Source organism: Psychrobacter aquaticus CMS 56 (assembly GCF_000471625.1).
Lineage (GTDB): Bacteria > Pseudomonadota > Gammaproteobacteria > Pseudomonadales > Moraxellaceae > Psychrobacter > Psychrobacter aquaticus.
In genome coordinates this window covers 115,343-173,013 of record NZ_AUSW01000006.1, presented here as the reverse complement: position 1 = coordinate 173,013, position 57,671 = coordinate 115,343, and the positions used below count along the sequence as shown (strand labels likewise).

At 43.3% G+C, this 57,671-nt stretch carries 55 protein-coding genes and 2 tRNA genes (2 of these 57 running past the window's edge); 35 read left to right on the top strand and 22 right to left on the bottom strand.

Going from position 1 to position 57,671, the window contains the following annotated elements:
• From thiL to hisF, 4 genes are all read right to left on the bottom strand, one after another.
• Window positions 1-517, bottom strand: partial view of a thiamine-phosphate kinase gene (gene thiL, locus M917_RS01080; protein ID WP_021812899.1) — the 5' portion only. The gene continues 527 nt to the left of window position 1, outside the view; the window shows 517 of its 1,044 coding nt (coding positions 1-517); the start codon lies at window positions 515-517; its stop codon lies beyond the left edge, outside the window.
• A gap of 2 nt (window positions 518-519) precedes the next feature.
• The gene (nusB, locus tag M917_RS13835) at window positions 520-1,404 is read right to left on the bottom strand and encodes a transcription antitermination factor NusB (RefSeq protein WP_021812898.1); all 885 of its coding nucleotides are present in this window, start codon (window positions 1,402-1,404) and stop codon (window positions 520-522) included.
• Between the two features lie 258 nt (window positions 1,405-1,662).
• Complete coding sequence (gene ribH, locus M917_RS01070) at window positions 1,663-2,184, bottom strand: 6,7-dimethyl-8-ribityllumazine synthase (protein WP_021812897.1); 522 nt, start codon at window positions 2,182-2,184, stop codon at window positions 1,663-1,665.
• A gap of 188 nt (window positions 2,185-2,372) precedes the next feature.
• The gene (gene hisF / locus M917_RS01065; RefSeq protein WP_021812896.1) at window positions 2,373-3,155 is read right to left on the bottom strand and encodes an imidazole glycerol phosphate synthase subunit HisF; all 783 of its coding nucleotides are present in this window, start codon (window positions 3,153-3,155) and stop codon (window positions 2,373-2,375) included.
• A 188-nt stretch (window positions 3,156-3,343) separates the two neighbouring features.
• Here hisF and M917_RS01060 point away from each other — a divergent pair, with 188 nt between their 5' ends.
• Genes M917_RS01060 through M917_RS01045 form a run of 4 tightly spaced genes read left to right on the top strand, consistent with a single transcriptional unit; the run spans window position 3,344 to window position 6,250 of the window.
• Window positions 3,344-4,567, top strand: coding sequence for a homoserine kinase (locus M917_RS01060; RefSeq protein WP_021812895.1), 1,224 nt, complete (start codon window positions 3,344-3,346; stop codon window positions 4,565-4,567).
• A gap of 48 nt (window positions 4,568-4,615) precedes the next feature.
• A complete protein-coding gene (locus M917_RS01055) occupies window positions 4,616-4,918 on the top strand; it encodes a hypothetical protein (protein WP_021812894.1) in 303 nt (100 codons plus the stop codon).
• Window positions 4,919-5,839, top strand: a complete 921-nt coding sequence (locus M917_RS01050; RefSeq protein WP_040641509.1) for a class II glutamine amidotransferase — start codon at window positions 4,919-4,921, stop codon at window positions 5,837-5,839. It begins immediately after the preceding gene.
• A gap of 48 nt (window positions 5,840-5,887) precedes the next feature.
• Window positions 5,888-6,250, top strand: a complete 363-nt coding sequence (locus tag M917_RS01045; RefSeq protein ID WP_021812892.1) for an Imm8 family immunity protein — start codon at window positions 5,888-5,890, stop codon at window positions 6,248-6,250.
• Window positions 6,251-6,298: 48 nt separating this feature from the next.
• Here M917_RS01045 and M917_RS01040 read toward each other — a convergent pair whose 3' ends face one another.
• Window positions 6,299-6,877, bottom strand: a complete 579-nt coding sequence (locus M917_RS01040; protein WP_021812891.1) for a YchJ family protein — start codon at window positions 6,875-6,877, stop codon at window positions 6,299-6,301.
• A 43-nt stretch (window positions 6,878-6,920) separates the two neighbouring features.
• Window positions 6,921-7,637 (bottom strand): metal-dependent hydrolase, encoded by a 717-nt coding sequence (locus M917_RS01035; RefSeq protein WP_021812890.1) that lies wholly within the window; start codon window positions 7,635-7,637, stop codon window positions 6,921-6,923.
• 626 nt (window positions 7,638-8,263) lie between these two features.
• On the opposite strand from M917_RS01035, the gene acnA reads away from it, so the two are divergent.
• Window positions 8,264-11,092 carry an aconitate hydratase AcnA gene (acnA, locus tag M917_RS01030; protein WP_021812889.1) on the top strand — a complete coding sequence of 943 codons (2,829 nt, stop codon included), beginning with the start codon at window positions 8,264-8,266 and terminating at the stop codon, window positions 11,090-11,092.
• Between the two features lie 113 nt (window positions 11,093-11,205).
• Here acnA and M917_RS14270 read toward each other — a convergent pair whose 3' ends face one another.
• The 6 genes from M917_RS14270 to gltX all read right to left on the bottom strand — a co-directional run bounded on the left by M917_RS14270 (window position 11,206) and on the right by gltX (window position 15,089).
• Window positions 11,206-11,664 (bottom strand): hypothetical protein, encoded by a 459-nt coding sequence (locus M917_RS14270; protein WP_021812888.1) that lies wholly within the window; start codon window positions 11,662-11,664, stop codon window positions 11,206-11,208.
• Window positions 11,665-11,696: 32 nt separating this feature from the next.
• Window positions 11,697-12,350, bottom strand: a complete 654-nt coding sequence (locus M917_RS01020; protein WP_021812887.1) for a LysE family translocator — start codon at window positions 12,348-12,350, stop codon at window positions 11,697-11,699.
• 273 nt (window positions 12,351-12,623) lie between these two features.
• Window positions 12,624-12,699 (bottom strand) — tRNA-Glu (locus tag M917_RS01015).
• A 155-nt stretch (window positions 12,700-12,854) separates the two neighbouring features.
• Window positions 12,855-12,930 (bottom strand) — tRNA-Ala (locus M917_RS01010).
• A gap of 111 nt (window positions 12,931-13,041) precedes the next feature.
• Complete coding sequence (locus tag M917_RS01005; RefSeq protein WP_021812886.1) at window positions 13,042-13,407, bottom strand: hypothetical protein; 366 nt, start codon at window positions 13,405-13,407, stop codon at window positions 13,042-13,044.
• 110 nt (window positions 13,408-13,517) lie between these two features.
• A complete protein-coding gene (gene gltX / locus M917_RS01000; protein WP_051354194.1) occupies window positions 13,518-15,089 on the bottom strand; it encodes a glutamate--tRNA ligase in 1,572 nt (523 codons plus the stop codon).
• Window positions 15,090-15,525: 436 nt separating this feature from the next.
• Between gltX and rsmH the strand changes: the two genes are divergently transcribed.
• The 10 genes from rsmH to M917_RS00950 all read left to right on the top strand — a co-directional run bounded on the left by rsmH (window position 15,526) and on the right by M917_RS00950 (window position 28,988).
• Window positions 15,526-16,575, top strand: a complete 1,050-nt coding sequence (gene rsmH / locus M917_RS00995) for a 16S rRNA (cytosine(1402)-N(4))-methyltransferase RsmH (protein WP_406621663.1) — start codon at window positions 15,526-15,528, stop codon at window positions 16,573-16,575.
• A gap of 214 nt (window positions 16,576-16,789) precedes the next feature.
• On the top strand, window positions 16,790-17,317 hold the full coding sequence (gene ftsL, locus M917_RS00990; protein WP_021812883.1) for a cell division protein FtsL: 528 nt from the start codon (window positions 16,790-16,792) through the stop codon (window positions 17,315-17,317).
• Window positions 17,314-19,416 carry a peptidoglycan D,D-transpeptidase FtsI family protein gene (locus tag M917_RS00985; RefSeq protein ID WP_021812882.1) on the top strand — a complete coding sequence of 701 codons (2,103 nt, stop codon included), beginning with the start codon at window positions 17,314-17,316 and terminating at the stop codon, window positions 19,414-19,416. Before ftsL ends, M917_RS00985 begins: the two co-directional genes overlap by 4 nt.
• Window positions 19,417-19,481: 65 nt before the next feature.
• Complete coding sequence (locus M917_RS00980; protein ID WP_021812881.1) at window positions 19,482-21,248, top strand: UDP-N-acetylmuramoyl-L-alanyl-D-glutamate--2,6-diaminopimelate ligase; 1,767 nt, start codon at window positions 19,482-19,484, stop codon at window positions 21,246-21,248.
• Window positions 21,249-21,330: 82 nt separating this feature from the next.
• Entirely contained in the window at window positions 21,331-22,785 is a 1,455-nt protein-coding gene (locus M917_RS00975) for a UDP-N-acetylmuramoyl-tripeptide--D-alanyl-D-alanine ligase (protein WP_021812880.1), read from the top strand.
• A gap of 3 nt (window positions 22,786-22,788) precedes the next feature.
• A complete protein-coding gene (gene mraY, locus M917_RS00970; RefSeq protein ID WP_021812879.1) occupies window positions 22,789-23,907 on the top strand; it encodes a phospho-N-acetylmuramoyl-pentapeptide-transferase in 1,119 nt (372 codons plus the stop codon).
• A gap of 141 nt (window positions 23,908-24,048) precedes the next feature.
• Window positions 24,049-24,999, top strand: a complete 951-nt coding sequence (locus M917_RS00965) for a putative RNA methyltransferase (RefSeq protein ID WP_021812878.1) — start codon at window positions 24,049-24,051, stop codon at window positions 24,997-24,999.
• A 355-nt stretch (window positions 25,000-25,354) separates the two neighbouring features.
• The gene (locus M917_RS00960) at window positions 25,355-25,933 is read left to right on the top strand and encodes a PepSY domain-containing protein (protein WP_021812877.1); all 579 of its coding nucleotides are present in this window, start codon (window positions 25,355-25,357) and stop codon (window positions 25,931-25,933) included.
• Window positions 25,934-26,525: 592 nt separating this feature from the next.
• Window positions 26,526-28,025 carry a SulP family inorganic anion transporter gene (locus M917_RS00955; protein WP_021812876.1) on the top strand — a complete coding sequence of 500 codons (1,500 nt, stop codon included), beginning with the start codon at window positions 26,526-26,528 and terminating at the stop codon, window positions 28,023-28,025.
• A gap of 99 nt (window positions 28,026-28,124) precedes the next feature.
• Entirely contained in the window at window positions 28,125-28,988 is an 864-nt protein-coding gene (locus tag M917_RS00950) for a universal stress protein (protein WP_021812875.1), read from the top strand.
• 341 nt (window positions 28,989-29,329) lie between these two features.
• On the opposite strand, the gene arsJ is transcribed toward M917_RS00950, so the two are convergent.
• From arsJ to M917_RS00935, 3 genes are all read right to left on the bottom strand, one after another.
• On the bottom strand, window positions 29,330-30,562 hold the full coding sequence (arsJ, locus tag M917_RS00945; RefSeq protein ID WP_021812874.1) for an organoarsenical effux MFS transporter ArsJ: 1,233 nt from the start codon (window positions 30,560-30,562) through the stop codon (window positions 29,330-29,332).
• Window positions 30,563-30,564: 2 nt separating this feature from the next.
• Window positions 30,565-31,575 (bottom strand): ArsJ-associated glyceraldehyde-3-phosphate dehydrogenase, encoded by a 1,011-nt coding sequence (locus M917_RS00940; protein ID WP_021812873.1) that lies wholly within the window; start codon window positions 31,573-31,575, stop codon window positions 30,565-30,567.
• 89 nt (window positions 31,576-31,664) lie between these two features.
• Complete coding sequence (locus M917_RS00935) at window positions 31,665-32,492, bottom strand: metalloregulator ArsR/SmtB family transcription factor (RefSeq protein ID WP_021812872.1); 828 nt, start codon at window positions 32,490-32,492, stop codon at window positions 31,665-31,667.
• A 192-nt stretch (window positions 32,493-32,684) separates the two neighbouring features.
• Here M917_RS00935 and M917_RS00930 point away from each other — a divergent pair, with 192 nt between their 5' ends.
• Entirely contained in the window at window positions 32,685-33,746 is a 1,062-nt protein-coding gene (locus tag M917_RS00930; protein WP_021812871.1) for an ArsO family NAD(P)H-dependent flavin-containing monooxygenase, read from the top strand.
• Here the strand turns inward: M917_RS00930 and M917_RS00925 are convergent.
• Together M917_RS00925 and M917_RS00920 are read right to left on the bottom strand one after the other, a co-directional pair.
• Window positions 33,743-33,946 carry a hypothetical protein gene (locus M917_RS00925; protein ID WP_021812870.1) on the bottom strand — a complete coding sequence of 68 codons (204 nt, stop codon included), beginning with the start codon at window positions 33,944-33,946 and terminating at the stop codon, window positions 33,743-33,745. The genes M917_RS00930 and M917_RS00925 overlap by 4 nt on opposite strands.
• A 182-nt stretch (window positions 33,947-34,128) precedes the next feature.
• Window positions 34,129-34,803, bottom strand: coding sequence for a GntR family transcriptional regulator (locus M917_RS00920; protein ID WP_021812869.1), 675 nt, complete (start codon window positions 34,801-34,803; stop codon window positions 34,129-34,131).
• A gap of 324 nt (window positions 34,804-35,127) precedes the next feature.
• Here M917_RS00920 and madL point away from each other — a divergent pair, with 324 nt between their 5' ends.
• From madL to M917_RS00870, 10 genes are all read left to right on the top strand, one after another.
• On the top strand, window positions 35,128-35,532 hold the full coding sequence (madL, locus tag M917_RS00915; protein WP_021812868.1) for a malonate transporter subunit MadL: 405 nt from the start codon (window positions 35,128-35,130) through the stop codon (window positions 35,530-35,532).
• A gap of 72 nt (window positions 35,533-35,604) precedes the next feature.
• Window positions 35,605-36,363 (top strand): malonate transporter subunit MadM, encoded by a 759-nt coding sequence (madM, locus tag M917_RS00910; RefSeq protein ID WP_021812867.1) that lies wholly within the window; start codon window positions 35,605-35,607, stop codon window positions 36,361-36,363.
• A gap of 21 nt (window positions 36,364-36,384) precedes the next feature.
• Window positions 36,385-38,040: a malonate decarboxylase subunit alpha gene (mdcA, locus tag M917_RS00905; protein ID WP_021812866.1), complete on the top strand. Its 1,656-nt coding sequence runs from the start codon at window positions 36,385-36,387 to the stop codon at window positions 38,038-38,040.
• Window positions 38,041-38,062: 22 nt separating this feature from the next.
• Window positions 38,063-38,389: a malonate decarboxylase acyl carrier protein gene (gene mdcC / locus M917_RS00900; protein WP_021812865.1), complete on the top strand. Its 327-nt coding sequence runs from the start codon at window positions 38,063-38,065 to the stop codon at window positions 38,387-38,389.
• A complete protein-coding gene (locus M917_RS00895) occupies window positions 38,382-39,269 on the top strand; it encodes a biotin-independent malonate decarboxylase subunit beta (protein ID WP_021812864.1) in 888 nt (295 codons plus the stop codon). The genes mdcC and M917_RS00895 overlap by 8 nt, the downstream gene beginning before the upstream one ends.
• A 4-nt stretch (window positions 39,270-39,273) precedes the next feature.
• Window positions 39,274-39,990, top strand: a complete 717-nt coding sequence (gene mdcE / locus M917_RS00890) for a biotin-independent malonate decarboxylase subunit gamma (RefSeq protein ID WP_021812863.1) — start codon at window positions 39,274-39,276, stop codon at window positions 39,988-39,990.
• A 42-nt stretch (window positions 39,991-40,032) separates the two neighbouring features.
• A complete protein-coding gene (gene mdcG, locus M917_RS00885) occupies window positions 40,033-40,755 on the top strand; it encodes a malonate decarboxylase holo-[acyl-carrier-protein] synthase (RefSeq protein ID WP_021812862.1) in 723 nt (240 codons plus the stop codon).
• Window positions 40,685-41,569: a triphosphoribosyl-dephospho-CoA synthase MdcB gene (gene mdcB, locus M917_RS00880; RefSeq protein ID WP_040641508.1), complete on the top strand. Its 885-nt coding sequence runs from the start codon at window positions 40,685-40,687 to the stop codon at window positions 41,567-41,569. Before mdcG ends, mdcB begins: the two co-directional genes overlap by 71 nt.
• Window positions 41,547-42,491, top strand: a complete 945-nt coding sequence (gene mdcH, locus M917_RS00875; protein WP_021812860.1) for a malonate decarboxylase subunit epsilon — start codon at window positions 41,547-41,549, stop codon at window positions 42,489-42,491. Before mdcB ends, mdcH begins: the two co-directional genes overlap by 23 nt.
• A 7-nt stretch (window positions 42,492-42,498) precedes the next feature.
• On the top strand, window positions 42,499-43,302 hold the full coding sequence (locus tag M917_RS00870; protein WP_021812859.1) for a sulfite exporter TauE/SafE family protein: 804 nt from the start codon (window positions 42,499-42,501) through the stop codon (window positions 43,300-43,302).
• Window positions 43,303-43,876: 574 nt separating this feature from the next.
• Here M917_RS00870 and M917_RS00865 read toward each other — a convergent pair.
• From M917_RS00865 to M917_RS14340, 3 genes are all read right to left on the bottom strand, one after another.
• Window positions 43,877-44,581 carry a hypothetical protein gene (locus M917_RS00865; protein WP_021812857.1) on the bottom strand — a complete coding sequence of 235 codons (705 nt, stop codon included), beginning with the start codon at window positions 44,579-44,581 and terminating at the stop codon, window positions 43,877-43,879.
• A gap of 163 nt (window positions 44,582-44,744) precedes the next feature.
• Window positions 44,745-45,071: an EamA family transporter gene (locus M917_RS14345; protein WP_264628938.1), complete on the bottom strand. Its 327-nt coding sequence runs from the start codon at window positions 45,069-45,071 to the stop codon at window positions 44,745-44,747.
• Between the two features lie 24 nt (window positions 45,072-45,095).
• A complete protein-coding gene (locus M917_RS14340) occupies window positions 45,096-45,695 on the bottom strand; it encodes an EamA family transporter (protein ID WP_021812855.1) in 600 nt (199 codons plus the stop codon).
• A gap of 360 nt (window positions 45,696-46,055) precedes the next feature.
• Between M917_RS14340 and M917_RS13825 the strand changes: the two genes are divergently transcribed.
• Together M917_RS13825 and M917_RS00850 are read left to right on the top strand one after the other, a co-directional pair.
• Window positions 46,056-46,229, top strand: coding sequence for a polymorphic toxin-type HINT domain-containing protein (locus M917_RS13825; RefSeq protein ID WP_021812854.1), 174 nt, complete (start codon window positions 46,056-46,058; stop codon window positions 46,227-46,229).
• A gap of 258 nt (window positions 46,230-46,487) precedes the next feature.
• The gene (locus M917_RS00850; RefSeq protein WP_227500798.1) at window positions 46,488-46,994 is read left to right on the top strand and encodes a class I SAM-dependent methyltransferase; all 507 of its coding nucleotides are present in this window, start codon (window positions 46,488-46,490) and stop codon (window positions 46,992-46,994) included.
• 71 nt (window positions 46,995-47,065) lie between these two features.
• Here the strand turns inward: M917_RS00850 and cls are convergent, their stop codons facing one another.
• Both cls and M917_RS00840 read right to left on the bottom strand, forming a co-directional pair.
• A complete protein-coding gene (gene cls, locus M917_RS00845; protein WP_021812852.1) occupies window positions 47,066-48,505 on the bottom strand; it encodes a cardiolipin synthase in 1,440 nt (479 codons plus the stop codon).
• A gap of 83 nt (window positions 48,506-48,588) precedes the next feature.
• Window positions 48,589-49,326, bottom strand: a complete 738-nt coding sequence (locus M917_RS00840) for a YdcF family protein (RefSeq protein ID WP_084606100.1) — start codon at window positions 49,324-49,326, stop codon at window positions 48,589-48,591.
• 794 nt (window positions 49,327-50,120) lie between these two features.
• Here M917_RS00840 and M917_RS00835 point away from each other — a divergent pair.
• From M917_RS00835 to M917_RS00805, 7 genes are all read left to right on the top strand, one after another.
• Complete coding sequence (locus M917_RS00835) at window positions 50,121-50,600, top strand: hypothetical protein (RefSeq protein ID WP_021812850.1); 480 nt, start codon at window positions 50,121-50,123, stop codon at window positions 50,598-50,600.
• A 109-nt stretch (window positions 50,601-50,709) separates the two neighbouring features.
• On the top strand, window positions 50,710-51,291 hold the full coding sequence (locus M917_RS00830; protein ID WP_021812849.1) for a restriction endonuclease subunit S: 582 nt from the start codon (window positions 50,710-50,712) through the stop codon (window positions 51,289-51,291).
• A gap of 38 nt (window positions 51,292-51,329) precedes the next feature.
• Complete coding sequence (locus M917_RS00825; protein ID WP_021812848.1) at window positions 51,330-52,844, top strand: type I restriction-modification system subunit M; 1,515 nt, start codon at window positions 51,330-51,332, stop codon at window positions 52,842-52,844.
• On the top strand, window positions 52,834-54,129 hold the full coding sequence (locus M917_RS13625) for a restriction endonuclease subunit S (protein WP_051354193.1): 1,296 nt from the start codon (window positions 52,834-52,836) through the stop codon (window positions 54,127-54,129). The genes M917_RS00825 and M917_RS13625 overlap by 11 nt, the downstream gene beginning before the upstream one ends.
• On the top strand, window positions 54,126-55,409 hold the full coding sequence (locus M917_RS00815) for a nucleotide-binding domain-containing protein (protein WP_021812846.1): 1,284 nt from the start codon (window positions 54,126-54,128) through the stop codon (window positions 55,407-55,409). The genes M917_RS13625 and M917_RS00815 overlap by 4 nt, the downstream gene beginning before the upstream one ends.
• Before the next feature lie 7 nt (window positions 55,410-55,416).
• Complete coding sequence (locus tag M917_RS00810; protein ID WP_021812845.1) at window positions 55,417-56,031, top strand: SLATT domain-containing protein; 615 nt, start codon at window positions 55,417-55,419, stop codon at window positions 56,029-56,031.
• Between the two features lie 3 nt (window positions 56,032-56,034).
• Window positions 56,035-57,671, top strand: the 5' portion of a protein-coding gene (locus M917_RS00805) for a type I restriction endonuclease subunit R (protein WP_021812844.1). 1,693 nt of this gene lie beyond the right edge of the window; only the first 1,637 of its 3,330 coding nucleotides appear in the window; it begins with the start codon at window positions 56,035-56,037; its stop codon lies off the right edge, out of view.

Sequence of the window (57,671 nt, the reverse complement as noted above, 5' to 3'; positions counted from 1 at the left end):
CACCAAGTGACCCTGACACATAGACTTTGTCGCCAACCTGTGCCCCTGAGCGGTAAACGGCTGGCGTGCCTACAGCAAGTAACCCTTGCGCGCTGACACTCAGCACCAAACTATCGCTGCGCGTGGTATCACCGCCAATCAGCGTTACACCAAACAGTTGGCAGGCATGAAACAAACCTTTGGCAAACTCACTTAACCATTGCTCATTTGCTAAGCGCTCAGGTAATGCCAACGCCAATAAAATACTGTGCGGTGTCGCACCCATGGCAGCAATGTCTGAGACGTTGACGGCGACCGCCTTATAACCAATGGCAAATGCCAGCGTGTTTACTTGATTCCAGTCAGCGCTAAAGTGTCGCCCTTGAACGAGCGTATCAATACAGCTCACTAAGCGCGAACCTGTAGGCAACGCCATCACCGCGGCATCATCACCAATGCCTTTTTCGACATCATCTAATGATAGTTGTGCCGATTGCATCTGTGAAAATATACGCTCAATCAGCTCAAATTCATTCATGGCTAGTCTTGATTATTTGCGTCGATAACGCTGTCTTTTTCAACCGTATTTTGAGCCGCGTCTCTTTTACTGGCCTTAAAATCACTAATATTGGCGCTGGCTTTACTAGCGCTATTGCGTTTGACTGTGGCATTGTTGGCACTGATACGGGGTTTGTTAGAAGCGGTGGGCGTGTCATCGATATCAGTTTCAATGGCTTCTATAGCCGCTTTCTCATTGTTATCAACTGGTTTGGCTTCAGGCTGTTTGGCGACTGCTTTTTGTGAGGTACGTAAGTTGGCTTTGGTGTCTGATTCTACTTCAATCGCACGTATGTCAACGGCCATTTTATCGAGTACCGCATTGATCAATTTATGGGCGTCAGTCGCTCCAAAATGATTGTTCAATTTCATCGCCTCATCAAGCACGACTTTATAAGGAATCTCTAAGCGATTCTGTAGCTCATAAGCACCGATCAGCAAAATAGCGTGCTCGACGGTATCTAGCTTATCAATGTCGCGATCTAGATGCTGGCTGATAAGGGTATCTAGCGCCTCAATCTGCTCTGGGATATCGCGCATCATTTCATGATAATAACCGATGTGTACGGTGTGCATGGCATTGGTGGCGCGGGTACGGGCAGCGATATCATGCGGGGCATTGGCTTTCCAGCCAAGCTTGCCATCCACATCAAAGCGGCGGTCAGTGACGAGCCATTCGTATAAGCCTTGCATGGCAAAGCGTCGCGCTTTACGGATAGCGGTGTGACTGGTCTTATAAGAAGACTCACTCATATCGAAGGTTTGATCACCCGCACTACTGCTCGCTATACGGGTAGCTTCAGCTTGTGGATCGTTGGCTTGTGCGGTTTTCGCAGCGCTAATCGCGCGCTTGAGTTGGTCAGTCATAGGGGGTCTGTACCTAAATTTTTGAGATAATACCCGGTCACAACATCAATCAGCAAAGTGTACTTTTTAAACACATCAAGACGAAATATTTTCAGCACTTATGCGTGTGTGTTTCGCTGATTCAGAGGTGTGACAGGTATAGAAATACGGCGAAAATTCAAAAAATTGCCAATTATTTTGATAGCTGGCTAATGCTATTAGGTGCTGTTATTACTAAATAGCAGCAACCGTTTAACCAGTACGTTTAAATTTTAAAGCTTAAGCGTCTTCGCTATCATCATCAATGTCTAGCTGTGATAGCACAGCGATCATCTCAAGCACAACCATGGCCGCTTCAGAGCCTTTGTTACCCGCTTTGGTGCCAGCACGTTCGATGGCTTGCTCGATGCTGTCAGTCGTCAATACGCCATTTGCTACTGGAATATTATAATCAATCGCCACACTGCTTAAGCCTTTGGCAGACTCGCTCGCGACAAAGTCAAAATGCGGCGTGCTACCACGAATAATAGCGCCTAAAGCAATAATAGCATCAAAGCGATCAGACTCAGCGGCACGCTGGGCAACCAATGGCAGCTCAAAAGCACCAGGTACGCGGATAACGGTAATATTGCTACCCAAGACACCATGACGGAGCAGCGCATCAATCGCGCCATCAACCAATGATTCAACGACGAATCCATTAAAACGACCAACCACGATACCGATACGGGCATCAGCGTTTTGATGTAAATTACCATCGATATGAGTCACGTCATTGCGTTGTTGTTGTAAATTCGACATAAAAAATCCTTTGCGTAATGGGCGTTTAATGGAGATGTAGGAGTAAATAACAGGCTAAATATAGTAATAGTTTCAAACAACTTATTTGATGATCTAGCAATCACACGATTGGGTCGTTAAATGAACGAAAATAAATGGTTAGCACTATAATAACATTTTTTCTAATTTATTGGCATTTTACGAGTGTGTTACAAACGCATTGGTATCCCTTGTTCTGCCATATATTTTTTGGCCTCCAAAACGGTATACTCGCCAAAGTGAAAAATGCTGGCCGCAAGCACCGCATCCACGCCGCCTTCTAATACCCCTTCCGCCAAATGTTGCAAATTACCAACGCCACCTGAGGCAATAACAGGTACATTGACGTGGCTGGTAATTTGCTTCATAAGTGCCAAATCATAGCCTTTTTTGGTACCATCACCATCCATCGAGGTGACCAATAATTCGCCAGCGCCCAGCTCCGCCATCTTGCTTGCCCAAGCAACGGCATCAATACCTGTGGGTTTGCGCCCGCCATGAGTGAAAATCTCCCAGCGTGGTACGATGATGCCATCGACAGTCACATCAGCGACCCGCTTGGCATCGATTGCAACGACGATACATTGATTGCCAAATTTTTGTGCGGCTTCTCCAACAAATTCAGGCGTAAATACGGCTGCTGAGTTAATCGCCACTTTGTCCGCGCCAGCATTGAGCAAATTACGGATATCGGCGATTTTACGCACACCGCCGCCGACGGTTAGTGGTACAAAAACAGTTTCTGCCATACGTTCTACGGTATGATAAGTGGTGTCGCGCTCATCATTGGTGGCGGTAATGTCCAAAAAGGTAATCTCATCCGCGCCTTGCTCGTTGTAGCGTTTTGCCACTTCGACGGGGTCGCCTGCGTCTTTAATATCGACAAATTGCACGCCCTTGACCACGCGGCCATTGTCAACGTCCAAACAAGGAATGATACGCTTTGCTAACATAGGGTCTTTCACCTTATAATCAATTCACTCAATGCGCTAGTCTAGCAAAATCACTGCCATCTCAGGCAGGTTTTCGCAAGATTATTACGCTTTTCACCACAGTTCGCTCATGCGCGGTACAATTGCTGTCATTACCGTCTAAATGTGCCCTATTTAACTTCTTATTCAATTGCCAAAAGTGAGATGTCATGTCTGTCTATACCCAGTTAACCGATGACCAATTTGCCGCCTTTTGCCAAAGCTTTGGCGTGTCGTTTGCGCGTGCCATTCCTATTACGCAAGGTATCAAAAACTCTAATTGGTTCATTCAGACGACTGATGACACAGATGGCGCACCCTCTTATGTGTTTACATTATTTGAAGAGCGTCCCCCTGCTGATATCGAAAAAATGGCCGTTATTCTCAATCAATTAGATGGCAAGCTGCCAGTTGCTGCACCATTGGCTGTTATTGAGTCAGAGGCTGCTAGAACGGATAACGATAAACGCTACGTTATCCATTATGAAGACAAGGCCATTACGCTGGTGCCTTGCCTCGCAGGCGCGCACCCAGAGCAAACCACGCAAGCGATGTGTCATGAGATTGGCGCAGCGCTAGCATTACTGCACGAGACGTTGCAAGCGCTGCAACCGAGCGAGCAATATGGCGTGCCTTTATATCCATGGAGCGATGTGCGTGATCGTGAAAGTCAGTTTATGCCAAGTGATGAAGCCAAATTGATGAGGGATATTTGGCATGCGTATACACAATTGCCACTAGCGACTCTGCCAAAAGGCTTGTGTCATCTAGATATGTTTGCAGATAATACCTTATGGAACTTATCATTAAATAATAGCCAAAAAGGCGAGGCACGTCTGACAGGTCTATTGGACTTTACTGAAGTAAGTGCCGAGCATTATGTAATGGATATTGCCATTACCATTAATGATTTTTGTACCACATGGGGCGATGCCGAACAAGGCGAGTCGGTGAACTTTGACCGCAGTAAAATGGCCGCTTTTTTACAAGGCTATGAGTCTAAGCGCCCGCTTGGCGCTGACGAAAAACGCGCCTTGCCAGTGATGCTCGCCAAAGCGGCAGTAATTTTTTGGTTATTACGCTTAAACGTCATTCACTACAACCGTACCGAAGGGCGCACGGGTGACAATATCATGGTCAAAAACCCTGACTTGATGAAACGCTTGTCCGCTTATCATTGGTCACACGTCGAAAAAGCGCAAAATACGGTTTTTGTACTGTTAAATACTCACTCAAATACTGATCAAAACAATCAAATAGTTGGTGTTTTTAGCAGCATTACTCAAGCTGAGCAAGCGCGTGAGCAGTTAATACGTGACCAATTAACGCCTGATCAATTAAGCAACCACAGCCATTTTTTAATCAAAGAATATACGCTAGATCAATTGCTGTAACTATGGCTGATTCATTTACTCTTATATCCAAACTATAAAGGCGCTCCCATGACCGATCAAGTTGATAACTGGCACAAACTGGCACGCTACGATACCAATATGCAAGGCGAGTTGCATGCCAATCTATTGCGTAATAACGGTATTTCTGTCTCCTTGCAACCACTTAGTGCGATGCCGGGTATGAACTCAGGGATTGTACTGTGGATACAAGATGTTGATTTGGCACAGGCCAAACGTATTTTGGACAGTATCGATACAGATGGCGCAACAGCGCCTTACGAGATGTTTGATGAATCGACAGAACCTACATTTATCCCTAAAAAAGACGACCATAACGGCGGTACTCTATAAATGTGTCAACTCTTAGGAATGAACAGTAATACCCCAACCGATATCGGTTTTAGTTTTGCCGGTTTTCGCAAGCGTGGCGGCATGACGGACAGTCATGAAGATGGCTTTGGCATTGCGTTTTTTGAGCGTAGCGAATGCGCTAATAATGACAAAATCAACGACGAGACGGCAAATGCCTCCACGGGACTGCGTTTGTTTCATGACAATCGCCCCAGCCACCTATCACCAGTCGCTGACTTGGTCAATAACTATCCCATCAAAGCCATGAATGTCATTGCGCACATTCGCAAGGCTACTCAAGGGCAGAACTGCTTGGCAAACACGCATCCGTTTGTCCGTGAAGTGTGGGGCGAGCAGTGGGTATTTGCACACAACGGCCAGATGAATAGTGAATTTATCAAACGCTGTCAGCGCCTACAAGACAACGGCAATGCGTCACACTGCCAGCCAGTTGGCAACACCGACTCTGAAATGGCATTTTGCTATTTGGTGAATCGCCTAAAGAGCAGCTTTAAAACTCGCCCTGATGACAAAACGCTATTTAATTTTTTGACCACGCAATGTCGCTATCTGTCTGCGAACGGTTTGTTTAATTGCTTGATATCGAATGGCAAGTGGCAAATGGCTTATGCGGGCAGTTTGCTATTTTATCTCACGCGCCAAGCACCGTTTGGTGAAGCAAAATTGGCAGATGATGATCTAGCGATTAACTTTGGCGATGTCACTACCGATAAAGACAAAGTGACTATTTTAGTGACTGTACCACTCACTGAAAATGAAAAATGGCAGCAATTGGCCGTCAATGAATGTTTGATATTTCAAGATGGTGACGTCATTTATAAAGACAGCCCAAGCCAGCGCAAATTCTTGACAGTTGAGGAAGGCATTGCGATTGCACGAGCGGTTGGGGCGAGTGTTTAGGACTATATTTGCTCAGAACGTTTCAATTTAGATGGTGGGAGTTGAATAATGGTGTCGATTCAGCATATATATTTTGGCGACCATCAAAGTTTTGATGATTTTGAGTTTGAAAGTATTGACTATTTTGTCCTGACGGTAAACCTGTTATTAGGTAACGAACAGGGAAGTAATATTTTTTACTTCGATGTCACTAATGATTATCGCCCTAGCTCTGATCGTATTATGATTAAAAACTATGATATTTACTTTCGAAAAAAAGCAATATTTGTGATGAAATCTTTTGATAAATATATTTTACTGAATTTTATTAACGCTTTGATTGAAGAGAAAAGTATTGATAAAACTGAAAGTGAGATACCTCATTCCTTATCAAATTATTTCTATTGGGAGTTTGATAACTATGTTCCTTAAAAAGTTAAATGATTTTTAAATCACATAGTAAAAGTTAGAGCAGCAGTATTAACCCAAATAGATCCCACAACACCGCTTAAACTTCTCACCCGACCCACAAATACAGGGCTGCTTTTGCGTGACCGTCATCGCCACTGTTGGATCTAAAAAGTACCAACGCGCGTCATTATTTGCTTTGCCTGTCACCTTTATAAAGGCAGACAGCTCGTGATGCGCCTGTAATTTTTCTTTTAAGCTATTCTCCGCATCATCAACGACATTATAATAAGCCTTAAACTCAACCTGCGCATGGCGTTTACCCAGCTTTGGCGTATGCTGCACGATTTCCAATCCTACCCAATTTGTCTCTTTTGCCCAATTCTCAATCGCATTAATATCGAGCAAGCTTTGTTGCGCGGGTAGCGTGGTCTTGACGATATACTCTGGTTTGACCAAAACAAAGGCACTATAGCGCGTGCGCATCAGTCGTTCGGCAGTCTCCGCTCTTGCGCCAACTACTTTTTCAATGCCTTCATTACCAAGACCATCATGATAAGGCTGACAGCAATCTTTATAAAGTAGCGGTGAGCTTATAGCGCCTGCTGACGGATGGATTTGGCAAGGGCAGATTTGTGTAAGAGATGGCATGTTTTACTCTAATAATCGTGTGATTTTCATGGTTTTATATAGGTTAACGCAGTAAATTTTTTATCACTTCTGGCAACAAATCTACTTTTAATTGTGCCCATGCTGCTGGATCGCTCAGTTGCTGCCAAAACAAATCAAAGGGTGGCGACAGGTATATCAGCATCGCCAGCAGCGTGTATAGTAATAGATACCACCATTTGTCTTTGGGTTGATAGAACTTCATCGCGGTGCCCGATGAGCGTTTCATTTTCATGTTCGACAAATTAACGCTATACAGCTCGTCCAACGCCAAATGCACCATCGCGCCGCCAAATAAAAACAAACCATAGAACCAACTGGCAGTCAGTGGTAGCTGTAATCCGTAATAGCTTAAGCAGGTTAGCCCCAGTCCCAATATCGCCATATAAGGGACGGAATGAATGACGCCGCGATGGACAGTCATGGTGGTAAAAATAGAAAAAACCACATATCGCATAAAGCCGTAGCCCGCCAGCCATAACGCCATCAGTGCCAGTAAGCTCAGCTCACTGCGCCAATGCATCACCAAACCAAAGGCAAATATAAAAGACGTAATATTAAAGCCAAGCTTAATCGGTGTTGAGTTGTCAGAATCCAAATCAGGCAAGAGCCCGCCAATGGTGCCAAGCGCTACGCACATCAAAAATCCCGAATCGTCAATCAATCCCGCTTTATAAACCGTTAAACTGAGCGCACCACTGACCATGAAAGCGACATTTAAGTGGGTGTTAAAATTTGCCATAAAAACTCATCAATAAATAGCGCGCGAAACGATTGTTTCGAGCCGCTTGTCTAGCAGTAAAAAAGCGCACCATCATACCATAGACCGATCATACGTCTAACACAGCCGCCCACTTTTAAAGTGAAGACAGATACTGCCAAGATAAATTTTGGCAGTATCTGTCTTTAATAGCATAATAAGCAAGAAAAATTATCCTAGGTCGTGTCCTGATTTAGAAAGTGGTCACAAAGCTGAGAAGAGATTAGGAACGTATAAATAGTCCACTAAACCCTTGTTGCGTTTACGATTATGCCACGATTCGACAACGTCTAGGCGTTAACAAAGTGCCGTATGTTTGTTATGGTAAAAGAGTATTATTGTTAAGCATAAAAGAGATGTTTATCTATTTTGTGAACTAGAATCGTTCTCTCTTTATTGTCCACATTTCGATCTCACGGCTTTAAATGATGACTGTGAATAAAACCCGCTAAGTTTAATAAAACTGTTACTTTGAATAAAACAGTTATTTTTAATACAAATGATGACTGTTATAAGAAAGGAATCAACCCGCTGTATAGCCACCAATCATCAGCATAAACGCACAAGCGTCTGTGTTCAAAATCTATAACAACGATAAGGAAGCTACCATGAGTGATATTTTCGATGTAAAAGACACTATTTCGGTCGATGGCAAGGAACATGCCTATTATAGTTTGCCAAAGCTGACTCAAACCTACGGAAACATTAGTAAATTGCCGTTTTGCATGAAAATCGTACTAGAAAATCTATTGCGTAATGAAGATGGTGGTCAGTCGGTCGGTGAAAACCATATCGAAGCGGTTGCCAATTGGGACGCAGGTGCCGAAGCGTCAAAAGAAATTGCCTTTATGCCAGCCCGTGTTGTCTTACAAGATTTCACTGGTGTGCCCTCTGTTGTGGATTTGGCCGCGATGCGCGATGCGGTGGTTGAGCTTGGCGGTAAAGCGGAGCAAATCAACCCGTTTATCCCTAGCGAGCTGGTCGTCGATCATTCCGTACAAGTAGATGCTTATGGCCGTGAAGATGCGCTCGATCTGAACGAGAAAATCGAATTTAAGCGTAACAATGAGCGTTATGAGTTCTTGCATTGGGGTCGCAATGCTTTTGAAAATTTCGTGGTCGTACCACCAGCGACTGGCATTGTGCATCAGGTCAACCTTGAGTATTTGGCAAGGGTGGTCATGGCGGCAGAAGTAGAAGGCGAGCTGACCGCGTATCCTGATACCGTGTTTGGTACGGACAGTCACACTACGATGATTAATGGTATTGGCGTCCTTGGTTGGGGTGTGGGCGGAATTGAAGCGGAAGCGGCAATGCTCGGTCAACCGTCGTCAATGCTCATTCCACAAGTGGTTGGTTTTGAGTTAAAGGGTAAGCTCACTGAAGGTGTTACCGCAACGGATTTGGTATTGCGCGTGGTTGAGATGCTACGTGCGCATGGTGTGGTTGGCAAATTCGTCGAATTTTATGGTGAAGGTTTACACAGTATGCCGCTGGCTGATCGCGCCACTATTGCCAATATGTCACCAGAATATGGGGCAACTTGTGGTATTTTCCCCATTGACCAGATGGCGATTGATTATCTGCGTCTATCAGGCCGTGACGAAGCACAGATTGAACTGGTCGAAAAGTATGCTAAGGCGCAAGGACTATGGCATGATGCCGACACGCCAGCGGCGACTTATTCGAGCAAGCTAGAGCTTGATTTGTCCTCAGTACAACCAGCACTTGCCGGCCCTAACTTGCCACAACAGCGTATCAACTTGTCTGATATGCACGAGAAATTTGGCGAAACATTAGAAAAAATGAACAAAGACCGCAAGTCAGAAGTCGAAGGCAAAATCCGTTTTGATCAAGAAGGCGGTGAGCAAGAACAAGCCGAACACTTGGCCGCAAAACCAAAAATTGATGACAGCCAAGATGATGGCTATCAGCCTGCAAATGGGGTTTTCTCTACCGTCAGCATCGATGAGAAAGACCATAAATTACGTGATGGTTCGGTCGTGATTGCCGCTATTACCTCTTGTACCAATACCTCAAACCCAGCAGTCATGATTGGGGCAGGTCTGGTTGCCAAAAAAGCTGCAGCAAAAGGCCTCAAAGCCAAGCCGTGGGTCAAAACCTCACTCGCGCCTGGCTCTAAAGTTGTGACTGATTATCTAGAAAAAACCAAACTGATGGATGAACTAGAAAAAACGGGCTTTTACTTAGTGGGTTATGGCTGTACCACTTGTATCGGTAACTCAGGGCCACTGCTAGAAAGCATTGAAAAAGGTATCGAAGAGAATGATCTAGTCGCCGCTGCGGTACTGTCCGGTAATCGTAACTTCGAAGGCCGTATTCACTCACATGTCAAAGCCAGTTACTTAGCGTCACCGCCGTTGGTTGTCGCCTACGCCTTGGCTGGTACGGTCGATATTGATATGACCACCCATCCGCTAGGTCAAGATCAAGACGGCAATGATGTATTCCTAAAAGACATATGGCCAACCTCAGAAGAGATTAATGAGTTGATTGCTAACAACATCGATGCGGATATGTTCCGCAAAAACTACGGCGAAGTGTTCGACGGTAGTGCCGCATGGAACGCGATTAGCTCAGCGGATAGCCAACTGTATCCATGGGATGAAGAGTCAACATATATCAAAAACCCACCATTCTTTGATGGGATGACCATGGAGCCAGAAGGTATCCTTGATATCGAAGGCGCGCGTATTTTAGGTTTGTTTGGTGACTCAATCACCACCGATCATATCTCACCAGCGGGTAATATCGATCCTAACTCACCAGCAGGTAAGTACTTGCAAGAGCGCGGTGTGATGGAAGCCGACTTTAACAGCTATGGCTCACGCCGTGGTAACGATGCGGTCATGACTCGCGGCACCTTTGCCAATATCCGTATCAAAAACACCATGATGAATGGTAAAGAGGGTGGCTATACCTATTACTTCCAAGGTGACACTGCCACGCTCGCAGATGGCGAAGCAATGGCTATCTATGATGCAGCGATGAAGTATAAAGAAGACAAGCGTCCGCTCGTGGTACTTGGCGGCGCAGAGTATGGCTCTGGCTCTAGTCGTGATTGGGCAGCCAAAGGTACGATTTTACTCGGCGTAAAAGCGGTATTGACCAGCTCGTTTGAGCGTATTCACCGCTCGAATCTAGTCGGTATGGGCGTATTACCGTTGACCTTTAAAGATGGTGAAAACGCAGAGACTTATAATTTAGACGGATCTGAGGTGCTTAGCATCACAGGCTTAGATAATGGTGAAAGCCGAGTAGCGACCGTCACTGCCACACGTGCTGATGGCGCAACCGAGAGCTTTGAAGTCAATGTGATGCTACAGACGCCAAAAGAGCGCGAATACGTGCGTCATGGCGGTGTGTTGCATTATGTGCTACGTCAATTGGCAAGCGAGAGTAAAAACGCTGCGTAATCGTTCGTAAGACTTAATATAAAAAAAGCCCAATCTCAGTTAAAATAGGGGATTGGGCTTTGTTATTAAATGAAGAAAGAGGCAACAAGTATCTGAAATTCTATTTCCTTCAATTATCTGAAGTTCTCATTCCAGCTCTCCTTAAATATTTTATTTAAGAATTTTTCTTTATCGATGCTACCGTCATCGCTCAAACAAGTCTTATCGACAAAGAGGTAGCTTGTCCAACTGATATCAGGAGACAATTCATTAATTTCATTTACTATGTTAACTTCACTAATGTCAGAGAAATCTCTCATAATAAGTTTTCGAGCTAAATCTAAAATACGACTTTTTATTTTATACTCATTAGAACTTGGATACTCAGCAATTTTATCAAAAAATTTCTCGTAATTTATACTTCCATCTTCGTTTACATATTCCTCATTCCAGAATATATAATCACTCCAAAATGGATCGGGAGACAGCTTGCTTATTTTATTATCTATGTCTTTTTGCCTTGACTCTGAGGATGTGGTGCTCAGTAACTCTTCAAGTAGTAAAGTGATTTTTTGCTTAGTATCATCATTCATTATTATTTCCTTTACTATTTATTTCAATGGTTTCAACCCTTCTCAGTCAACAGCTTAATCCCTAAGCCAATAAATACCACACCGCTTATCTTGTTTAAAACGGCTTCAATAGAGGGATTTTCTCGCAGGCGTGTACTAAACCGCGCTGCCAATAACGCCAGACACGAGCACCATATAAAGCCAGTGGTGGCAAAGGTTAATCCCAATATTAAAAATGACAGCATGCCGTAAGCATAATTAGCATCAATGAACTGAGGAAAAAAGGCGATAAAGAACAAAGCGACTTTTGGATTAAAGACGTTGGTCAATACTCCTTGCTGGTAAATTTGCCAGCCATCTACCTTGTTCTGTCTAATAATATCTTCGTCTTTAGGCAGACTGCTTGCTATTAAAGAGGACTCTTTGCTTGTGAGCATCTTAAAACCTAAATAACATAAATAGCCGGCACCAAGATATTTGACAAGCATAAAGGCCGTTGGAGAGTTGGCAAGCAATACTGATAATCCTAATGACGCCAATAAAGTATGAATCAAACTGCCCGTGGTGATACCCAAAACAGAATAAAGCCCTGCTGTTTGCCCTTGAGAGATGCTACGGGTAATAATGTACATGCTATCCGTGCCTGGCGTTAGGTTTAATAAAATCGCCGCTAAGATAAACCCTAGGTAGTTTTCAATACCGAACATAGCAGGCGCTTCCCTATAATCGCTCTAAGCCCCATCATATATAGCATGTGGGTATAATTTATAACAATGCTGGTCACGTCGATATTAACGAGTATTAGACAGGTTGGCAATAGCGCTATTAGTCATAAGACAGCGACAGTAGAATAGAGGGTCTTTGAGAAACAACAGACATAAAAAATCCCAGTCACCGTATGATGACTGGGATTTTTTTATTGTTCGCTTATTAGTCTTATCTCATGCTAAGCAAGAGGGCTAACAAGTGACGCCAAATAGTGGCGTCCCCAGGGGGATTCGAACCCCCGTTACCGCCGTGAAAGGGCAGTGTCCTAGGCCTCTAGACGATGGGGACGCATAGAGTGTCATAACCAATGGCTATAACGGTACTTCACAATATCAGATAGCTTATCTATTAATAGAACAAGCGTTGCCTAGGTGCTGATATCGTCCTACTAGCGAGTATTTATTATCAAGTTTCAGTCATACTGAGCATTGTTATAAATAGTATGGTGGAGCTAAACGGAGTCGAACCGTTGACCCCTTGCATGCCATGCAAGTGCTCTACCAACTGAGCTATAGCCCCTCGCTAAGAGTGTGCGTATTTTATGTAAGAGCAGCAGTCTTGTCAACCGCTATTTTAAAAATAATTCATAAATATGCAAAAAAATCGGTTTTATGGAGGTTAAGAGCCGACTTAACGTGGATTTTGCTTGATGGCGATTTCTTTGATGGCTTTGTCAGTGAAAAATTCTGCATTAGTCCCATCAGCAAAGATGACAGCACAACATTCGGTAGGGATATATTGACCACCATTTTCTCGTACCGTTTTTACGCCTTGAAAGCCTACGATGTCAGAGGCATTTAGTTGATCTACATGGTGTTTGGCATAGTGGCAATAAGTGCTGTATATCCATTTTAAATCTTCAAAATCCTGACCTTTAGTTAGGGTGAGATTTGCGTCATAAAGCTCTTTTACGATGGCATCGTAGTATTTTTGCGCTTCTTTTAGGGTGTTAAAGACATAGTCTTTGCTTTCTATGGTGACGGTTTTGGCGGCCATGTTTATATCCCATTAATATATTTAATTTCAAATGCTACTATTAACGTAAAGAGGGATCAGTATTAGCCTGATCCCTCTCTGTTATCAACTAATGAATTTATATTATTTTTTTATTTTAAGAGTACTTCTATTTTGTAAATGTTGATAAAGTTTGGCAACTCTGCCGCTTGTTTTTCAAGCTTCTTCAGTTTCTTTTTACCCAAACCACCCAGTACATCGACCGCATGGCGCAAGCGAGTCAAGGTCATGTCAGCACCGATAATCGCCATAGAGTTCATGACTGGTGTCGATGAGGTGCTACCAGCGATGGCGATAAAGAAAGGTGCCATAAAGTCACGCATTTTGATATCAAGATGCGCGGCAAGACCTTTCAATGTGGCATAGATATTTTCTTCTGACCAAGTTGGTAAGGTCTCTAACTGCCACAGCGACAGTTGTAGCAATTCTATAATTTGCTCAGGCGTCAGTGATTTGTGCGTAAAGCTCTCGGCGGTAATCTCAGGTAGATTCTGGAAATAAAATCCGCCCCAGTTGACCGCATCAGATAGCAGTGCGATACGTGGTTGAATCGCAGCGGCAATAGCGGTTAACTTATCGCTGTTACTTGCCCAGTCTAGGATTTTGTTTTTTAGCTCTTCCGGCGTGAGCGCACGTAGCCACTCGCTATTTACCCAATTGAGTTTTTCGATGTCAAAGATAGGGCCGCCGAGCGACACACGCTGGATATCAAAACTGGCAATCATCTCGTCTAAGGTGAACTTTTCAGCGTCATTCGGCATGGAGTAGCCCATGCGGCCAAGATAGTTGAGCAGAGCTTCAGGCAACACGCCAGCATCACGGTAATAGGTGATAGACGTTGGGTTTTTGCGCTTAGACAGTTTTGATTTGTCCGGATTGCGCAATAGTGGCATGTGGCACAGAACTGGCATCTCCCAACCGAAGTACTCATACAGTAGCTGATGCTTGGGTGCTGAGTTGAGCCACTCTTCGCCGCGCATGACATGACTGATGTCCATCAAATGATCATCGACGACATTGGCCAAATGGTAAGTCGGCAGGCCGTCGGTTTTGAGCAACACTTGCATATCGACTTGGGTCCAAGGTATCTCAACCGTACCACGTAGCATGTCGTGTACCTGACAGACGCCTTCGGTTGGCACGCGCATACGGATGACGTGCGATTTACCTTCAGCAATCAATTGTGCTGTTTTTTCTGGCGCGAGGTGCGCACAGCGCCCGTCGTAGCGCGGCGTCTCGCCATTGGCCATTTGCTCAGCGCGCATGGCGTCCAGCTCTTCACTGGTACAAAAACATCGAAATGCATGATCGTTATCGATCAGTTGCTCAGCGTGTTTTTTATAAATATCACTACGCTCGCTTTGACGATAAGGGGCGTGCGGGCCGCCAATATCTGGACCCTCGCTCCAATCTAAACCCACCCAACGCAGCGCATCTAAAATCATTTGTTCAGATTGCTCAGTTGAGCGCGTTTGGTCGGTGTCTTCGATACGTAAAATAAATTCGCCGCCGTGGGCTTTAGCAAAGGCCAAATTAAATAGAGCAATATAAGCCGTGCCTACGTGAGGAAAGCCAGTGGGCGATGGCGCAATGCGAGTGCGGACCGGGCGATTGCCGCCAGTAGCTGTCGTAGGATTCGTCGAGGATAGGGTCGATGTTTGCATCATAGGAATCTCAAAAAGTGGATATCAGTGAAAAATGGCAGTGATAAGTGTCAATTAAAGAGCATGACTAAAAAATACGAATGAAACAATAGACGCCAAAATTGAAAATTAGCGTAAAATATAGCGCTAGTATAACAGAGAGATGGGATATTTTTAATGAAAAGCCCTTCTAGAGCTTGACTACCAGTGTATCCTTGCGATAATAATGCTATGCAAGTCATAACTTGTTTATTTTCATCTGATTTTTTACTATTACTGGCCAAAATGGTCGTCATCTACTGAGTTATTTGTGTCATTATCAAAATCGAAGTCAAAACCTACGCCCAATTCTAAAGTCAACGCTTTTTCAGCCATTGATAATGCTGAATCAGTGACGAGTCCGTTTTCTGTAGAAAGTAATACTGTCCAAAATCTGGTTGAAAAGGGTATGCAAAATATGGCTCAAGCATCTATTAAAGACCCTGCCACAGTTGATGAGTTGAGTTTTGTCCATGATGCTGTGCTTCTGCCAGAGACCGTCGCCGCAGTATTGGGCGTCAAATCCTTACCAAGCCCAAAAGAACCAAGTCAAACAGACGCGGCAATAGGTCAAAAAGGCTTACAAATGAGCGGCATCTATGTCGATGCGACCTTTGGGCGTGGCGGTCATAGTCGCTTATTATTGAGTCATCTTGCCGATGATGCCAAGCTGATCGTCTTTGATAAAGATCCGACTGCTATTAGTGTTGCTAGAGAGCTGGCAAGGACAGACAGCCGTGTGCATGTGGTTCATGACAGTTTTGCGACGTTGACGACTAGTCTGGCCGCGCTCGGTATCACCCAAGTAGATGGGCTAATGGCAGATTTGGGTATCTCATCACCGCAGATTGATGATGGCAGTCGCGGGTTTAGCTTTATGCGTGATGGTGCGGTAGATATGCGTATGGATACCAGCCGCGGTCAGTCGGTTGCCGAGTGGCTTGAGCAGGTCGATGATGAAACGTTGGCCAATGTGCTTTATGAGTTTGGTGAAGAGCGTCACAGTCGCCGCATTGCACGCGCCATCAAGCAAATGGACAGCTATGAATCAACGCTCGAGCTGGCTGAGGTGATTAAGGTTGCTCATCCCAATTGGCAGCGCGGTAAACATCCAGCGACACAAAGTTTTCAGGCCATGCGTATTTTTATTAACAATGAGCTTGGCGATGTCGATGACTTTTTAGCACAAAGTATTCACATCTTAAAGACCGGTGGACAGCTGGCGGTGATTAGTTTTCACTCATTAGAAGATCGCCGTATCAAGCAGTTTTTGCAGCGTCACAGTAAAGGGCAATATCCAGAAGATGAGAATTTGCCGATGCCGCCGAATCGCCCGCGTTACTTTAGTAAGCCTAAACGAGTGGGGCCAAGTAAAGCGGAAACAAGCCACAACCCGCGTTCGCGTAGTGCATGGCTACGCATGGCAACACGTAGTGATAGCGAGTATTTGCCTGATGGTGAGCAATAAATTTATAGCGTGAATGTTTGGTCGGTCTTTTATCAATGGGAGATGAGCAAATATTTTAATGATTACGCTACTGTTAAAAAGCTGTAAACATTATCTGCTAGGCTCGGCAGTTACTTTTTTGTTTGGTTTTACCTTTATTGATGGCGCATGAGGTTTTGATAACTCATAAACAGTTATCGCTTTCTATTTTTAAGTTCACTTTTCTGAGATCGTCATGGCAATATCTGACAAACCTGCAAACCGTCGTGTCGCAACGCCTTATAATGCCGATGTTGGTGAACTATTTGTGCGCCGATTTAATGTGGTCAGTGTTTATGTCGCTATATTACTGCTGTTGGCAGCGGCGATTATATGGAGCGGTATCAAAACGGCCGAAGGCGTTCAGCAATATCATCAGGATTATAAAACCTTGCAAGACATGAAAAAACAAGAGCGTAAGCTACAAGTTGAGCATCAGCGCCTATTGATTGAACAGCAGACATTCAGTGCGACGCCGCAAATTGCCAGTCGTGCGGTTGCTGAACTGGGTATGTTTTCACCCAGTCTGAAAGACAAACTAATCATCCAGCCCGGTGCTGCCGTAGCATTGGTGCCTGCCGATTCGACTGACTCAGATGTCGCCACCAATGATTCAGATATTATCGAACCAGCTGTCGTGAGTGATATACCTATCGATATGGTGGTTGAGGAATCTGCTGAGGTTTCTGACACGGATTCTGACCTAGCGGAGGCAGGACAATGAGTGATAAAAAGTCTAATGCCAATAGCGGGAAAGCAACCACAAACAACGCTAGTAAGAAACCAGCTAGTGGCAAAGTCACCAAGCCTTTGCGCCGTCCTAGTGCCGCCAAATCTGGGCAAACGAGCAGCAACGCTGATCACAAATCTGCTGACAGCCGCAAAGCCAAGCTATTTGATCGCTTAAAAAACAATGAAAAACAAAACGCTCATACTAAAAATCTAAAAAATAAAAGAGGATTTTTGGGTAAAGCGTCTGGCGCTTCTTCTCGCGGCGGCTTTGAGCAAGACAAAAACCGCTTTCGTATGATTTGGGGCATTGCGCTGATTATATTGGGCTTGCTAATAGGCCGTGCTTACTACTTACAAGTCGCCAATGCTCAGTTTTATCAAGACAAAGGTGCTGAGCTTATCACTAGCGTGCGTACGCAAGCATCTTATCGCGGCATGATTACAGACCGCAACAATTTGCCCTTAGCGGTCAGTGCGCCACTGGCGACCGTCTCTTTTAGTCCGCATGATTATGCTCGCGAATATTATGAGCTTAAGCGTATTATCATCACCAATCCTGATAGCCCGCAACTGGTTGCGCGTATGCAAAAGCGCTTGGACAATATGGATTTGACCACGCTTGCTGCTGCTGCCAATATCTCGGTCAATGAGTTAAAGAAAGTCACCGCCATTGATGCCAGTATCGATGTGACCGATGAAGAAGCGGTTAAAGCGGCGCTGCCATCGGGTGCTGGCTCGCACTACTTGCCATTGCTTAATAAAGTGACACCAGAGATTGCGCAAAGTGTCAGCTCGCTTGATTTTCCGGGTGTCTATGAGAAAAACTTCTTTCAGCGTTATTATCCGCAGCCACATCCCAACTCCCAACTATTAGGGTTTATGGGACAAAATGCCAATGATTCTGAAGGCGGTTATGAGGGGCGTGCTGGGATTGAACGTCAGTATGAAACCGAGCTGGCAGGTGACGACGGTAAAGTGCTGGTACTCAAAGACGCCAAACAAAACAGCCTAAAAGAAATTAAACAGATCGAGCCAGAAGTACCGGGTAAAGATGTGGCGTTGACGATTGACTCGCGTTTGCAGTATTTACTTTATAAAGAGCTTGAAAAAGCAGGGCGTTTGCAAAAAGCGCGTTGGTCTACGGGTATGATCGTCGATGTACAAACGGGTGAGGTGCTTGCCTTATCGACATGGCCATCATTTAACTCCAATAACCTCAATGAGATGACGGGTGAAAACCAGCGTAACCGTGCGCTACTTGATATCTTTGAACCTGGTTCGGTGATGAAGCCTTTTACGGTCGCTGCTGCTTTAGATTCAGGTAAATATACCGCCACCTCTTTAATCGATACCAATCCCGGCTCTATTCGTGTTCGCGGTTACACCATTCGTGATCATAACAATCTCGGCATGATTAACATGGCAACGCTGTTACAGAAATCCAGTAACGTGGCTTCCACCAAGATTGCGTTATCGCTACCCGCTGATGCGATTACCAAGATGCAAAAACAGTTTGGCTTTGGCGAAAAAACGCCGTTACAGTTCCCAGGCGAAGGTAGCGGATTGGTCGTCACACCGCAAGAAAAAGAAACAGCAAGGCGTGCGACGGTCAGTTATGGTTATGGTCTACAAGTAACGCTTGCACAAGTAGCGCAGGCTTATTCTGCATTGGCGGCAGGTGGGGTGATGCATCCATTGACACTTATTAAAGATAATAAACCACCACCCAGCAAACGTATCATGGCGCATGAGCAAGCGATGTCTATCGTACAAATGATGGAAAGTGTCACTGAAGATGGTGGTACTGCCAAAGGTGCTGCTATCGATGGTTACCGCGTCGCTGGTAAAACAGGAACGTCGCGCCGTATCAATCCGGACGGTGGTTATTATACCGATCAATATCGTAACGTCTTTGCTGGTATGGTGCCAGCCTCCAACCCACGGCTGGTCGGTGTGATGTTAATCGAAGATCCACGTGGACAAATTTATGCGGGTTTAACAGTAGCACCTGTGTTTCATAACGTCATGAGTGAGGCACTGCGTTTGTATAATGTGCCCTTAGATAAGCCGTTAAAAACTGAAGCCCCGTAGGTATTGATATAAGATTTTGAGTATTCAGCCACTTACTATTTGATTTAACCGTTTAGGATTTGCCAATGACCATGTCTACCTCATCGCCCAGCTGTGCTACTGTTACCTTAAAAGAGTTGGTTGAAGCCAGCGACCATAATAGACACAGTTTGCAGCAAGCATTAACCGCGATGATGACGGCATCGATGCAAGACTTACCAACTCAAATTTCAATAAATCAAGTGGCCAGCGTTGCCAACATCCCATTTCATCAATTTCAGTTAGACAGCCGCGCGCTAGCAGCGAGCAACGTGTTTGTCTTATTAAAAAGCCACACACCGAACTGTCAAAAAAGTCGTGATTACCTATACCAAGCCGCCAACAACGCCGCTTTTATCCTATCAGAAATCGATCCTGTCGCGCTACTGACGACAGCCAATATGCCTACCGATGCCCCTCTTGCTTTGACAACTGACACCTTGCAAACGTCTGTCCAACAGCAAATGATCGCGTTGCCTTGCCCAATATTATATGTGCCTGATATTCGGGATTTTTTGGGAGATTTGATCCAAGCGCGTTTGCAATATCAGCAACCAACGACGCTGCCAACGGTTGTGGCAGTGACGGGTACCAATGGCAAAACCACCATCAGTCAATTGGTCGCGCAATTAACCCAGTTAACCGGAATGAGCAGTGCGGTAATGGGTACGGCGGGTAACGGGAGATTGGGTTCGTTGGTTCAAGCCAGTCACACCACGGGAGACGCGCTCGCCGTCCAGCAGTTCTTATATCAAATGGGTCAAGAAGGCGCTGAGCTGTTAGCATTAGAAGCAAGCTCACACGGTCTGGATCAGCAGCGCTTGCAGGGCATGCCAGTGTCGGTGGCGATTTATACCAATTTGAGCCGTGATCATTTAGATTATCATGCCGATATGACAGAATACGCGGCGGCCAAAGCCAAACTGTTTGACAGAGTGCACTTTCCGGATTTGACCCATGCCATTATCAATATCGATGATGAGTATGCACAGGTGATGCTGGATACGGCGCATGCCAGCGATTTGATCGTGTGGACATACAGTTTAGACGCCACTAAAATGGCTACCTTTGTCGCCACTGATATCAAACCAAGCTTACAAGGAGTTGAGATCACGCTCCGCAGTAACTTTAGTGATACTGATATTAGTGATACTGATATTAGTGGTGACAAGGGCGGCAATATAACTATCGTCAGTCCCTTATTGGGGCGTTTTAACGTGGCGAATTTACTTGCGGCAATAGCGGCGACAGTGGCAATTGGCTCTGATGTTGATAGTGACTTTAACAGCGACATAGAGCGCATTGCTGCTGCCGTACCAAAGCTACAAGGCGCTATCGGACGTATGCAGCGTGTGCCATCCGCTGAGGGCTGTTTTATCGTGGATTACGCACATACACCTGATGCTTTGAGTCAGGTGCTGGCTAGCTTGAAAACCCATTGTAAGGGTCAGTTATGGGCAGTATTTGGTTGTGGCGGCGATCGTGATGCAGGCAAGCGCCCATTGATGGCACAAGCAGGGCTGGCGGGTGCAGACCAAGTCATACTCACAGCGGACAATCCACGTACCGAAGACCCCAATGCGATTTTGCAAGACATGCAAGCTGGAATGAGTGCTGAGCAATATCAGCGCACCCATATCGAACCTGCACGCCAAACCGCCATTGAGTATGCGGTCAGTCAAGCATCTGCCGATGATATCATCGTGATCGCGGGTAAAGGGCACGAAACCTACCAAGAAATTAACCATGTGCGTTATGATTTTGATGACAGTATTGTCTTGCAAAATGCTCTCAAACAAGCAGGCCGCGCATAAATAATAGCCGTTGCAATCCGTTTTGACTTTTCACAAACATTTAAATATAAGAAACAAGTAGTCATCATATAAGGTAATCACTATGACAGCCGACAACGATAATACCATTCAGTCACAAGGGCTGTATGTTTGGCAAGTAGATAATTTGCTCGCGGCGACCGAGTCACTTGCTGGACATTGGCAGCTACCAGAAGAACACACGAGCGCAGAGCAGTCAGAGCTCGCAAAAAATGCCGTCGTTAGTAACCGTATCGCCACCGATACGCGCACCATAAAAAACGGTGATATCTTTTTGGCATTAAGTGGTGATAATTTTGATGGTCATGATTATATTAATCTGGCGGCATCGAAAGGGGCAATCGCTGCTATTGTCTCTCGTCCTATCTCCACCAGTATTCCGCAGTTGGTCGTTAACGATACCCGTTTGGCGCTTGGACAATTGGCCGCTTATCGCCGCCAGCAGCACAAAGATGTGACCGTAATTGCGATTACTGGTTCGAGTGGTAAGACCACTTGTAAAGAGATGCTCGGTAGTATCTTTGGTCGACTGGCACCGACATTGATTACCCGTGGCAATTTAAACAATGATTTGGGCGTGCCAATGATGCTTCTTGAGCTTTCGGATCATCATCGTTATGCCATCTTAGAGTTAGGTGCCAATCATGTTGGCGAGATTGCTTATACTACTGAGATTGTAAAGCCTGATGTGGCCTGTATTTTAAACATTGGCACGGCTCATTTGGGGGAGTTTGGTAGCCGAGAAGGCATTTGCCAAACCAAGGCGGAGATTTATCATACCTTAACCGATACTCAATTTGCCATTGTGCCTGACAAGGACGACTTTACCAATCAGCTGCGCCGTATCGCTGAACAATACACCCCGCATGTCATTGGTTTTGGTAATACAGATGTGAGTGCCAGCCATTTAGATGTAGAGCCAGAGCGCAGTGAGTTCAAACTGCACATTGGCAACCAGTTACATGATATCAAGTTGCCACTAGCAGGAGAGCATAATGTCAATAATGCGTTGGCCGCGGCTGCTTGTGCGTATGCGTTAAAAATTGATGCCAGTGACATCGTGATTGGGCTAGAAAATGCGCGTCCAGCCAAAGGTCGTTTGAACAGTCAGATTCTTGGGATGCATCGTTTAATCGATGACACTTATAATGCCAATCCCCATTCGGTAAGGGCGGCGGCAAAAGTATTGGCCGCGCAAACAGGAATTCAGGTCATGGTGTTGGGCGATATTGCGGAGCTTGGCGAGGCGGCAGTGAGTGAGCATCAAAGTCTGGGTCGTACGATTGCGACCATAGGTATTGATATGCTGCTTTGCGTGGGGGAATATGCGCCTTATACTGTTGCTGGTGCGAAAGAGATTTCTGACATCAGTGCCCATGCGTTCGCTGATAAAGACAGTCTATTACAGTATTTACAACCGTATTTGCAAGCGCAGCAGTCTCAGCCTTGTACAGTATTGTTTAAAGGCTCTCGTTCCATGCAGATGGAAACACTTATTGATGCGCTAGTAGAGGAGTAAGCGGTGTTAGTTTGGTTGTTTGGCTGGCTTGGTCAGTATTATACACCGTTTTCGGCGGTCTCTTCTTTGACGCTACGAGCGTTACTCGCGGTCGTGACAGCCCTTGCATTTAGCATGTTTTTTGGTGGGCGTGTCATTAAACATTTGCGGGCGCTTAAGTATGGTCAGGCCATTCGCAATGATGGCCCGCAATCACACTTGATCAAAACTGGCACACCAACCATGGGTGGGGTGTTGATTTTGAGCGCAATTGGTGTGTCGACATTACTTTGGGCGCGTTTAAATAATCCGTATGTGTGGATTTTGCTCATTGTGATGGTTATCTTTGGCGCCGTCGGTTGGGCGGATGATTGGCTCAAGATTAAATATAAAAACCCCAAAGGCTTAATCGCCCGCAAAAAGTATTTTTGGCTCTCGATGGGTGCATTATTTGTTGGCGTTTCACTATATTATATCGCCACGCTTCAGCCAGATGTTAACACCACTCGTGAGATGCAAGATTTGTTATTGCCTATCTTCAAAGATTGGATAATCCCATTTTCGGCAGTGCCTTTTGGCATCGGTTTTATTATCTTTACGTATTTTGTGATAAATGGCGCGTCTAATGCGGTCAATTTAACCGACGGCTTGGACGGCTTGGCAATTTTGCCAGTGGTCTTGGTAGCAGCAGGATTGGGCGCCATGGCGTATGTGTCGGGTGACGTACGTTTTGCCGATTATTTACATGTGCCTTATATTGCTTATAACTCTGAGGTCATCATTGTCTGCGGTGCTATGATTGGGGCGGGGCTGGGCTTTTTATGGTTCAACGCGCATCCAGCACAAGTATTTATGGGTGATGTAGGGGCGCTGGCACTTGGTGCAATGCTGGGTACGATTGCCGTCATGACACGGCAAGAGATTGCTTTTGCGATTATGGGCGGGTTATTTGTTGCCGAAGCGCTATCGGTCATGTTACAGGTTGGCTCGTATAAGCTGCGCAAAAAACGGGTCTTTCGTATGGCACCACTGCATCATCACTTTGAAGAAATCGGCTGGAAAGAGACACAAGTGGTGACGCGATTTTGGATTATCGCTATTATACTGGTGATTCTTGGATTAATGACGTTAAAGCTGCGTTAACATGCTTCAATATTAAATGGATTTATACCATATATTCAAAGGCCGTCTCAGACAGTTGAGGCGGCTTTTTTTATGCGCGCTTTTATCACTTAGACCTCGTGAATTTTGTTAAAATACCAGTTATATTGCTATGATTTTGAGATGCTTGTGTCCTTATTTATTTGTCCCCTTTGTCAATCGCTTCTACAACCCGCATCAGATACGTGGCGCTGTGATGGCAGTTTAAATCCGAAGCAAACGGTTCATGCATTTGATGTGGCACGGCAAGGCTACGTCAATTTGTTGCCAGTACAACAAAAAAAGTCTAAAGCGCCAGGCGACAGCCAAGCATCTATCGAGGCACGAAAACGGTTTTTGAATGCGGGACATTATGAGCCGTTACAGGTTTTAATTGGTCAGCAAATGCAGCAGTTATTGGCACAAGATAAGCCAGTCGCTGAGAAAGACAATCAACCTGTCAATTGGTTAGATATCGGTTGCGGCGAGGGCTATTACACGCAAGCAATGGCACAAATGGGATCAGATATCCTAGATATCTTAATCGCGGCTGACATTAGTAAGCCTGCATTGGTAGAATTGGCCAAAGTGAGTAAAGCGGCAGGTAGGCTTTGGTATCAGCAGCATAAAAAGATGTCTACTAAGACAACCGTCATTTATCCACTGGTCACGAGTGCTGCGCACCTGCCGTTACGCGATCGTAGTGTCACGGGTATTAGTAGTATTTTTAGTCCTATCTTGCCAAAGGCCTTTGCTGACGTATTGACCGACGAGGGTTATCTCATCATTGCCAAACCAGATGGCGGTCATTTGGCGTCTATGCGTGATGCGTTATTTGACGACGTCCGCGAGCATGATTCTGACAAATTTTTGCAAGAGTTGGCTCCTTATTTTAAACTTTTAGACACGCATCGGGTCAGTACCGAGATGAGCTTGTCCGCCAATGAGCTAGCTGACTTAATGACCATGACTCCTTATGCGTATCGTGCTAAGAGTGAGAAGAGACAAGTGCTGTTGGAAGCGGTGGAAAAAGAGGCGTTTAGGACTGAGGCCAAATTTGTGGTTTATGTTTTGCAAAAGGCGTCTGACTTATAGGGCACTGCCGACTACTTAGCTACACCGTATTTTTTTTCAAAATGAATCAGCTCTCACCATTACAATAATGACTGTTGCAGAGACTGATCGTGATGCAACTGCGTTTGCTCAAACTCATCGTCTAAAAATATATCTCAAAATCTAACCATCGCCTCTAGTAAAAAAATCAAAAAAATTAGCATGGTAAGCGACACATTGGTTACGCTTTATCAGCATAAATACTTTAGACATCACGATAGACTCTAATATCACTATTCAAGCTTACATTAATCTATTAATAATATTGTTATGCTTTATGACATCATTTAAATGATTAATATCCTCTGAATTATTTGGAGAACTTTAGGGTATCATTATGAAAAAAACATCAACGTTGAGCAAATCTGTCCTGATAGCGCTAAGTATTGCTAGCGTAAGCGTAGCATCTGTGGCGGTCAGTCAAGCAGCCCCTTCTAAAGCGCCGATTAATGAAGTCAAAGCGGCAGCGCAAAGTAAAGTCGATCTAAAACAAGCGATGATGATCGCTAATAAAGCAGTGGCAGGAGATATCATTAGCGCAGAGTACGATCAAGAAGATGGCACTATAAATGGCTATTATGATATCAAGATCATTGCCAATAATAGCGAACAAGAAGTAAAAGTGAATGCCAATACGGGTAAAGTTATGAAGGGCGACACTGATCGCCTCGATAAGGAAGACTTGGCGGAATATAACGCCATGAAGCGAGCAAAATTGACCCCTAATCAAGCCATTGATAAGGCTAATCAACGCCTAAAAGGCATACCACTTGAAGTCGGATTTGACATGGATTTTGGCAAGCCTGTGTATAAAGTCGATATTGGTAAAGGCAATCAGGTTCATGAAGTCGTTATTGATGGTATGACGGGTAACATTACTCGCAGTAAAGTTAGAGCTGCCGATATCGATGATTAATTACTGATATATTCTTGCTTGCCCTAAACCGTCATTGAAGATGGTTTAGGGGTTTTTGTAATAAAATGATAAATGTTTGATGCTTACGTTTTTAATCTCACAAAATAGCAAAAACCTTTAAGTTTTACTTTAACTTTGTTAGTGTGTTAAAATTGGTGCGATTATTAACAGTGCTTGATGGTGGCTCTTAATGACACAGTTGCCTTAATAGCATAGTCACATAGCCAATCGATTTAAACCTTACTATAAAGATGAGTATGCCAATCTAGTTGTACGACCCCCTCCTAAGTAAATAATTGTTTCCCATAACAATGACTCTATCATAAAGCGTCTGACGCTTTTCCCTGTACGCACGCACTGCTTTTATGTTTGTATCAGTAATTGATGTATCTATTAAGTCATCAACCGCAAACAGCTAAAAGTCAGTTATGACAATAACTCGCTAAATATGACAGTTCACATTTTTACATCTATTATTTGATGGGCATCATGCTCAGGTAAAAACGTGTCAGACTTTTCATTTTAGAGACATCTCACTTTAGATATCGCGATTATTGACAGACTAAAGCAGTTCCCAAAAACTGAGTGAAACATGTTAAATACTATTAAAGAACACTGGTTGTCCAACGTCAGAGGCGATGTCTTGGCTGGCATGGTCGTCGCCTTAGCCCTTATCCCTGAAGCCATTGCGTTTTCTATCATTGCAGGTGTAGATCCCCAAGTTGGGCTCTATGCCTCTTTTTGTATTGCCGTCGTGATTAGCTTTGTTGGCGGACGTCCGGCGATGATTTCTGCGGCAACTGGTGCAATGGCATTACTCATGGTCACGCTGGTTAGAGAGCATGGTTTGCAGTATTTGCTAGCAGCCAGTGTCTTGACAGGGGTGATACAGATTATCTTTGGTTTTTTAAAGCTGGGTAATTTGATGAAGTACGTTTCGCAATCTGTCATCCTTGGCTTTATCAATGCCTTGGCTATTTTGATTTTTATGTCACAGATTCCTGAGCTTGTGCCGCAAGAGGGCTCGAACCTAGTTCATGTCTATGCGCTTGTTGCTCTCGGTCTATTGATTATTTATGGTTATCCCTACATTCCAAAAATCGGCAAAGTGATTCCATCACCGTTGGTCAGTATTGTATTGGTGACGGCGATCGCCATCCTGTTAGGCGCAGAGGCGCGCACTATCAATGATATGGGTCAGTTGCCGGATACCTTGCCGATATTTTTACTACCCGATATTCCTTTGAATCTAGATACTTTACTAATTATTTTGCCGTATGCGATCAGTCTTGCGATTGTCGGTTTGCTTGAGTCTATGATGACCATGACCATTGTGGATGATTTGACCGATACCAAAGGCGACCGTAATAAAGAGTGTAAAGGTCAAGGTATTGCCAATATCGTCAGTGGTTTCTTTGGTGGTATGGCAGGCTGTGCGATGATTGGTCAATCTATTATCAACGTAAAATCTGGCGGTTATACACGTCTATCGACTTTAGTGGCAGGGGTGTTTTTACTATTAATGGTGGTGTTCTTAAGCGACTGGTTAAAGATTATCCCAATGGCAGCGCTGGTCGCTGTGATGATTATGGTGTCGATTGGTACGTTTAACTGGGGCTCTTTTAAAGAGTTAAAGACCAAGCCGCTGCAAAGTAACATAGTTATGATTACCACCGTTGCTGTAGTGGTCGCGACGCACAACTTGGCATATGGAGTGCTCATTGGTGTGTTGCTGTCGGCGCTATTCTTTGCCAATAAGATCGAACGCTATATGAGTGTACATACGCAATTGGATGAAGCAGAACGAACGCGTTATTATCAAGTGGATGGTCAAGTGTTTTTCTCATCCTCAGAGCGTTTGATTGAGTCGTTTGATGTGAAAGAATCTATATCTAAAGTGGTTATTGACGTATCGCGAGCACATTTTTGGGACGTGACGGCCGTCGCCGCGATAGACAAAGTCATTATTAAGTTTCGCCGTGAAGGGACTGAGGTTGAGCTAATAGGTCTGAATGAGGCAAGTCAAGCGATGGTAGAGAAGTTTGGTGTTCATGACAAACCTGATGCCGAGCAAAGCTTGGGCGCTCATTAACAGTGTCCATTAGCAATACAGTCCATCAACGATAACATCCATTAGTGATGTCAGTTTTTATGAAATGGACGTTCAAAACTTAACATTTAAGGACAGATTATGACCACAGAACAGCACATCTTGGCTTGTATCGATGGCTCAGCCGTGACGGAATCGGTTTGTGACTATGCCGCATGGTATGCCAGCCGATTGAATTTACCAGTAGGCTTATTACACGTGAGTGAGGTGCCTGCCTCGACCAGACGTGATTTATCAGGGGCAATCGGCATCAATAGTCGCCAGTTTTTGTTAGAGGAGCTCACGCAACTGGATGAGCAAAGAGCAAAAGTGGTGAACAGCTATAGCAATGCGTTAGTAAATGACGCAAAAAGTCATATCCAAAGTGGCTTTGAGGGCGTGGACGTTCGCATCTATCAGCGCCATAGCAAATTGCTACCAGCTATCGAACACTTTAAGGCCAAAAGCCGTGTCATCGTCATGGGGCGTCGCGGCGAAGATCACAAAGACAGCCGCATCAATATTGGTAGTCAAATCGAAACCGTAGCACGCGCTTCTAGCGTGCCAGTCTTGATTTGCTCAGAGCCGTTTAAAATGCCTAATTCTTATATAATAGCATTTGATGGCAGTAAAACAGCCATCAAGGCCGTCGACATGATTGCGAAAAGTCCGCTGTTAAAAGGCATGCAAGGCCATCTCGTCATGGTAGGCAATGACAATAACGAGTCCAAAAAAAGCTTGGCAGCAGCGACTGAACAACTAATAGCAGCAGGCTTTACGATAGATGCGCAGCAGTTGTCTGCGTCTGATACCGTTGAGGGCTTACTCACCTTTCAAAAGCAAAATATGGTCGATATCATCGTGATTGGGGCTTATGGCCATTCTAAATTGCAACAGCTATTTATTGGCAGTACCACGACAAAAATCATTGCCAAAACGCTGTCACCCGTCATTTTGATTCGTTAAATTCTCAATAGATGGTGAGATGAACAACGTTTGCTCAAGCATTCTTAGCTGTAGTTGAAATACTTTAAAGTCGCTACAGTAGTGCTGGTGTAAATTTTTCGTAGCTTCTGTCTGCGTAGGCACAGCAAGCAAGAAAAATTTGCACCAGCAGTACGTGTTGTATCGATATTACTTTTCACCGACTATAGCGTTGACTTGCTTTAAGAAAACACAGCGATGTTGGGATAAATGTCTCGAAGCTGCTGTCTATATCAGCACAGTAGGCGAAAAACATTCATCCCAGTAGCGAGTCATAATAAGAGTATTTTTGGTTTAGATTGATTGATTAAGTAAAAACCTAATCAGTATGCCGCCGCTTTGTAGTGAGTCGGCAGTTTTAGGGACAATAATGCCGCAATTGCCACAAATAAACTCGATATCCAAAGACAAGCCTCTAAGCCAAATTCTTGGTACACCCATCCTGACAACACCGTTCCAATCAACCTCCCCATCGCATTTGCCATGTAATAAAACCCCACATCTAGTGACACCCCATCACTATCAGCGTAGCTGACGATGAGGTAGCTGTGTAATGATGAGTTGATGGCAAAAACTACGCCAAATATCAGTAGACCAATAATAACGGACGCTTGGATGTGAAAATCAAAGTATAAAGCCAGCGCAATCGCCGCCGGAATAAACGTCAAATAGCTTGCCCACAAAAATGCCGCGCGACCCGTTGGCAGCACGCCTTTTTTCTTACCTGTAAAGTAAGGCGCAACTGACTGAACGATGCCATAACCGATGACCCAGCTTGCCATAAAACTGCCGACCCACCAGTGACTCCAGTTAAAAGTTGCCGCCAAAAACACAGGCAAGGCCACGACAAACCAAACGTCTCTCGCCCCAAACAAAAACATGCGGGCAGCGGAGAGGGTATTGATAGCAGAGCTTTTAGAAAAGATGTCTTTAAACTTAGGCTTGTTGGTGGCTTTGCCAATGTCCTCTTTTAATACCACCAAGCTAAATACCCAGACGATGGCTAAGAGCGATGCCATCAGTATCATAGCGCTTTTGAAGCCAATCAAGGTGAGCAGCAAACCACCAATAAAAAAGCCCACGCCTTTTAGGGCATTTTTAGAGCCTGTGAGTATCGCCACCCATTGATAGAGCTTACTTTCAGCATCTTTTGGTACCAATAACTTGATAGCGCTTTTAGCACTCATTTTGTTTAAGTCTTTGGCGATACCTGAGAGCGCTTGGGCGATCATCACATAAACCACGGTCAGCATATCAGCAGGCACAGCGAGCATGGCGAGGGCAACTATCTGTATGGCCAAACCAATATTCATGGTTTTATTGAGTCCAAGACTGGTACCAAGCCAACCACCAACCAGATTGGTGATAACACCAAAAGTCTCATAAAACAAAAACAGCATGGCAATACTTAACGGGCTATAGCCTAACTGATAAAAATGCAGCACGACGAGCATTCGTAATGCGCCATCCGTTAAGGTAAATGCCCAATAGTTGCCAGTGATGACTAAGTATTGCTTCACTTGCGATGATAAATCCGTAACGGATAGCAGCCCCATGATTAACCCTTATCTGCTAGACCAACCATCTGTACCAATTCAGCCGTTCTATTGGCGTAACCCCACTCGTTGTCGTACCAAACGTAGAGCTTTACTTGCGTGTCATTGATGACCATCGTCGATAACGCATCCACAATGCTTGAACGTGGATCGGTTTTGTAATCAATCGATACCAATGGGCGTGTCTCAAAGCCCAATATGTCTTTTAGCTCATTTTCAGACGCCTGTTTGAGCAGTTCATTGACTTCTTCAACGGTGGTGCCACGAGCCACTTCAAAGACACAGTCAGTCAGCGAGGCGTTGGCTAAAGGCACGCGAATGGCATGACCGTTTAGCTTGCCTTTTAGCTCAGGAAAAATATGCGTGATGGCAGTCGCAGAGCCTGTCGTGGTCGGAATCAGGCTCATACCGCAAGCACGCGCTCGGCGTAAGTCTTTGTGCGGGGCATCTAGTATCGTTTGGGTATTGGTGATGTCATGAATGGTGGTCATGGAGCCATGCTTGATGCCTATTTTTTCGTGCATCACTTTGACCACAGGTGCTAGGCAGTTGGTGGTACAAGAGGCAGCAGTCACAATGGGATACATATCTTTGTCGTATAGATGTTCATTCACGCCCATAACGATGTTTAACACACCTTCTTCTTTGACAGGTGCAGTGACCACCACGCGTTTTACCCCTTGGTCTAAGTAGGCTTGCAGCAAGGCTTTTGTTTTTATCTTTCCTGAGGCTTCGATGACCACATCACATAGTGACCAGTCGGTGTCTTCGGTCGCTTTGTGATGTGTGCAAGGAATGGCTTCGCCATTGATAATCATGGACGTGCCTTCGTGGGTGGCTTCGTGATGCCAGCGACCATGCACAGAGTCAAACGTCATCAAATGGGCAAGCGTTTTGGCGTCGCCTGCAGGATCATTGATGTGGACGATCTCGATGTCATCCCAGTCAAATGCGGCGCGCATCGTTAAACGTCCCATACGCCCAAAACCGTTAATACCGACTTTAATAGCCATAAAGTTGTCCTTTGTTTTGTCTAAGTGTTATCAGAAAAAATGGTTAAGTTTGTTTAAATGCTCAGTTTTCTTTAAATGTTAGTTATTGATTATTTACAAAAGCTGTCTTTGTCTGGTCGGTTTTGCATCGCATCCAACCGCCCGATCTCACGCTCAATCAGAGAAGTGTTATTTTCTGTGGTTTGTGCAACTACGGTCTTTGCCCATAACGGCAGCTCCGGATTGATGCGATAAAACACCCACTGGCCGTGTTTTCGATCAGTGATGACGTTTGCCTTTTTTAACACAGCAAGATTGCGTGAGATTTTGGGCTGACTGTCCTCCTCCAATGCTTCCATCAATTCACAAACACACAGCTCACCATGATATTCGATCAGCATCAATGCTTTGAGTCGAACATCGTCCGTTAGGCTTTTATAAAAGGTAATGGGATCAAAATCAGGTGACGGCAGGTCATCTTCAGTGACGGATAGCGTTGCAACGGCATTTTTTTTGCTGATATTTGCTTTTTCTACAAAGAGAAACATTGTTAAGCGGTTGCTTAATTCACTTAATGTGGTGGTAAAAGGATGATTGCCAGGGCGTGTTTTTGGGTCAGGGATGTCCCATGCCAACTGCTTGTCCGTATTGGGATAGCTTCGGCATTCGGTACTGGCTTTTTCACATAAGGTAATCACATAATCGAAAAACTGTCCTTCGAATTCATCGACGTGCTTGGATCTTAAGCCACTAGCATCAAAGTCGAATTTTTCCAACGCTTGGATGGTGCGTTCATCGACTTCCCCTTTTTCTATGCCTGCGCTATAAACTTCATAGACATCGCCCGCTTTGTACTTTAGTAACGTCTCAGCCATTTGTGATCTGGCTGAATTACTGGTACAAAGAAACAGCACCTTTTTCTTATTTGCGTTTTCCATAACCTACCCCTATTAAAAGTATGCTTACATACGAATTATTATATATACAATATTTCGTATGTAAAGATGTTTTTAGAGTTATTATTAAATGATAATGAGCAAAGTGATAGGTTGGGACATAATAAGATTATTGGCGTGATAGTTTTGACTCAGGTAACAATTTAAATTTGATAGCAGGCATTGAGGATCGTTATGGCAACTAAAATATTCGATACGATTATTATCGGTGGTGGTCAAGCAGGTCTAGCAGTTGGCTACTATCTGAGGCGCGCAGGGCTGGATTTCATTATTCTTGATGATCAGAACCAAAGTGGCGGCGCGTGGCAACATACTTGGCCCTCACTACGACTGTTTTCTCCTGCTTTTATCAGTTCCCTGCCGGGTCGCTTAATGCCAAAGGAAAGAGATGGCGAGTATCCCCATCGAGATGAAGTTCTTGGTTATCTCAGCAATTATGAGCAACACTACCAATTGCCGATATACCGACCTTATCAAGTACAAAGTATCCATCGTGATCAAGAGAATAATTGCTTACGGGTGACTGATGGTAGTTACACATGGTTAGCGAAAACCGTGGTAAGTGCCACTGGGACATGGAGCAATCCTACAATACCTTCATTTGAAGGTCAGCAAGCGTACCTTGGGGAACAATGCCACTCCGCACATTATGCAGGTCCTGACGCCTATAAAGGCAAGCGGGTCTTGGTGGTCGGCGGTGGCAACTCAGGCGCACAAATCTATGCTGAGCTGGCCGAAGTGGCAAACGCCAGCTGGGTAACACGTGAGCCACCATTATTTTTGGCCGATGATGTCGATGGACATGTACTGTTTGAAAGAGCGACGGCGCGCATTACTGGTAGCAGTAACGATGATTCTATAGGGAGTATAGGTGATATCGTCATGGTGCCACCTGTCAAAGCAGCACGTGACAAAGGTATCTTACATTCAGTACCCATGTTCCGTCAGTTTACTGAACAAGGCGTCATCTGGGCTGATGGGAGTAAAGAACCAATAGATACTGTTATTTGGTGTACGGGGTTTCAACCACAGCTTGACCATCTGGCATCCTTAAATGTACTCGAAGCCGATGGAAAAGTGCAAGTGGAACAGGGGCAGGCAATCAAAGAGCCGCGGCTATGGTTGTTTGGTTATGGCGATTGGGCAAGCCCAGGCTCGGCCACGCTGATTGGTGCTGGCCGCAGTGCTAGAGAAAATGTCCCAGCCTTGTTGGATTTTTTGCAAAAAGATTCTTAAGCGTCAGGCTGGATCGACATTTTTAGCTGACGAATGACGGCGCTCAGCAACATCTCATCAATATCTGTTAAGGCGTTCAATCCATAGTCGTAAGTTTTTAGTATCATCGCTTGTTGGTCTTGAGACAAGTGGACGGTGATATCTTTACTGACGACCAAATGTCTATAATCTTGTAAGGTCTTTTCTTTATTATCACTCATATTTAGCTCCTATTCCCATGTTACGTACTATTTGCTAATGATTGTTTTCATGGTTTTTTTAATGATATTCTAAAAAATCTTGGTTAAACTTTGATGACGCTGTTGAATATTTTTTGATCATTCATAAAAACCTTTCTATTTGGCCTATGAGTAAAGTGCTAATTTACGATAAGGCGTAGCGCTTAGTCTTGTACATTATCAGGGTTCATCGTCGCCACCAAGTCAGTAAATCGTTCTCCTTGTACGGACACATGCGCTTTAATCAAACGCTCCGCCAAGTCTTCGTCCGAATTTATGACAGCATCCACGATTTGTTGATGCTCCTCAAACGAATGCTGCATGCGATTGTTGACTCGTAACTGTAAGCGTCTATAAGGATGTAGTCGATTGTGCAGATTGCTGGCTTGCTCTATCAAAAAACTGTTGCGACTCAGTTGATACAAGAAAAAATGAAATTTTCTATTGGCCTCATAATAGCTTTCGGTGTTTTCCTCCATCAAGTAGTCTTTACATTGATTGTGCAAAGACAGTAGCTCCGCTTTTTCTTCCTCATTGATTCTTCTGGCAGCCAATCGGCCACACATGCCTTCGAGATAGGCCATCACTTCAAACATCTCAAACAGCGTGACGATATTCAAAGTGGGAATGACTGCTCCTCTACGCGGTCGAATCTCCACCAATCCTTCAGAAGCTAACAGCTTCAAAGCCTCACGAATAGGGGTTCTTGACACCCCATATTTTTCACAAAGTTTTGCCTCATCAAGTTTGGTGCCAGGTGGCAGACGACCATAAATAATATCATCTTCGATTTTTTTACTGACTTGTACTGACAAGGGTAAGTCGTCAATTAAACTCATAAATTCTCCATTTGTATACAATAACTCATTTAATAAATACAATATGGTTGCACTTCTAAACCAACTGTATTAGATTATATCAAACAAGTGCGTGGTAAGTGATAGATGCTTTTAAAGGTTTTGAGTGCTGTTAAGACCTATATCCTTTACACAGAGGAAGCTACTGAGGAAATTGAATAAACCTCAACAAACATTATCAAACTACTATTATGTGTGCTTGTGTCTATATCTGGTGGTTATTAATGTAGATTCTCATTTTATACAGCCCGTATATCAAGGTAGATATTATCAAAGCGGCTGTAATCATATCCAAGGAAGGTTTATATGATCATATATGGTACTGCTTTATTAGCAGTTAGTTATTTGCTAGGTGTTTTTCTGGGTGGATTGCTAGGACAACTATTAGGCGTTGACGCCAATATCGGTGGTGTCGCTATCGCAATGATTCTACTCATTGCTGGCAAAGAGATGCTCGCCAAACGCGGTCTTTTGCCAAAATCTACTCAGTTTGGTGTTCTATATTGGGCAGGTATGTACATCCCTATCGTTGTTGCGATGGCTGCAGGACAGAACGTAGTCGCTGCACTATCTGGCGGAATGGTAGCAGCTGTTGTTTCTGTTATTGCGCTTACTGCAACTGTCTTTGTCGTACGCTTACTTAATAATATTGGTAATGATTACGATACCTTTACTTGGGATGATACTGAAGAGCATCGCGACCAATTGTGAGTGTGTCATCAATATTATTAACACTACAAAAAAACTGAAACTACCGATTCAATCGCGCAACGGAGTAATTAAATGGACTTAATTATAGAAACCCTCACTAAAAATGCCTTTGTAACCGCTTTAGCAGTAACAGGCCTTGTGATGTTTTTTTCTCAAATACTATCCAAGTATTTAACCAACAACAAGCTACAGTCATCTGCAATTGCTATCACCCTTGGTCTTATTGCTGCCTATTTTGCTGGTTTATATACTGGTGGTGAAAAAGGCATTTCCGATATAGAGCTTTTTTCTGGATTTGCTCTTTTAGGTGGGGCGATGCTGCGGGATCTTGCCATTGCATCTACTGCTTTTGAAGTAGACGTTAAAGAAATAAAACGTGCTGGAAAAATCGGTATTATTGCCTTGATATTAGGTTGCGTCATACCGTTTGTGGTAGGAGCCGGTGTTGCATGGACATTAGGTTATAGAGATGCTGTCTCTATGACCACCATTGGAGCAGGTGCAATGACTTACATTGTGGGACCTATTACAGGGACAGCAATTGGCGCAAGCTCTGATGTGATTGCCTTATCCATCGCCATTGGTTTGATTAAAGCCGTCTTTTTTATGATCGCAACCCCTTTACTTGCCAGATTTATGTATCTTAAAAGCCCACGTTCAGCCATGATTTTTGGCGGTCTAGTGGGTACTACTAGTGGAGTAGCCGCTGGCTTGGCAGGTACTGATGTCAGACTGGTCCCATATGGAGCATTGGTAGCCACTTTCTATACGGGCCTAGGTGCTTTATTAGGTCCCTCTATATTTTTCTTAACACTAAACGCAATATTTTAATAAGTAGATAAAGGAAGTCTTATGAAAGCGAATACTGAAGAAAAAAAATGGAATTTACAACAAAATAGACGAGATTCTAAACTGCAAGCTGCAAAAGACAAAGGCCTAGCAAAACGCGTACCGAGTGATAGAACCATTGAGTTACTAGAAACGGTGCTGACGCCTGAAGATAAGGTTTGTATAGAAGGCAACAATCAAAAACAAGCTGACTTTTTGTCTGAATGTTTGTCTCAGTGTAATAATGACGTGCTAAACAATTTGCACATCTTGCAGTCAGTATTGGCATTGCCTAGCCATATCGATATATTTGAAAAAGGCATTGCCAGTAAAGTCGATTTTTCTTTTTCTGGCCCACAAGCACTCAGATTGGCAAAACTGGTTCAGCAACAAAAAATCCAAATCGGCTCAATCCATACGTATCTTGAGTTATATGGTCGATATTTTATCGACTTGATACCGAACGTGTGTCTCATTACCGCGCACTCTGCCGATGCGGACGGTAATCTATATACAGGACCAAATACAGAAGATACGCCTGCCATTGTAGAGGCGACAGCATTCAAAAGCGGCATCGTCATTGCCCAAGTGAATGAATTGGTAGATAGCGTGCCACGCGTAGATATTCCGGCAGATTGGGTGGACTTTTTTATCGTTGCTCCTCGACCTAATTATATCGAGCCTTTATTTACCCGCGATCCCGCCCAAATTACCGAAGTGCAGATATTGATGGCAATGATGGTCATCAAAGGCATCTATGCGCCTTATCAAATTAAACGTCTGAACCATGGTATTGGCTTCAATACCGCCGCTATCGAATTGCTTTTGCCCACTTACGGCGCAGAATTAAATCTCAAAGGTAAAATTTGTACTAACTGGGCGCTCAATCCTCATCCTACGATGATTCCGGCGATAGAAAGTGGTTTTGTCGATAGCATTCATAGCTTTGGCTCAGAGGTTGGGATGGATGAGTATATTCAAAATCGACCGGATGTGTTTTTTACTGGTAAAGATGGCAGCATGAGATCCAACCGTGCATTTAGTCAAACGGCAGGTTTGTATGCGTGTGATTTATTCATTGGCTCGACGTTGCAGATTGATTTACAAGGCAACAGCTCGACCGCCACCGTAGATCGCATTGCAGGTTTTGGTGGTGCGCCAAATATGGGCTCAGATCCTCATGGGCGTAGACATTCTAGCTATGCGTATCTCAAAGCAGGACAAGAAGCGGCCGATGGACGCGTGGTAAAAGGACGCAAACTGGTGGTTCAGATGGTAGAAACCTACCGCGAGCACATGGATTCGGTCTTTGTGGAAGAGCTTGACGCGTGGCAGTTGCAAGAAAAAATGGGCAGTGACTTTCCGCCTATCATGATCTATGGCGATGATGTGACGCACATTGTGACCGAAGAAGGCATTGCAAATTTATTATTGTGTCGCACACCAGAAGAGAGAGAGCAAGCCATTCGCGGCGTAGCGGGCTATACCCCTGTTGGGATGCAGCGAGATCACGAAAAAGTCAAAGAGCTGAGACAGCGCGGAATTATCCAAAGACCTGAGGATATTGGTGTCGATGCTTCAAAAGCGACGAGAGATCTGCTGGCCGCAAAATCGGTGAAAGATTTGGTGAAATGGTCCAATGGCACTTATGCGCCGCCCAGTCGCTTTAGAAACTGGTAAAAATAATATTAGGGATATAACTATGAATGTACTTAATTTCGATTTTACGTCACAACCCATTGCCGACATCAAAAAAGAAGTGATTTGCGGTGTGGTTGGCTCAGGTAACTTAGAGGTATTGGTATCGCCTTTGGCTGATAGCGACAATGGCAACAGTAGCAAATTCATCATTGATACCTCAGTCACAGGCTTTGATCACATTTGGGAGGCGGTACTACAGGACTTCTCCAGTCGTTATGCAGTGGGTGGACTGGAATTCAAGGTCAACGATATGGGCGCGACGCCTGCGGTGGTGAGTCTACGCTTGAGCCAAGCGATTAACATCTTGGAGGAAGAGTCACATGGATAATTCACGTATTCAACAAAGCTTTTATGAAAAAACAGCGCGCAATCGTATAGCCAGCATCATTGACAAAGACAGTTTTCAAGAGTTTCTTAAACCCGGCAGCATTCCTGTGAGCCCAAACCTTGCCTCATTAGATATTGTAGGCAGTTTTGATGATGGTGTGATTATTGGACAGGCAAACATTCAAAAAAATCCCGTGTACATCATCGCTCAAGAAGGCAAGTTTATGGGCGGTGCCGTCGGTGAAATACATGGCGCAAAAATTGTTGGCCTGTTACTGAAAGCCATCGAAGAAAAGCCAAAGGCAGTCGTGTTTTTTGTCGACTCAGGAGGTGTGCGTCTGCATGAAGCAAACGCTGGCTTGATAACCATTTCCGAGATTATGCGTGCGATGCTAAAGGTTCGTCATGCAGGCATTCCTATTATTACCGTCATTGGTGGGACAAATGGTGCTTTTGGTGGCATGGGTATCTGTGCGTGTCTGAGCACCCACGTGATCATGACAGAAGAAGGGCGTTTGGCGCTTTCAGGCCCTGAGGTAATCGAAACCATCAAGGGCGTAGAGGAGTTTGACTCCAAAGACAGAGCGCTAGTGTGGCGAGTGACGGGTGGTAAAACGCGTTATTTGCTCGGTCATGTCGAATTTTTGGTTGAAGATGATGTCAATGATATTACTCAAGGGATTGTCGAGGCCCTTCAGCAACCTGCTAAAAATTTAGATTTAGAGTATTTAAAGCAGCAGCAAGCTTCATTGCAAAACCAATATGATCAGTGGTTCGGTAAAAAAGACAGCATAGCCATTTGGCAGTCAATGAACATCGAAAACCCTGAATCTATTGCCATGCTTAGTGCTCAACAAGTTCGAGCCATTAAAAAAGGATAATGTCATGCAAACAAAAACAATTTTAGAGCAGCTATTTCCTAACAAGCTTGAATATCATATTGATAATTCGATGATACGCGGTAGCGCAGAAACTAATATGGGTAACGTTGAAATTATTGGTACGGTCGATTCTGCTGCTATGAACCAATTGATTGCGATGACGCTTGCCAATGAGATATTGGCCGTCATCGAAAAAGGGGAAAAAACGCCTATCGTCTTTATTGTAGATACGATGGGGCAAGACTCGTCGAGAGCGGACGAGCTATTGTGTTTGAATAGAACGTTTGCGCATCTGGCATCTTGTGTCGATTTACTCAGACGGCGCGGTCATCCAAATTTGGCCATCGTTTTGGGTGAGGCGGTCAGTGGTGGGTTTTTGTCTTACGGCCTCATGGCAAATCAAGTATTTGCCATGCAATCAAGCCAAGTCAAGGTCATGGATCTAAACGCCATGTCGAGGGTCACCAAAATACCGCTCGATAAGCTAAAATCTTTATCCCAAACGTCAGCGATTTTTGCGCCTGGGGTCGAGAATTATTATGCCATGGGTGCCGTTGATGATATCTGGCAGACGTTGGATGAACATCTGGTAGAAAACGCCCTTGAATCGCAACTGACGCACATGGATGATTTTTTTACAGACAATCGTCGTCAAGTGGCAAAAGACAGAAAAGGGCGGCTGTTGTGTGATGAGATTGTTCAGTCGGTTTTAACGGCTTAATGTTAACGGCTTAATATTCATGATTTTATAGAGGGCAGGTATATGCATCGTCATGATTTGGTTTATTTACAAGCGCATGAATCATACGAGTTTATGAATGCCTCTCTGCCTTTATCTGTAAGGGCGGCTGTTGAGCAAATGATTACGGCTCAGCAGCCGCTCACGGTTTGTAGACAAGATAGCGATACGGTAACCAAAGTGGCGACGAGTTATATAGAAGACGGTCGTAAATACCGATTGGCTCTAACGCTACCCAAACCCCCTGAAGTCATCACGTCGCCTTTAGCGCTTGAGACTTTAGTTCCTCAATTGCCCAAAGCTCTGCAAACACAGGCTCAGCAATTTATCGCTCGCTGTGCTGATTTAGAAAGCGATGTGTATGTTTATGGCTCTTTTGCCAATCAATATTTTACTGGCTTACCTTTTATAACACCCACATCAGATTTGGATATTTTGATCGTTGCTCACAGCGATAATATCTCACCCATATTATTGGAAGTAGCGGCCTTTGGTCGATTTGCTGAAGCGGCGCTGGGCTTAAAAATTGATGGAGAGATAAGGTTGCAAGGACGTGACGATATATCTTTTAATGAGCTGAGCCACGCCATTGTATTTGGTATCCCAACAGTTTTGGTAAAAACCCTTTTTGATATTAAGCTCCAAAAAATAGACGTATTACTAGGATGGAATACCGATGAATATGAACACTTTATTAGATCAAACCAAACCGCTAGTGCCCCAACAGGCCATTTGGCAGCAGATTGATGATTTGGCGCTTGAAGCCTTATATGATGAATTGAGTCTTGAAAACAAACCAGGTCTGGTCTGTCCTTCCAGTAATGGTAGTCACACAGACATGAATCACCAAACCTTTATAAATAGCATCACCTCCTTGAAAGGGTATTTTTCTGCGCTGAGTCAGCTTGGATATGATGATAGACCCTTTGATGAATTAAAAAATATGGGCATTTATCAAGAACAAAAAATGAGAGCGGCCACACATAATATTAACACCCACAAAGGGGCGATATTTAATCTGGGATTTGTCTGTGCCGCTATCGGTAGATCTATCCAAGCGAGCATCCCATTAACCGCTAAGAATGTTTGTGAGCAATTGGTTGCTAGATGGCAATTTGATCTGACCAATCGCCTGCAACGAGAGCCGAACAGCCATGGTCAAAAAATGTTTCAGAAACATGGGATAACGGGTGCCATTGAAATGGTTGCGAATGGCTTTGATGTCATACAGAATGAGGCTTTACCTTGTTTTTATCACACCATTGAGCGTACGCAAGACTTCGAAAAAGCCAGCATGCAGACCTTAATGACGCTCATATCTGTGTTGTCGGATACCAATATCGTATGGAGAGGCGGCATAAAAGACCTAAATAACGCGCAAGCACTGGCAAAAAACTTCTTGCAAGCGGGCGGGGTGCATCAAGCCAATTGGCGACAAAAAGTCAGCAATATCAGTCGATATTTTATTCATCATAACCTCAGTCCCGGTGGCAGCGCCGATTTATTGGCTGTGACGATCTTCTTTTATAAGGTAGAAAATGAATTTAATTATCCTATTTAGTGGGCAAGGGCTACAAAGCCAAAAGCACGTCCATGAAATACTGAACGACATGTCGGCTCATGAGCACTCTTTACTAGCTACTATGGTGCCCGAGCTATTCGATGCTGATAGCGGTCAGATTTTCGATAATAGCGTGGCGCAACCGTTTATTTATACCTTGCAATATCATCGATGGCAGCATTTGCGGCAGCTGATTGCCACCCCCATGGCTTTTGCTGGTTACTCGTTGGGTGAGGTGAGTGCGTTTTGTTGTAGTAGCCAGCTACCATTTGAGGATGGATTGGATTTGGTGCATAAAAGAGCTGCTTTTATGGAGCAGGCAGTCACAGAGGCCAGTGGCCTACTGGCAATTAAGGGTGTGGCTGATAGGAATCTTGCGCAGCTACTTGAAACAAGCAAAACCCATTTGTCTATTAAAATCAGTAGAGATCAATTCATTATTGGCGGCAATAAAGACAATCTAGAGCAGGCAATGCAAATTGCCCAGACATTGGGCGCGCACAGCGTACAGCATTTAAACGTCTCCGTACCATCGCATACGATGATGATGCAAGGGGCTGCTGAAGAATTTCGCAAATATACCAGCGCCCTTACTTTGCCTGCGATGACCATCCCTATTATCAGCGCCACTGAAGGGATAAGGTATAGTAAGACAGAGCAAGGCTTACATATTCTATCCCGTCAAATCGACCATGCGTTAGACTGGTATTTTTGTATGGAAAATATTGAAGAGTATCAACCAAGCATGGTGATAGAAATAGGCCCCGGCAATGCGCTGTCCAGAATGATAAATAACTTGCTACCCCATGTGCCTTGCAGGAGTTGGGATGACTTTCGTGATTTAGATGGATTAAAAGCGTGGATAGAAAAAATAGCTGAGATGCTGGTTGAAGATTCTTGCTTTATCATAACCAAAAGGTAGCCTCTTCATGTTGTATGTGTGGTTTGTCGTTGCAGGTGCGTTTGCGGGTCTTAGTGCTGGCTTGTTTGGGGTGGGCGGCGGTATGATTATCGTACCAGTATTGGTATGGATTTTTACGGCGTATCATTTTCCGCCTGAAGTCATTACTCACTTGGCAATTGGTACGTCGCTTGCCACTATTATTGTGACTTCTATCAGCTCTTTGATGGCACATGACAAACGCGGCGGTGTACGCTGGGAAGTCTGGCGCAGTATGGCATTAGGGCTGGTCATTGGCGGTTTAGTTGGCGCTGGCATCGCTGATATGATTGACGGTCAGGTATTGCAAATTATTATTGGCGTTGGGGCGCTATTGATGGCGCTCAAGATGTTGTTTTTATCCAACAAAGAGCAATTGGATAAGCCGTTACCTGCGGCAGGCGTACAGTTTGGCGCGGGTACTGGGATTGGTATGGCCTCGTCTATTTTTGGTATTGGTGGTGGCAGCTTGACTGTGCCATTTTTAAATTGGGCGGGATTACCGATGAAGCAATCCGTGGGAACGTCAGCCGCTTGTGGTTTGCCGATTGCGGTGGCTGGCGCGTTAGGTTTTGCTTGGTTCGGTCAAGACGTGGTCAATCTTCCTGAAGGCACGATAGGCTTTGTACATATCACTGGATTTTTATGTGTCTCTGTTGCTAGCTTTGCGATGGCAAAAGTCGGTGCCAAACTGGCACATATCCTGCCAGCTTTGATGCTCAAACGGGCGTTTGGCGTGTTGCTGTTATTTGCTGGTGGTCAGTTATTACTGAGTGGGATTGGGGTGTTGTAGGGTGTTGCGGTCTCATAAAAGTGATTAAAGCGCGCTAGCAATAGTGGTAACCTTTCTTCAAGTTTCATAAATCTACTTAACGTTAGAATCGTTTATCATTTTCGTTGTCGATAGAGTTACTCTTTATCACGATGCTTTTTATCATGTAGTTGTTTTACTTGATATTCAATAAAGCATCTTCAATTACCACTCATAACTGATATGAGTTCAGACGAGAACTGATAATGAAAAATATAATGATAAGTTCGATTTTAGCAGTGACTGCTTGCTTGACAATGATCAGTCAGGCCAATGCTGCGCCTGACGTCACTAGACATCATACGGCTCAAATGTAGCATCAAAAAGCTGTTGTAAAATATGATCACAAACATAAGCAGGTAAAGAAGAAGCAAGTAGAGAAGAAGGCAGTGGCGTCACAGCATCAGTCAAAAAGACGGCCTACTGCTCAACAAGTAAAAAGCAAATATCAGAATAAAAATATTCACAAAAAACATGCTTAGTCACTATGTTTAACCCCGTAAAAATGGCGCCCACGTGAGGCGCCATTTCTTGTTTTATGGGATAAAGACAGTCGCTACTTGCTGGTAAAAGTTACGGTTTTAGTACCATCGGCAGTCGGCTGACTGACCGTGACTTTGCTGGCTAAGATGTCGCCTCGAGCATTGATTTTGTAGCATTCTGATGAAGTTCCAGTAGAATCGTAGTTGAGCAGTAAGTTTCCTGAGGTTTCTATACAGAACCACGCCGTGTTATTGGTATCTCGCGTCAACGACCAATCTTGGTTATACGTGCCGATTTTTTTACTCATACTGCGATCGCTGTATACGTTTTCAGTAATCAACTTGCTAGAGGCTCCAACCGTTGCCATCTTAGGAATAGTGGTCGTTTGGTTCGATAGTGAGTATTTGCCTGTGCTATCAGTGAAACCGTGGAATACTAAAGGGTTTAGGGTAAAGTAGTTGATAGCGACTGATTGATTGGTAATTTGATTGTTCACTTTATTAATCGTGTTTACTTCGGCCGCTTGTACGGGTTTATTGTTGAATACCATATTGCCTTTAGGCGTGACTTGAATATCTGCTGAGGCACTTTGGTTGCCGCCAACGGCTGCCAGTTTTTGGCTACGCTCTTTGGTATAAATATTGAGCATGGCAGCCTCAATAGGGTATTGGGTCACCACATTGTTTTGATTGGTATTGCCCGCCGTGCCACCATTCATACCAGTGGCACAAGCGCTTAAACTCAGTCCTGCTGCCACACACAATCCTAATGTTTTCATCGTTTTATCCTTAATTTTATTAAAATAAACTGTCTTGATGTCTACTATAATTGAATTTTTAGGTAATGACATCGGGCAAGTCTCTTGAGGTAGTCTATGATTACATCACTATAACAACCCGCAATTTTCTAGTATTTAAAGCCCAGCATTCAAAACATGGATTTCAAGCCAACTGAGGCTTTCTCTGCATCTTTATATTTGCCAACACTAGTCCTGACAAGATCAGCATCATCGCCAGCATCTTCCACCACGTCACCACTTCCCCTGTGAGCAGCACTGAGGTTGTCATCCCGAATACCGGCACCAATAGGGCAAACGGCACCACTTTAGAAGCCGTATTTTGACTGAGCAGATGCGCCCACAGTCCAAAACCTATCAGCGTTGAGACATATACGATAAATCCAAGCGATAGCCAAGACTTGAGCGACGCCTCAGTAAACGTCACCAGCTGCCATGCATCGGTCTCAAATATGAGAGAAGACAGCGTCAAAATCACACAAGCGATCAGACCGCCCTAGACCACAAGAGCGAGAGCAGACAACGCGGATGCCTTATTCTTTCCAGTATTAGACGAGATAATAGACAAGCCTGATCCTTGCTGCGCCGCTGTCAAAGTCGCTTGGGTTGACGCCTGCTTTGAGGCAATGTTGCCAAAGCTCCAGCCTATGGCCGCAATCAAGATACAGACAAACCCAGCCAAAGGCATATCATCACCAAGGTTTAGCGCGATGACGCTAAGCCCTAACACACCGACCAGCATACCGATGATTTGCATGCGACTCACTGCCTCACTCAATATGAAATACGCCAGCAATACGGTGATAAAAATCTGAATCTGTAATAATAGTGCCGTCAACCCAGCCGATGTCCCTAAGTGCATGGCAGTAAATACAAAAGCATACTGCATGACAAACGTACCGATGGCATAGATAAATAATGTACGGTTAAATTTGGGCGGTTTCAGAAAAAAGACCAGTGGCACGGCGGTAAAGAAAAAACGCAGGGCGGTGAACATCAGTGGCGGAAAGCTTTCAAGCCCCCACGCAATAAAGGTAAAGTTCACGCCCCAAATAAAGGTAACCAGTACAGCCAATGCGGTGTATAAAGGGGTCATATCGTTGGCCTAGGAAGTGATGACTGGTTATTGGCTTTACGGCTGGTCTTAGTTATAGAAAATATTTGTCTTATATGTCTGTACGTACATGCTATACATGCTTAGGCATCAGTACCACTTAATCGTACCTACTCTGATCGGCATGATGACAAGATTAGATTCTCATTCTCAACCATCAATTTCGGTCTATCTCAAAAAACTCAGAAAGAAATTAAAAAATATAAAAAAACCCATAAATAATATAAAATTATTGTTTACTTTTCCATTATAGACATAAATATGTTACTTGCGAATCATTTAAGACCCGTTTTGATAACCAGTATTGAGGATGGTTACCAACATCACTATTATAAGACATGCATGACGCTTATTGATTGTGACGAGCAAGCAGTATTAAAAGTAATTAGTCAGACCAAAATCAATAAAACCTATACTGTCTATAACTTCGAAGTAGATGAATTTCATACGTATCATATTAGCAAGTTCGGTGTTTGGGTTCATAATGCCTGTTGGATTGCTGACAAAATGCCATAGAATAAAGGTAGATTAGGAGAACACTTTACAAAATATGGTAGTGAATTTGGAGCGAAAAGCTCACAACAATATTCAACAATAGCAATTGAATTCGGTCAAAGGCCAAAGAATGATGATTTAATTGATTTAGTATCTGGTCCTTTTAAATCTAGGTAAAAGCAATCTACTAAGTTTATATTTGTAGGTACAATATCGGATGTCATAGACACTTTAGTAGCAGCTGATATTAGCAAGCCTGCGTTGGTTGAGATGGCCAAAGTGAGTAAAGCAGCACATCGTCTCTGGTATCAGCAAAATGAGGACAATACTAGCAAGACAACCATGATATATCCGCTAGTCACCAGTGCAGCGCATCTGCCACTACGCGCTCATAGCATAACGGGTATTAGCAGTATTTTTAGTCCCATCCTGCCTGCAGCGTTCGCTGACGTATTGGCTGATGACGGTTATTTAATCATTGCCAAGCCAGATGTGGGTCACTTAGTGACCATGCGTGATGCTTTATTTGATGACGTTCGTGAACACGATTCTGACAAGTTTTTGCAGGAATTAGCACCTTATTTTACGCTTCTCAATACTTATAATGTCAGTACTGAGTTAAGATTATCAGCAGATGATTTGGCCGATTTGCTGACTATGACTCCTTATGCCTACCGCGCGCATACCGAAAAAAGACAAGCGCTACTAGCTTTAGTTGCAACCGAAAAATTTGCAACTAAAGCCAAGTTTGTCATATATATTTTGCAGAAAACAACGAACTTATAAGTTTACTTATCGCTATGTCATCTTATCAAGACAACTTCACAAAATAACGTGATGGGCGTAAAGTAATGGGCTTATAAAACAGGTCCCATCGTAGCAATGATGTTGTTCCAAATCCTAGAAGATAGTGGCCAGTTTTTGACCTCTTCACGTGTTACTTCGTCTGAGTCAGCGATATATTGGTATTGACGGTCGATAATATTCGCCGTCAGCTCCTTATCGCTGAATATAACGTTATTCTCATAATTCAAATCAAAGCTACGCAAGTCTAAATTGGTCGAGCCAATCAAGCTAATTTCACCATCAATCGTCAAGGTCTTTGCATGTAACAAGCCTGGTTTATATTCATAAATTTTTACCCCCGCTTCAAGCAATTGCCAATAATAACTGCGACTGGTCGCGGCAACGATAAAGGAATCGTTATTTTTTGGAAAAACCATCGTCACTTCAACCCCGCGATAAGCGGTAGCGCATAAAATACTGACGAGTGAATAATCAGGCACGAAATAAGGCGTAGAGATAATCAGCGTCTCTTGTGCTTGGCTAATCAAAGCACCCAAAAACTGTGGCGTGGTACCGTGCCGCTGAGTGGGACCATCTGAAAAAACTTGGGCAGGGAAGCCATTAGGCTTTGGTGTACTATTATAATAAAAGCTATCAAGCGGAGTGTTTGGGTTTTCAATCAACCAATCACTGGCAAATAACATCTGATTTTGCGCGACCACAGGTCCTTCGATACGCAGCATAATATCGACCCACGGAGCATATTTTGGTTTTACCATAAATTCAGGATCGGCGCAGTTACGACTACCCAAGTAGCCGATTGTGCCATCAATGACAGTAATCTTGCGGTGATTACGAAGATCAATACGGCTAAACAGCATTACTTTTACAAAGTTGGTTAGCGGAAGAGCTACACTAACTTGTACGCCAGCATCTTTCATTTCTTGCCATATCTTTGAGCTCACCATCTTCCGTGAGCCCATGCCATCGACCATTGCTCGACAAATAACGCCGCGCTTTGCTGCTCGGATGAGAGCTTGCGCGGTATCAATACCCATGCCATCGACGAGCCAAATGTAATACAGAACATGGATATGGTCTGTTGCAGCATCAAAATCGGCAATCATGCGTCTGCGGGTTTCGCTTGCATCTGCCATGAGCTCTGCCTGATTACCCTCCATAGTATGAAAACCGGTGGCTTTTGCTGCGTAAGCAAAGGAAGCTTGATAGGCGGGCTTGATCATCTTCTCTAACGTCGTCTCATGACCAAGAACGCTTGGACTATGAGTATTTAATCGCTTAATGATATCGTCGCATTTTTGCCCAAAGTCATGACCTAAATGCACTTCACCAAACATCCAGTAAATTAGCACGCCAAAATAAGGCAAAATAAACAGGATGACAATCCATGCTAATCTAGCGGGCGAGGTCAAATCATGACGAGATAAGACCCGTAAAGAAATCAGTATCAGTAGGATAAAATGTATCGTCAACAAAATATCTACGATCATAACAGCGTCCCTTATTATTATTTTATATCTACAAAGTATTAATCGCTTTAACTAATCAGAAAGAGAAGTACTATGAAAAACGTCTAGTATTCTCTAAAAAGCCAACCGCTGACAAAGGCAAAGTACTCTCGAAACCACGCGTTATAGCGAATTGATAACGGAGTAGGGCTGGCGAGCATAATAGGTTGCACGTAGCCTTGATGCCGAGCGATGTTTGCTGCGCGAATAATATGAAAATCACTGGTCACGATAGCGATGGGCGCTGCGATAGAAATGCCTTTTGCCGCTAATATCTCTTGGCTATAAATAAGGTTTTCTGCTGTACTCGTGCTTTGACCTTCTTGCAAAATATGCTTAAGAGGAATGTCATACGTATCGTACAAGTAGGTTGCCATAATATAGGCTTCGCTATGTTTCTGACCAAAACCTATGCCCCCGCTAGTGATGACTAGCGCGCTTTTTTGTGAATCGATAAGGGGCGCGGCAGTATCCAAGCGTTTGGCAAGTGTGGGTGTGGGTTTGCCTGCCACTGTACCTGACCCTAGTACAATGATAGCAGCGACTTCGGGTATAGCTCTAGCACTTTGTTTAATCTGCTGCTGTAATGCATAAACAAAAATGCCAAAACTGATCAGCCAGATAAAAAACACCATCCATAGCCCATACCAAAAACGGCTTAACCAACAGTTTTGGCAGATGAATCTTATGATGCTGCGCCAAAAAATACCATGAGCAACAAACACCATGCCCAATAAAAAGGGTACAACAGAGCCAAAGTTGATTTTTCTGGACACCATTAAAATCGTACAGTCGACGATCATAAGGCTACCGATAATGGTTAATATAACTCGCACTGGCATTATGAAGTTTTTTGGCAGGGATATACGATTGTTTAAAGGCAATATATTCAATGGATCTTCTATGATGATATTAGTTTGGACGCTACAGCGTGTCTGATAAGAGACGAGTTGATCCCATTATAACGCACCCTATTTTGAGATAACGTCTCACTGTTGTTATTATGAAAGCCAAATTCAATGAGAAAGATGGAATAGAGAGTTAAAGCGGTTTAAGGTTGAAGAAATCGTCTATTAATGTAAATTTAGTGATAAGAAAATCGTAGAAGGTGATATCAGAAAAGCAAGCATGAGAAAACCATAAGATTTATCTTAAAAGTTTTTAAGGGATATTTAGGAGAGGGTGGAAAAAGATAGGAAAACTAAGGCTTTTACTAATATAGATAAGATTGGCGGTGAAGGAGGAAGCCGAACAGATATATTAAGTATTTGATAGATATATTTATTTATATAAATAAATATATTTATACCAACATTTATACCAACAAATAGTAATCGCTATGTATTTCGATAATCATATATTCTTATTATATCATGGCGTTTTAATAACTAAATCTGTCTAAAGAAAATCCTTTTAAAGAGCAAATAAAATTATATTTAATGCAGTGTTGCCACATTGCGGTATAAGTGATAGAGTAGCGACTCAAAACATAGCTATGCAGTGTAATGTTGTTGCAAATAATTCTATTGAGCTTAATATATTCTTCACAGAATATAACTCATAAAGAATAATCTCTCAAAAAAAGGAAATACTAAATATGTTCAATTCTGCTAAAAAAGAACAGAAGCCACGTAAAAGCTGGCTATACGAAATGAGTGTTGATTTAACATTTAGAGATGAAATGATTATCTCACCTGAGTTAATTGATCTTACTAAGACTGTTGAAGGAAGTGAACTACCTAATAATTTATTGAGTAACTTTTTAACTAAAAACGAAGATTATAAATATATCTACCCTCGTGTATCAGATAAAGAGGTTGTTATCAAACACATCTGGTCAGAAATTTTGAGTGATGAAATCGGAATTCAGTTTGATATGTCTTTATCACATAGGGTCAAAGTAAGAGCCGACACTCTAGAACAAGCTGAAGTGAAAGCACATCGAGCATATCAAAATGACAGTGATATTTATCACACTGTTGAAAATCTAAAACTTTTAGACAAAGTAATAATTGAGCGTATTAACTTCATTGAGAAGACAGAGACACCCATTTATCCTGATGAAAAAGATTATTAATCTATATATTTGATAGCTCGCTTAGGTTTTATAAATGTATTCTTATTCGACAAAGATATCACCTAAGTAGGCTATAAAATAAATTCAAACCGATGTAATAGGTTATAAAATGATAAAAAAGCTAAGTGATATTGCGAATATTAGTCCAGGCTATCCATTTAGAACTAGTATTGAACCAGATGATAATAGTGACGTATATGTTGTTCAACTACGCGATGCACAACCTACTGGGCAAATTAACCAGAGTCACATAATTAAGACAACACTTCCCGGTAAAAAAAATCCTATCTGGCTTGAATCTGGAGATATCTTATTTTCCGCAAGAGGTAGTAAAAACTTTGCTGCTTTAGTAGAAGACCTGCCAAAAAAAACAGTATGTAGTCCACATTTTTTTATAGTTAAAGTAAAAAAATTGGCAATGGATAAAGTTTCAGCAGAGTTTATTTGCTGGCAACTTAATCAGCTTTATGCCCAACGTTATTTTATAAAAACTGCTGAAGGAGGTATTAATTTAGGTATACGTCGTAAAGTATTAGAAAGCGTACCTATAAAATTAATACCTATAAATAAGCAGCGTGAAATAGTCGCCCTACACCGAGCTAGCTTGAGTGAGCAAAAAATATTACAACAGCTAATTGAAAATAGGCAGCAAGAACTTAAAGCTATTGCTCTAGATTTACTTAACAAATGAATTATTTAACTATCTATAACTCTTATTAAGGAACCATAATGTCAACCAGCCAAATCAATCAAGACGACATTAATAAAGCGGTTTGGAACGCCTGTGATACCTTCCGTGGGGTCATCAGCGCCGATACCTATAAAGACTTTATTTTGACCATGCTGTTTTTAAAGTATATTTCTGATGTCTATAAAGACGAGTACAACAAGCTGGTTGAGCAGTATGGCGACAATCCTGAATTGATCCATGCCATGATGTCAAAGCAGCGCTTTGTACTCCCTGAAGGCGCAAGCTTCTGGGATTTATACGAGCAGCGTCATCAGCCGGGCAACGGTCAACGTATCGATGAGGCGCTACATGCCATTGAAGAAGCCAACGGCACTAAGCTTAAAAACGTCTTCCAAGATATTAGCTTTAACACTGATAAGCTCGGGCAAGAAAAGCAAAAGAACGAATTGCTGCGCCACTTATTAGAAGACTTCGGCAAAGACATCCTGAACCTAAGTGCTGAGCGTGTCGGCAGCTTAGATGTGATTGGTAATGCTTATGAATTCTTAATCAAGCACTTCGCTGCGGGTAGTGGTGCTACTGCTGGTGAGTTCTATACGCCACCAGAAGTGTCTGATTTATTAGCCACTATTTTAGAACCTGTTGAGGGCGATCAAATCTGTGACCCTGCTTGCGGATCAGGGTCGCTATTGATTAAATGCGGGGCGATGGTACGCAAAAACTCTGGCTCTAAAAAATATGCGCTATTCGGTCAAGAAGCCATTGGCTCGACGTGGGCATTGGCAAAGATGAATATGTTTTTGCATGGTGAGGACAATCACCGTATCGAGTGGGGCGATACCATCCGTAATCCGTTGCTATTAGATAAAGACGGTCACTTATTACAGTTCGATGTGGTGACTGCCAACCCGCCGTTTTCACTGGATAAATGGGGTCATGAGGATGCCAGTAGCGACCCCTATGGTCGCTTCCATCGCGGTGTACCGCCGAAGACTAAAGGCGACTATGCCTTTATCAGCCATATGATTGAAACGCTTAAGCCGAGCACTGGTCGTATGGGTGTGGTCGTACCGCATGGCGTGCTGTTCCGTGCATCCAGTGAAGGTAAAATCCGTCAGCAGCTCATCGAAGAAAACCTTCTCGATACTGTAATAGGTTTGCCTGCTAGCTTATTCTTTGGAACCGGTATTCCAGCGGCTATTTTGCTGTTTAAGAAAAATAGAGGTGATGACAAAGTCCTGTTTATCGATGCGAGCAATGAGTTTAAATCAGGTAAAAATCAAAACCAGCTCACCCCTGACAATATTAATAAAATCATTGAAACTTATAAAGCGCGGGAAAGTGTCGATAAATACGCTTATCTAGCCACCTTTGATGAAATAAAAGAAAACGACTTTAACCTTAATATTCCACGCTATGTTGATACTTTTGAGGAAGAGGCGGAGATTGATCTGGTCGCGGTACGTACTGAGCGTCTGGAGTTAAAAGCTGAACTGGAGAATTTAGAGATTGAGATGGCAGGGTTTTTAAAGGAGTTGGGTTATGATGCCTAATAGTTGGAGTGTGGAAAGTCTCGGCAGCTTAACAAATAAAGTAGGAAGTGGCGTTACTCCTAAAGGCGGTAGCGATAGCTATCAGTCTTCAGGAATCCCTCTAATTAGAAGTCAAAACGTTCTTTGGGGCAAATTAGATTTATCTGACGTTGCTTATATTGACGATAAACAACATAACAAAATGAAAGGAAGTTTCGTTTATAAAAACGATGTATTGTTAAATATTACAGGTGCATCTATTGGACGGGTAGCAGTCTCAGATATTGATGAAGCGAATGTAAATCAGCATGTTTGTATTATTCGTTCTGATGATTTACATCCAGGATATTTAAAGAGTTTCTTGCTATCTTTTCAAGGTCAGAAGCAAATTGAACAGTGCCAAGCAGGTGGCAATAGACAGGGACTAAACTTTGAACAAATAAAGTCGTTTAAAATACCTTTTCCACCTCTCCCTGAACAACAAAAAATCGCTAAAATCCTATCCACATGGGATAAAGCGATTAGTACGACTGAGCGTTTAATTAAAAATAGCACCCAGCAGAAAAAAGCGTTGATGCAGCAGTTGCTGACGGGTAAAAGGTGTTTGCTTAGTACGAACAGTGGTTTTAGTGTGCGAGATGGATTTGCGAAAAGTAAATTAGGAGAGTTACCTGACGATTGGAATTTGTCTTTGATACCTAAGTTTTATTGGTTCCAAGAAGGACCAGGCGTGAGAAAATACCAATTTACAGAAACAGGTGTCAAACTTCTTAATGGCACAAATATTCAGAAATCTAGAGTTGATCTTACTACCACCAAAACACATATATCTGAAGACGAAGCGTATGGTGGATATAAACATTTTTTAGCTGATTCAGGGGATCTAATTATTGCTTGCTCTGGCATTTCAGTAGATAGATTTGATGAAAAAATAGCATTTTTAGAAGATGAACATCTACCGTTATGTATGAATACCAGTACTATGCGCTTTAAAGTAAAGAAAGGTGTGAAAGCTAGCTTAGAGTTTCTTAGGTATTTCATGATGTCTCCATTGTTCAAAAATCAAATTAGAAGACAGATTACTGGCTCAGCACAATTAAACTTTGGCCCTTCACATGTAGAAAAGTGTTATATAGCTTTACCTAGTTATGAGGAACAGGAAAGAATTGCGGCGGTATTAATTAATGCGGATAAAGAAATTGATTTGCTTGAGCAGCAATTGGCTGATTTGCAGCAAGAAAAAAAGGCATTGATGCAGGTTTTGTTGACGGGCAAGAAGCGGGTGAAATTAGAGGAATTAGAATGACTACGACAGATATGTTTACAGGATTTCTAGAAAACCTAAAAGTTAAAAATAGTCACTCAATTACTTCCAAATATGAAAGAATAACCTCCACTCTAAATCAAGAGTTTAGAGGTTTAGACTCTAAAAAAGATAATAGATTACGTGTAGGCTCTTATGGTCGTTGGACAGGTATTAATGGTATATCCGATCTTGATATGCTTTACATCATGCCAAATTCGAAATGGGAAGAATATAAAGATGGTAAGCAGTCCAAGTTATTGGATGATACAAGAGATGCAATTTTGACTACGTATCCTACAACTAAAGTAAAGAAAGATAGATTAGTTATTCAGGTATTGTTTAGCGGTTTTATGGTTGAGGTTCAGCCAGTATTTGAGCAAAGTGATGGTAGTTACAAATATCCTGATTCATATGGTAATGGTAGTTGGAAAACTACTAAACCGCGTGAAGAGATTCAAGCAATGCAGGAATTTGTTGAACAGAAGAACAGAAACCTCAGAAAGCTTTGTAAAATGGTAAGAGCATGGAAGAATAAGCACGGTGTTGGCATAGGTGGATTATTAATTGACACCTTAGCTTATAATTTTTTGAGATCTAACTCGAATTATGATAATCGTTCTGTAGCTTATTATGACCTGATGTGCCGAGATTTTTTCAAATACTTATCTGAAGAACCTATTAAAGATTATTACTTGGCACTAGGTAGTGATCAAAGAGTTAACGTCAAAAGTAAATTTCAAAAGAGAGCTCTAAAAGCGTATAAATTAAGTTTGGAGGCTATCGAAGCAGGTGAGTCTCCAACTGCTCATAAAAAATGGAAGAATATATTTGGTCGAGCATTTCCTGCATCTTCTATACAGGAAAATAAATCTGCACAGACGATATTTGATAATACTGAAGAGTTTATTGAAGATTTCTACCCTGTAGATATTAGATATAATTTAGAAGTAGATTGTGTAATATCTCAGAATGGGTACAGAGTAAATAGTCTCAGGTCTATGCTTGCAAATAATCTGAAACTTCTACCTAAGAAAGACTTAAGGTTTTCTATATGCGATATTAATGTACCTGATAATTATACTGTAAAGTGGAAAGTGCTTAATCGTGGTTCGGAAGCAGAGCGAAGAAACCTTGTTCGTGGACATATTATCGATAGTAATGATGGCTTTGAAGTTAGAAAGGAAACAACAGACTTTAATGGAGAGCATATTGTTGAGTGCTTTGCTATACAGAATGGTGTTGTAGTTGCTAAAGGTCGAATAAAAGTACCAATTCAATGAGATGAAAATGAATAACAATGATTTGAAGAAGCATATTGCTGAAACAGCCTATAACGTTGGCTATGCAGCGAAACTACACTTTTCTAGCTTTGAACTAAATGAGAAGCTACCAAGTCTTATCAGCTTTATTTCAATATCTTGTGGTATATATGCACTGGTTTATGATGAATTATCAACCAAATTTGCTTCTAGTACTTTGGTCATTCTGGGGGTAATTGGTATTTATGTTAGTTTGAAAAGTAATAATGATCAGGACTTCAAAGCCAAGGGTGATGAACTCACTGATTTGTTTAACGAGTTAAAACACTTAATGGCTGAGATTAAACAACAGCCTAATGAAGTAAAAGCGGTATTAGAAAAACTAAAAAATATTGAGGAAAGATTTAACAAGAGCTGTGCATCCCACCACATAATATTTTCGACTTGGCTTGCACATTATAAGTTTTTCGCAGAACAACAAATTGGCTGGATTGAAGAGTATAAAACATTTAACTTCTGGAAAGATAAAGTTCCTTTGACGTTCTGGGTATCTATGTTCGGATTATTAGTATTTTCCATATTCGGTTGTACAGGGTTGTTTGCAGTCCTATGCCAGGCTCTAAACTTTAAAGGGGGTAATTAATTGATGGGAAATATCACTGTCAGCTACCAAGAAGAATTCAGCTCAAAAATTCCTGCCCTAACCTTACTCACCACGCTAGGCTATCAGTTTATTCCACCAAGCCAATGCAACGCCATGCGTAGTAATAAACTGCTAGGTATTAACAAAGCCACTAACCAAGTGGTTTTGCTACCCATCATGCATGCATTTTTAGCTAAGCAAACCTTTACGTTTGAAGGCATACCGCATCATCTATCAGACAGTGCCATTGATAAAATAATGCACGAGCTAAATCCAGCTATGAATCTAGGCTTGCAGCTCGCTAATGAAAAGCTCTATAACGCTATGCTTTATGGCGTGACGGTGACAGAATTTATCGACGGCAAAAGAACATCCCAAACTATCAGTTTGATAGATTGGGACAATATAGATAACAACAGCTTTCACTTTACCGAAGAGATGGTGGTACAGAATGCCGAAGGTACAGGCAACGTCATTCCTGATATCGTATGCTTTGTAAATGGTTTACCGTTAGTGGTTATCGAAGCTAAACGTCCTGACTCCAGTAGAGAGTGGCAATCGACCAATACCCAAGCGGTCTCCCAGCACATCCGTAACCAAGGTCAAAAACAAATCCCGCACCTGTTTGCCTATAGCCAGTTATTGCTAGCGGTAAATGGTAATGACGGCTTATACGGGACTTGTAAAACGCCTGAGAAGTTCTGGGCAAAATGGGTTGAAGAAGATATCCAAGAGCCAGAGTTCAATCGCTTAAAAAATCAAGTGCTCAGTCCTGAGCAGGTTGATTGTCTGTTTGATCATCGTCCTGCGTCTATTAAAAATGAATATCAGGCGTTAATTGATGGCGGTGATCTAGTCGTTACCGATCAAGACCGCTTAATTGTTAGCTTATTAAAGCCTGAGCGTTTGCTTGAGATGACGCGCATGTTTACCTTGTTTGATAAAAAAGCTGGCAAAATTGTTGCTCGTTATCAGCAAGTCTTTGGTATCAAAGCTCTGATTAAACGTATTAGCAGTTTCGACGAGCAGGGCAGTCGTGAAGGTGGAGTGATTTGGCATACCACCGGTAGTGGTAAATCCTTCACAATGGTGTTCTTCTCCAAGGCGCTTATTTGGTTAGAAGCATTAGCACAATGTCGGGTGATTGTGGTCACTGACCGTGTCGATCTAGAAACCCAGCTCAGTCAAACCTTTGCCTCGGGTGGCGTATTGAGTGATCGCGACAAAACGGATGCGATGGCAACCTCTGGTCGCCGCCTAGCGCAGCAAATCGGGCATGGTAATGAGCGCGTTATCTTCTCTATTATTAATAAGTTTGGCTCAGCCGTTAAGTATGATGAGTGCTATAACAACAGCCCAAACATCATCGTCATGGTCGATGAAGGTCACCGCAGCCAAAACGGTGAGAACAATATTCGTATGGCACAAGCCCTACCAAACGCTGCCTTTATTGCCTTTACGGGTACGCCATTGCTTAAGGATGATAAGACCGAAAACAAATTCGGTAGCATTATTCACTCTTACACCATGCAGCAAGCAGTGAAAGATAAGACCGTTACGCCATTGCTCTATGAAGAGCGTATCCCTGAGCTTAATACCAATGACCAAGCCATAGATAGCTGGTTTGACCGTATCACCCA

Excerpts from the sequence above, each read along its gene's own strand:
- nusB (WP_021812898.1), bottom strand. The coding sequence starts at position 1,404 with ATGACTGACCAACTCAAGCGCGCGATTAGCGCTGCGAAAACCGCACAA.
- ribH (WP_021812897.1), bottom strand. The coding sequence starts at position 2,184 with ATGTCGAATTTACAACAACAACGCAATGACGTGACTCATATCGATGGT.
- hisF (WP_021812896.1), bottom strand. The coding sequence starts at position 3,155 with ATGTTAGCAAAGCGTATCATTCCTTGTTTGGACGTTGACAATGGCCGC.
- M917_RS01060 (WP_021812895.1), top strand. The coding sequence starts at position 3,344 with ATGTCTGTCTATACCCAGTTAACCGATGACCAATTTGCCGCCTTTTGC.
- M917_RS01055 (WP_021812894.1), top strand. The coding sequence starts at position 4,616 with ATGACCGATCAAGTTGATAACTGGCACAAACTGGCACGCTACGATACC.
- M917_RS01050 (WP_040641509.1), top strand. The coding sequence starts at position 4,919 with ATGTGTCAACTCTTAGGAATGAACAGTAATACCCCAACCGATATCGGT.
- M917_RS01045 (WP_021812892.1), top strand. The coding sequence starts at position 5,888 with ATGGTGTCGATTCAGCATATATATTTTGGCGACCATCAAAGTTTTGAT.
- M917_RS01040 (WP_021812891.1), bottom strand. The coding sequence starts at position 6,877 with ATGCCATCTCTTACACAAATCTGCCCTTGCCAAATCCATCCGTCAGCA.
- M917_RS01035 (WP_021812890.1), bottom strand. The coding sequence starts at position 7,637 with ATGGCAAATTTTAACACCCACTTAAATGTCGCTTTCATGGTCAGTGGT.
- acnA (WP_021812889.1), top strand. The coding sequence starts at position 8,264 with ATGAGTGATATTTTCGATGTAAAAGACACTATTTCGGTCGATGGCAAG.
- M917_RS14270 (WP_021812888.1), bottom strand. The coding sequence starts at position 11,664 with ATGAATGATGATACTAAGCAAAAAATCACTTTACTACTTGAAGAGTTA.
- M917_RS01020 (WP_021812887.1), bottom strand. The coding sequence starts at position 12,350 with ATGTTCGGTATTGAAAACTACCTAGGGTTTATCTTAGCGGCGATTTTA.
- M917_RS01005 (WP_021812886.1), bottom strand. The coding sequence starts at position 13,407 with ATGGCCGCCAAAACCGTCACCATAGAAAGCAAAGACTATGTCTTTAAC.
- gltX (WP_051354194.1), bottom strand. The coding sequence starts at position 15,089 with ATGCAAACATCGACCCTATCCTCGACGAATCCTACGACAGCTACTGGC.
- rsmH (WP_406621663.1), top strand. The coding sequence starts at position 15,526 with ATGGCTCAAGCATCTATTAAAGACCCTGCCACAGTTGATGAGTTGAGT.
- ftsL (WP_021812883.1), top strand. The coding sequence starts at position 16,790 with ATGGCAATATCTGACAAACCTGCAAACCGTCGTGTCGCAACGCCTTAT.
- M917_RS00985 (WP_021812882.1), top strand. The coding sequence starts at position 17,314 with ATGAGTGATAAAAAGTCTAATGCCAATAGCGGGAAAGCAACCACAAAC.
- M917_RS00980 (WP_021812881.1), top strand. The coding sequence starts at position 19,482 with ATGACCATGTCTACCTCATCGCCCAGCTGTGCTACTGTTACCTTAAAA.
- M917_RS00975 (WP_021812880.1), top strand. The coding sequence starts at position 21,331 with ATGACAGCCGACAACGATAATACCATTCAGTCACAAGGGCTGTATGTT.
- M917_RS00965 (WP_021812878.1), top strand. The coding sequence starts at position 24,049 with ATGCTTGTGTCCTTATTTATTTGTCCCCTTTGTCAATCGCTTCTACAA.
- M917_RS00960 (WP_021812877.1), top strand. The coding sequence starts at position 25,355 with ATGAAAAAAACATCAACGTTGAGCAAATCTGTCCTGATAGCGCTAAGT.
- M917_RS00955 (WP_021812876.1), top strand. The coding sequence starts at position 26,526 with ATGTTAAATACTATTAAAGAACACTGGTTGTCCAACGTCAGAGGCGAT.
- M917_RS00950 (WP_021812875.1), top strand. The coding sequence starts at position 28,125 with ATGACCACAGAACAGCACATCTTGGCTTGTATCGATGGCTCAGCCGTG.
- arsJ (WP_021812874.1), bottom strand. The coding sequence starts at position 30,562 with ATGGGGCTGCTATCCGTTACGGATTTATCATCGCAAGTGAAGCAATAC.
- M917_RS00940 (WP_021812873.1), bottom strand. The coding sequence starts at position 31,575 with ATGGCTATTAAAGTCGGTATTAACGGTTTTGGGCGTATGGGACGTTTA.
- M917_RS00935 (WP_021812872.1), bottom strand. The coding sequence starts at position 32,492 with ATGGAAAACGCAAATAAGAAAAAGGTGCTGTTTCTTTGTACCAGTAAT.
- M917_RS00930 (WP_021812871.1), top strand. The coding sequence starts at position 32,685 with ATGGCAACTAAAATATTCGATACGATTATTATCGGTGGTGGTCAAGCA.
- M917_RS00925 (WP_021812870.1), bottom strand. The coding sequence starts at position 33,946 with ATGAGTGATAATAAAGAAAAGACCTTACAAGATTATAGACATTTGGTC.
- M917_RS00920 (WP_021812869.1), bottom strand. The coding sequence starts at position 34,803 with ATGAGTTTAATTGACGACTTACCCTTGTCAGTACAAGTCAGTAAAAAA.
- madL (WP_021812868.1), top strand. The coding sequence starts at position 35,128 with ATGATCATATATGGTACTGCTTTATTAGCAGTTAGTTATTTGCTAGGT.
- madM (WP_021812867.1), top strand. The coding sequence starts at position 35,605 with ATGGACTTAATTATAGAAACCCTCACTAAAAATGCCTTTGTAACCGCT.
- mdcA (WP_021812866.1), top strand. The coding sequence starts at position 36,385 with ATGAAAGCGAATACTGAAGAAAAAAAATGGAATTTACAACAAAATAGA.
- mdcC (WP_021812865.1), top strand. The coding sequence starts at position 38,063 with ATGAATGTACTTAATTTCGATTTTACGTCACAACCCATTGCCGACATC.
- M917_RS00895 (WP_021812864.1), top strand. The coding sequence starts at position 38,382 with ATGGATAATTCACGTATTCAACAAAGCTTTTATGAAAAAACAGCGCGC.
- mdcE (WP_021812863.1), top strand. The coding sequence starts at position 39,274 with ATGCAAACAAAAACAATTTTAGAGCAGCTATTTCCTAACAAGCTTGAA.
- mdcG (WP_021812862.1), top strand. The coding sequence starts at position 40,033 with ATGCATCGTCATGATTTGGTTTATTTACAAGCGCATGAATCATACGAG.
- mdcB (WP_040641508.1), top strand. The coding sequence starts at position 40,685 with ATGAATATGAACACTTTATTAGATCAAACCAAACCGCTAGTGCCCCAA.
- mdcH (WP_021812860.1), top strand. The coding sequence starts at position 41,547 with ATGAATTTAATTATCCTATTTAGTGGGCAAGGGCTACAAAGCCAAAAG.
- M917_RS00870 (WP_021812859.1), top strand. The coding sequence starts at position 42,499 with ATGTTGTATGTGTGGTTTGTCGTTGCAGGTGCGTTTGCGGGTCTTAGT.
- M917_RS00865 (WP_021812857.1), bottom strand. The coding sequence starts at position 44,581 with ATGAAAACATTAGGATTGTGTGTGGCAGCAGGACTGAGTTTAAGCGCT.
- M917_RS14340 (WP_021812855.1), bottom strand. The coding sequence starts at position 45,695 with ATGACCCCTTTATACACCGCATTGGCTGTACTGGTTACCTTTATTTGG.
- M917_RS13825 (WP_021812854.1), top strand. The coding sequence starts at position 46,056 with ATGACGCTTATTGATTGTGACGAGCAAGCAGTATTAAAAGTAATTAGT.
- cls (WP_021812852.1), bottom strand. The coding sequence starts at position 48,505 with ATGATCGTAGATATTTTGTTGACGATACATTTTATCCTACTGATACTG.
- M917_RS00840 (WP_084606100.1), bottom strand. The coding sequence starts at position 49,326 with ATGATCGTCGACTGTACGATTTTAATGGTGTCCAGAAAAATCAACTTT.
- M917_RS00835 (WP_021812850.1), top strand. The coding sequence starts at position 50,121 with ATGTTCAATTCTGCTAAAAAAGAACAGAAGCCACGTAAAAGCTGGCTA.
- M917_RS00830 (WP_021812849.1), top strand. The coding sequence starts at position 50,710 with ATGATAAAAAAGCTAAGTGATATTGCGAATATTAGTCCAGGCTATCCA.
- M917_RS00825 (WP_021812848.1), top strand. The coding sequence starts at position 51,330 with ATGTCAACCAGCCAAATCAATCAAGACGACATTAATAAAGCGGTTTGG.
- M917_RS13625 (WP_051354193.1), top strand. The coding sequence starts at position 52,834 with ATGATGCCTAATAGTTGGAGTGTGGAAAGTCTCGGCAGCTTAACAAAT.
- M917_RS00815 (WP_021812846.1), top strand. The coding sequence starts at position 54,126 with ATGACTACGACAGATATGTTTACAGGATTTCTAGAAAACCTAAAAGTT.
- M917_RS00810 (WP_021812845.1), top strand. The coding sequence starts at position 55,417 with ATGAATAACAATGATTTGAAGAAGCATATTGCTGAAACAGCCTATAAC.